The organism is Albimonas donghaensis (assembly GCF_900106695.1).
In the GTDB taxonomy this organism is placed as follows: Bacteria; Pseudomonadota; Alphaproteobacteria; order Rhodobacterales; family Rhodobacteraceae; genus Albimonas; species Albimonas donghaensis.
Genome location: NZ_FNMZ01000005.1, coordinates 113,770 through 169,932, shown reverse-complemented (window position 1 = coordinate 169,932; position 56,163 = coordinate 113,770). Strand labels below are relative to the sequence as shown.

The following is a 56,163-nucleotide window of genomic DNA, read 5'->3' as shown; positions in this document are numbered from 1 at the left end:
GACGCCGATCGGCTGCGTGGGCGTGTTCCGCACCAACGCCAACGAGGTCTATGCGCTGGTCGACGCCTGCCCCCACAAGGGCGGCCCGCTGTCGGAGGGGATCGTGCATGGCCGCGCCGTGACCTGCCCGCTGCATAACTGGGTGATCGCGCTCGACACCGGGCTGGCGCAGGGGGCGGACGAGGGCGCGGTCCCCACCGTCCCCACCCGGCTGGAGAACGGGCGCATCCTGATCGACCGCGCCGCGGTGACGCTGCGCGCGGCCGCCGAATGATGCCGGCGGTCGCCGGGGCCTCGCGGCCCGGCGACGGACGGCGCGGCGCGCTCCCGCGCCCGGCGACCTGTTCCCCATCCCCCGCGGCCTGACGAGGAGCGTCGCCCATGACCTGCCCGACCCGCACCGCCTGTCCCTATTGCGGCGTCGGCTGCGGCGTGCTCGCCACGCCCGACGGCAAGGGCGGCGCGACCGTCGCCGGCGACCCGGACCACCCGGCGAATTTCGGGCGGCTGTGCTCCAAGGGCTCGGCATTGGGGGAGACGCTGGCGCTGGACGACCGGCTGCTGTTCCCGCAGATCGCCGGGCGCCGCGCCTCCTGGGACGAGGCCATCGCCCTCACCGCCGCGACGTTCCGCGAGGCGATCGACGCGCATGGGCCGGACTCGGTGGCCTTCTACGTCTCCGGCCAGTTGCTGACCGAGGACTATTACGTCGCCAACAAGCTGATGAAGGGGTTCATCGGCTCGGGCAATATCGACACCAATTCCCGGCTGTGCATGGCCTCGGCCGTCGCCGGCCATCGCCGCGCCTTCGGGACCGACACCGTGCCGACCTGCTACGAGGACCTGGAGCAGGCGGATCTGGTGGTGCTGACCGGCTCCAACCTCGCCTGGTGCCACCCGGTGCTTTATCAGCGGATCGCGGCGGCGAAGGCGGCGCGGCCGGGCATGAAAGTGGTGACCATCGACCCGCGGCGCACGGCGACGTCGGACCTCGCGGACCTGCATCTGGGGGTGGCGCCGGGGTCGGACGCGGCGCTGTTCAACTTCCTGCTCCACCGGATCCAGAGCCAGGGGGCGATCGACGCGGCCTATGTGCTCGCCCATGTGGACGGGTTGCCCGCCGCGATGGCCGAGGCGCGGCGCTGGCCGGTGGAGCGGGCGGCCGAGGTCACCGGGCTTGCGCCCCGCGACCTGGAAGCCTTCGCCGCGCTGTGGATACGGCGCGAAAAGGGGGTGACGCTGTGGAGCCAGGGGCTCAACCAGTCCTCGTCGGGGGCGGACAAGGCCAACGCGATCATCAACTGCCACCTGGCGACGGGGCGGATCGGGCGGCCCGGGATGGGGCCGTTCTCGATCACCGGCCAGCCCAACGCCATGGGCGGGCGGGAGGTCGGGGGGCTCGCCAACATGCTGGCCGCGCATCTGGACCTGGAGAACCCGGCCCATCGCGCGGCGGTGCAGGGGTTCTGGGGCTCCCCCGCCATGGCGGAGCGGCCGGGGCTGAAGGCGGTGGATCTGTTCGAGGCCTGCGCCGAGGGGCGGATCAAGGCGCTGTGGATCATGTCCACCAACCCCGCCGTCTCCATGCCCGAGGCCGACCGGGTGCGCGACGCGATCCGGGCGACGCCCTTCGTGGCGGTCTCCGAGGTGGTGCGGGGGACCGATACCGGCGATCTGGCCGACGTGCTGCTGCCCGCCGCCGCCTGGGGGGAGAAGACCGGCACTGTGACCAATTCCGAGCGCCGGATCACCCGCCAGCGGGCCTTTCTGCCGGCGCCGGGGGAGGCGTTGGCCGACTGGGACCAGCTCGCCCGCGTGGGGCGGGCGATGGGGTTCGAGGGCTTCGATTTCGCGTCCCCCGCCGAGGTGTTCCGCGAACATGCGGCGCTGTCGGCGATGGCCGGGCGCATGGGGCGGGATTTCGACCTGTCGGGGCTGGAGGGGATTTCGGACGCGGATTACGACGCGCTCGCCCCCGTGCAATGGCCGGTGACGGAGGCCGGGTCGCGGGCCCGCTTCTTCGCCGACGGGAAGTTCCACACCGAGACGGGGCGCGCGCGGATGCTGCCCGTGGCGCCTCGCGCCCCCGAAAGCCGGCTGTCGGCGGCCTTTCCCCTGCGGCTCAACACCGGGCGGGTGCGCGACCACTGGCACACGATGACGCGCACCGCGAAGACCCCGCGGCTGAGCCGGCACATCGCCGAGCCCTTCGCTGAAATCCATCCCGCCGACGCCGACGCGGCGGGGATCTCGCCCGCGGACCTGGTGCATGTCATCGCGCCCGAGGGGCGGGTGACGGTGCGGGCGCTGGTCACCGACCGCACGCCGCGGGGCGCGATCTTCGTGCCGATGCACTGGACCTCGCAATGGGCCTCGGCGGGGCGGGTGGATGCGGCGGTGCGCGCGAATGTCGACCCGGTTTCGGGCCAGCCGGAGCTGAAGGGCGCGGCGGCGCGGATCGAGCGGGCGGACTTCGCCTGGCAGGGCTTCGCGGTTTCGGCCGCCCGGCCGGAGGTGGTCGAGGCCGACTATTGGGCGCTGGCCCGCGCCAAGGACGGCTGGCGGGCGGAGCTGGCGGGGCTCGCCGTCCCGGCCGACTGGGCGGGCTTCGCGCGCAGGCTGTTCGGGCTGGGCGCGGAGGCGGGCGAGATGGCGGCGCTGGAGGACCCCGCGCGCGGCATGGCGCGGATCGCGGTGATCGAGGACGGGCGGGTTCTGGGCGCGCTCTTCGCCGGGCCGGGGCCGGGGCCGGTGGAGGTGGCGCGGGCCCATGTCGCGGCCGCGCTGGGGGAGCCGGCCATGCCCGACTTGCTGGCCGGGCGTCCCGGCGCGGATCGTCCGGATCCGGGCGCCACGGTATGCGCGTGCTACGAGGTCGGGGTGAACGCCATCACCGCGGCCATCGCCGCCCAGGGGCTGGCCGATGTCGCCGCGGTCGGGGCCGCGCTGGGGGCCGGGACCAATTGCGGCTCCTGCCGGCCGGAGCTTCAGGCGCTGCTTGACAAGGCGAGGGCCGACGGCAGCATGGCGGCATGACCGAGCACCCCAACGCCGACCTCGCCCCCTATGTCCGAATCCTGGGCCGCGGCCCCGGCCGGTCCCGCAACCTGACGCGGGAGGAGGCCGGGGAGGCCATGCGCCTGATGCTGGCGGGCCGCGTCGCGCCCGAGAGCGTGGGCGCCCTGCTGATGCTGATGCGCTTTCGGGGCGAGAACCCCGAGGAGATCGCGGGCTTCTGCGACGGCGCCCGCGACAGCCTGCCGGAATGGCGCGCGCTGGCGCCTTCCATCGACTGGCCGAGCTACGCCGCCGGGCGGTCCCGCGGGCTGCCCTATTTCCTGCTCGCGGCCCGGCTTTGCGCCATGGCGGGGCAGACGGTGATGCTGCACGGCTGGAACTCGGCGGCGCATATGCGGGCGGCGGCCGATCTGCGGGGGATGCTGGCGCCTATCGGCATCCCGGTGGTGGAGACGCCGGAGGCCGCGGGGGCGGCGCTCGTCTCCGACGGGATCTGCTACGCGCCGCTGGAGGCGATGTCGCCGGATCTCTATCGCCTGCTGCGGTTGCGCGACCTGTTCGGCCTGCGCTCCGCGGTCAACACCACATTGCGGGTGATGTGCCCGTCGGGGGCCGCGACCTCGGTGCAGGGGGTGTTCCATCCGCCTTATCGGCCGTTGCAGGCCTCGGCCTCGATGCTGCTGGGGCAGCCGCGGCAGGTGGCGCTGAAGGGCGGCGGCGGGGAGTTCGAGCGGAACCCGGCCAAGTCGGTGACGCTGGAAGGCGTGACCGGGGGCGCCCGCTACGAGACCGAGGCCGCTCCCCTGATCGACGAGACCCGCCGGCTGGCGGAGGCCGAGCCCGACCCCGCCCACCTTCCCGCCCTGTGGGAGGGGACGCGGACGGACCCGTTCGCGGAGGCCATCGTCACCGGCACCGCCGCCGCGGCGCTGTTCGCCGCGGGGCTGTTCCCGGATCTCGGGGCGGCGGAGGCGGAGGCCGGGCGGCTCTGGGCGACCCGGCCTCGGTCCCAGGCGGCGTAGGGCGGAAGGCGGGTTCGCACCCGCCCTACGAGAGGTTTTCGAACAGGCGGGCGACGGCTTCGGCGCCGGGATCGACATGGCCCGACAGCCGGTCGGCGGCGATATAGGCCGCGCGCCCGGCATTGGCGCGGGTCATCGAGGCGGTGGCGTCCGCCCCTTTGCGGGCCGCGGCGGCGGCCGCCGCCAGCCCGTCGCCCAGCGCGTCCAGCGCGGGTTCCAGCGCGTCGATCATGGTGCGGTCGCCGGGCTCGGCGCCTCCGATCTCCTTCATCCGGGCGAGGCCGGCGCGCAACGCGTCCTGCGTGGACAGCCCGCCCGAGGCCCCGTCGCCCACCGAGGCGAAGAAGATCGCCAGCAGCACGCCCGAGGACCCGCCCATGGTCTGGCTCAGCTCCAGCCCGATGGCGCGGAACAGCTGGGTGTGATCGGCGAGCGGCAGCGCCTCCATCGAGCCCAGCAGCGCCCGCGCCGCGCCGGCCAGCGTCGAGCCGGTGTCGCCGTCGCCGGACCAGGCGTCGAGCGCGTTCAGGTCGGTCTCGGCCGCGATCAGGATCTCGCAGCATTGGCGCAGGAACGCCTCCGTGGGCGCGTGGGAGGAGGCGAGCGGCTTGATCGGGGTCAGCCCGTCGGGCAGGCGCCGCGTCTCCACCGGGCCGAGCGGCTTGGCGCCGGGCCAGGCGGCGAGCGGGCAGGGAGCGGCGAGGCCGGCGGCGTCCGCCTCCGACATCGGGCAGACGGAGACCGAGAAGCCCCGCATGTCCAGCGAGGTCATCATCGCCGCCGGCCCGACCAGCAGGGAGATCCGATCCCCCACCGAGGACGCGGCCAGTTCATTGGCCAGCACCGACATCTCCAGCGCCGAGGCGCCGCCGAGATTGTTGAGCAGGGCGACATGCGGGCCGGGGCCCATCTTCGCCTCCAGCCGCGCCGCGATCAGGCGCATGGCCTGGGCGGCGCTGTCATAGGACACCTGCTCGATCCCCGCCTCGCCGTGGATGCCGAGGCCCAGCTCCGCCTGGCCGGGGGGGATGCGGTTTTCCTTGGGCGAGCCGGGCACGGTGCAGGTGTCGAGCGACAGGCCGAGCGAGAGCGTGCCGGCGATCACCCGCTGGGCGGCCTCGGTCACGGTCGCGAGGTCGGCGCCGGATTCGGCCAGCCCGCCCGCGACCTTGTGGACGAACAGCGTGCCGGCCACGCCGCGGGGCTGGGGCAGGTCGGGCAGGGCGATGTCGTCATCCACGATCACCATGCTCACGTTCAGCCCGAAGGCGCGGGCGCGCTCCGCCGCCAGGCCGAAATTCAGGCGGTCGCCGGTGTAGTTCTTCACGATCAGGAGGCAGCCGGCCTCCCCGGTCACGGCGAGGATGCCGGCGAGCACCGCGTCCACGGAGGGCGAGGCGAAGACATCGCCGCAGACCGCCGCGGTCAGCATCCCCGGGCCGACGAAGCCGGCATGGGCGGGCTCGTGCCCCGAGCCGCCGCCGGAGACCAGCGCCACGCGGGACCGGTCCCAGTCGGCGCGCATCGCCACGCGGATATGCGGGTAGCCGTCGAGCCGGACCAGCGCGCCGCCCGAGGCGCGGATCACGCCGTCGATCGCCTCGGTGACGATGTCTTCTTTCTTGTTGATGAACTGGGTCATTTTCGTCTCCCTCACGCGACGCGGGCGCCGGCGGCGTCGAAGTAGAACGGCTGGCGGGGGCGGATCGGCACCAGGTCGCCGGGGCCGAGCGGCGTATGCGGATCGGTCACCGTCACCAGCGCATGATCGCGATAGATCAGGTGCAGGCGGGTCTGGTCGCCGAGCCGTTCGACCCGGACCACGGTGCTGTCGGCGCCGGCGCCCTGCTCGATCTGCTCGGGGCGCAGGCCGATGGTGGCGGCGCGGGGCGGGGCGTCGCCGAACAGGTCCGCGGGCAGCAGGTTGATCCGCGGCTGTCCCAGCCGGGCGGCGGCCTGGATGGAGACCGGGTTTTCGTAGACCTCCCGCGGGGCGCCGAATTGCAGCAGGCGGCCCTGGTCGAGCACGCCGACATGGGTGGCCATGGTCATCGCCTCGACCTGATCATGGGTGACGTAGATCAGGGTCGCGCCGAAATCCGCCTGGATCTTCTTCAGCTCCACCCGCAGGTCGGCGCGCAGCTTGGCGTCGAGCGAACTGAGCGGCTCATCCATCAGGTAGACCGACGGCCGGCGCACCAGCGCCCGCCCGATGGACACCCGCTGCATCTCCCCGCCCGAGAGGTTGGTGGCGCGGTTGTCGAGCTTGTGGGCGATCTGCAGCATGCCGGCGACCTCGGCGACCTTGCGGTCGATCTCGGCCCGGGGCGTGCGCAGGAGGGGGGACTTGAGCGGGAACTCCAGGTTCTCGCGCACCGTGAGATGGGGGTAGAGCGAGTATTGCTGGAACACCATCGCCACGTCGCGCTGGGCGGGGGTCAGGCCGCCCACCGGGCGGCCGCCGATATGCACCTCGCCCGCGTCGGGGCGGTCGAGACCGGAGACCATGCGCAGGGCGGTGGTCTTGCCGGCGCCGGTGGGGCCGAGCAGCACCACGAAGGCGCCGTCCGGCACGGTCAGGGACACGTCGTCCAGCGCCAGCGTGTCGCCGAAACGGCGGGTGATGCCTGAAAGCGAAACCTCAGCCACGGTCCAGCACCTCCCGGTTGGCGACCGAGCGCAGGGCCCGGCCGGTCGAGGCATTGAAGACGGTCAGGGTGCGGGCATCGAAGTCGAGGCCCGTCGTCTCCCCTTCCCGCACCACCTGGTCGGAGGGGGCGCGGACCTTCACCGGACCCTGCGCGGTGTCGAAGGTGACGATCTGGGTGGTGCCGAGATACTCGGTCGCCGTCACCCGGCCGCGATAGGGGGCGGCGTCCGACAGGCGCACATGCTCGGGCCGGGCGCCGAGCGCGAGGGCGCCCGACGCGGCCTCCAGGCTCTCGGGCACGGGGATGCGGGCGCCGCCGAGATCCACCGCGCAGCCCCCCTGCGCCAGCGCGCCGTCGAAGGGCAGGGCGTTCATCGGGGGCGAGCCGATGAAGTTGGCCACGAACATCGTCGCGGGCCAGTCGTAGATCTCCTGCGGGACGCCGAACTGCTCGACGACCCCGTGGTTCATCACCACGATCTTGTCACCCATCTGCATGGCCTCCAGCTGGTCATGGGTCACGTAGATGGTGGTGGCGCCCATGCGGTCATGCAGGGCGCGCAGCTCCTCGGCCATATGCTCGCGGAACTCGGCGTCGAGCGCGCCCAGCGGCTCGTCCATCAGGAAGCACTTGGGGTCGCGCACGATGGCCCGGCCGAGCGCCACCCGCTGCCGGTCGCCGCCCGCGAGCCCGCCGACGGGGCGGTCGAGGATGTCGGCGATGCCGAGAATGCGGGCGGCTTCCTCCACCTTCGCGCGCACCTCGGCCCGCTTCATGCCCTGGGAGACCAGCGGATAGGCGATGTTCTTGCGCACGTTCAGATGCGGGTAGAGCGCGAACATCTGGAACACGAAGGCGATGTCGCGCTGGGAGGCGGGGCGCTGTCCGACCTCCTCCCCGTCGATGAAGATTTCGCCCGACGTCGGCAGCTCCAGCCCCGCGATCATGCGCAGGGTGGTGGTCTTGCCGCAGCCCGAGGGGCCGAGAAGCATGAAGAACTCGCCGTCCTCGATGACGAAGCTGGAGGACTGCACGGCGGTGAAGGCGCCGAATTCCTTGCGCACGTTCCGTATTTCGATCCGGGCCATGCGTTACTCCGGGAAATGGCTGACGACGATGAACATCACCGTGCCGGCCAGCGTGACGAGGAAGGACCAGGTGTAGAGACCCAGCGCGAAGGGCTGCATCAGCATGAACACGCCGGCGGCGATGAGGATCGTGGCCAGCAGTTCCCACGGGCCGCGGCGCCCGCGCGCGAGGCCGGTGGCGAAACGGGTGAGAAAGCCGGTCATTTGCGCACCGCTCCGAAAGTGATCCCGCGCAGAAGGTGCTTGCGCAGCAGGATGGTGAAGACCAGCACGGGCGCGAGGAACAGGGTCGCCCCCGCCGCCACCGCCGGCCAGTCCTGGCCGCCGATGCCGATGATGGTCGGGATGAAGGGCGGCGCGGTCTGGGCGGTGCCCGAGGTCAGCAGCACCGCGAAGGCGTATTCGTTCCATGCGAAGATCAGGCAGAAGATGGCGGTGGAGGCGATGCCCGTCGCCGCCTGCGGCAGCACCACTTTGCGGAAGGCCTGGAAGCGAGTGTAGCCGTCGATCAGCGCGGCCTCTTCGTATTCGATGGGGATTTCGTCGATGAAGCCCTTCAGCAGCCAGACCGACAGCGACAGGTTCACCGCGGTGTAGAGGAAGATCATGCCCAGATGCGTGTCGTTCAGCCCAAGTTCGCGATACATCAGGAAAATCGGGATGGCGACGGCGATGGGCGGCATCATCCGCGTCGACAGGATGAAGAACAGCAGGTCGTCCTTCAGCGGCACCTTGAAGCGTGAGAACGCATAGGCCGCGATGGTTCCCAGGAACACCGACAGGAAGGTCGAGCCGAAGCCGATGATCACCGAGTTCAGGAACCGCTCCCCGTAACGCGAGGGGCCCGCGATCACCATGTCGTACTTGCGCACGATGGCGTCGTACCACGTGTCGGGCGGGGGCAGTTCGGCCAGGGTTTCGGGCGTGACGCGGGTGCGGGTGGTGAACAGGTTGACGTAGCCCTCCATGGTCGGCTCGAAAACCAGCTTGGGCGGGTAGGAGATGGCGTCGGAGGGCGACTTGAAGCCGGTCGCCACGATCCACAGCAGGGGCAGCAGGGTGATGACCGCGTAGAGGATGACCAGCGCGCCGGCCAGCCGCTTCTGCCCGCGGGAGGGCTCGGTGATCGAATAGCCGCTCATCTTTCCTTAACCTTGTTCAGCGCCTTCACATAGATCGAGGCGAGGCCGAAGACGGTGACGAACAGGATCACCGCATAGGCCGAGGCGTAGCCGGTGCGCCATTTCTCGAACGCCTCGCGCTTGAGGTCGATGGAGGTCAGCGTGGTGGTGTTGCCCGGCCCGCCGCCGGTGAGCTGCACCACCAGGTCGAACATCTTGAAGTTCTCGATCCCGCGGAACAGCACTGCCAGCATCAGGAAGGGCAGGACCATGGGCACGGTCAGCGTCCAGAACTGCCGCCACTTGGAGGCGCGGTCGCATTCCGCCGCCTCGTAGATCGTGTCGGGGATGGACCGCAGGCCCGCCAGGCAGATCAGCATGACGAAGGGCGTCCACATCCAGGTGTCGACGATGACGATGGCCCAGGGCGCCAGCGCCACCTCGCCGATCATCGAGAAACTGGTGGGATCGGCGCCGGTCAGGAAGGCGATGGCGTAGTTGAACAGGCCGATCTGCGGTTGGTAGAGGAAGGTCCAGAAATTCCCCACCACCGCCGGCGACAGCATCATCGGCAGCACGATGATGGTGGTCCACATGTCCGAATGGCGGAACTTGCGGTTGATCAGCCAGGCCAGCGCGAAGCCGATCAGCACCTGCAGGGCGATGGTCCAGAACAGGAAATGCGCCGTGGCCTGCATGGTCAGCCAGATGTCGTCGTCGGTCAGGATGCGCGTGTAGTTGCGCAGGCCGATCCACGAGACCTCGGCGTTGGGCCGGTTGGCGCGGAAATTGGTGAAGCTCAGCCGCACCGTCCAGATCAGCGGGAAGATGTTCACCGCCAGCAGCAGGAAGATGGTCGGCGCCACGAAGATCCAGGCGATGGCCCGGTCGGAGAGGCCGCGGATGCGGCGTGCGGCGCTGGGCGGGGTGGCGCGTGCGGCGCGCGCCATCGCTGTCTCGGACATGAGACGTCCTTCCGGGCGGGTTCTGGGGGGAATGAGGCGGGCGGGGACCGGGGCGTGAGGAGCGCGCGACCCGGACCCCGCCCGTAGACGCCGGCCCCGGGGGAGGGGCCGGCGATCGCGGGATGGGGGTCAGAGCTTGCCGTCGTCCTCGAAGACCTCGGTCCAGTCCTCGACCAGGCCGTCCAGCGCCTCCTGCGCCGTGCCCTGGCCGGCGACCACGTATTTGTGGACCTTGTCCTGCATGGACAGCAGCAGCGAGGCGTAGGAGGGCTCGGCCCAGAAGTCCTTCACGATGGCCATGGAGTCGAGGAAGGTCTGCGCGTAGGGCTGGGAGGTGGCGAAGCCCGGATCCTCGACCACGGCCTTGAGCGCCGAATAGCCGCCGAGGCTCCACCACTTCTTCTGGATTTCCTCCTGGGCGAACCACTGGATGTATTCCAGCGCCGCCTCCTGGTTCTCGGAGTAGCTGACCACCGAGATCCCCTGGCCGCCGAGCTGGGCGAAATGCCCCGCCGGCCCGGCCGGGTTGGCGAAGTAGCCGGACTTGCCGCCGCCCACGTTCGGGTCGGCCTCGACGCCGGGCCAGATGAAGGCGAAGTTCATCTGGAGCGCGACCTGGCCGGACTTGTAGGCGTCGATGTCCTCGGACATGTACCAGTCGGACGAGCCCGGCGGCGTGCAGCAGTCGTAGAGCGCCTTGTAGTATTCCAGCCCCTCCACCGCGCCGGGGGAGTTGACGTAACCCTCCAGGTCATAGGGGTTTTCGGGCGAGCCGTACTGGAACCCGTAATTGTAGAGCGCGTTGGTCACGCCCATGGTGATGCCCTCGGACCCGCGCTCGGTGTAGATCGCGGCGCCGTAGACGGTCTTGCCGTCGATCTCGCGGCCCTGGAAGAAGGTTCCGATGTCCTTCAGCTCCTCCAGCGTGGCGGGCGGGGCGAGGGGGCGGCCGTATTTCTCCTGGAACTCGGCCTGAAGCTCGGGCTTCTCGAACCAGTCCTTGCGGTAGGTCCAGCCGACCACGTCGCCGAAGGCGGGCAGGGCCCAGTAATTGGGCGTGCCCTTGGGCCATTCGGAATAGCCGGTGACGGTGGCGGGGATGAAATCCTCCATCGAGATGCCGTTGGCCTCGAAGAAGTCGTTGAGCTTGATGTAGTGCCCGGCCTCTGCGCCCAGGCCGACCCACTGGCTGTCGCCGATCATCAGGTCGCAGAGCTGCCCGCCGGAATTGAGCTCGTTCAGCATGCGGTCGGCGAAGTTCGGCCAGGGGACGAATTCGAAGCTCATCGTGTGGCCGGACTTGGTCTCGAAGTCCTTCGACAGCTCGACCAGCGCGTTGGCGGGGTCCCAGGCCGCCCAGCACAAGGTCAGGTCCGCGGCGGCGGCCCCTTTGGCCCCGAGGGCCGAGGCGAGCGCGATCGCGGAAAGTCCGATTGCGGCTTTCATGTTCCGATTCCTCCCTGACGTCGCCGCGGCTTGTCTGCGCGACTCGTTGCGAAAGAATTGGTAGCTGAGGGACGTGCCTCACGTAAAGAAAATTCTGAGGCACGTGCCTCAAAGCGCCTTTCCTTGCGATGCGCCAGTGCTGTAACAGGGAAAGGCGGGGCGCCCCGCGCGCCCGGTGGCCCGCGCCCCCGATGGCCACCGCGCCCGATGGCCCCGCGCCCGATGGCCCCGCGCCCGATGGCCACCGCGCCCGATGGAAGGACAGGAATGCGACCGACGACCAAGGACCTGGCCCGCGCCGCGGGGGTGAGCCTCGCCACCGTCGACCGCGTGCTCAACGATCGGCCCGGCGTGCGCGCGGGCACCATCGAGCGGGTCAACCAGGCGATCCGGGAACTGGGCTTCGTGCGCGACATCTCGGCGGCGAACCTGGCGCGCAAGCGGGATTACCGGTTCCTGTTCGTGCTGCCCGACACCGAGGGCCGCTTCATGTCCGGCGTGGTGGGGCGCATCGACGAGGCCAACCGCGCCTTCGCGCTGGAGCGGGTCCATGCCGACGTCCTGCGCATCCCCGAAACCGACGCCCATGCCATCGCCGCGGTGCTGGACGGGCTGAAGGCCGGGGCGGGGACAGGCGCGGTGGACGGCGTGGCGATCATGGCGCCGGCCTCGCCGCAGGTGCGCGACGCCATCGACCGGCTGCGGCGGCGGGGCGTGTCGGTGGTCGCCTTCATCTCCAAGCAGCCCAACGCGGAGCGGTCGCGCTTCATCGGCATCGACAACCGCGCCGCGGGGCGCACCGCGGCGCGCCTGATGGGGCGGTTCTGCGGGCCGGGCGCGGCGGGCGCGCTGCTGGTGGTCTGCGAGACCATGCAGCTGCTGGACAATCTGGAGCGTCGGCTGGGCTTCGATCAGGTGATCAACGGGGTGTTCCCGGGGCTCGGCGTCTCGCCCTCGCTGGAGACCTGGGGCGATCCGGAGCGCACCCGCGCGACGCTGGCCCAGGCGCTGGCCAACGCGCCGGACCTGCGCGGCGTCTACGTGATGAGCTCGGAGGCGGAGCGGGTGCTGGATCCGCTGGCGGAGATGGTCGACCTGTCCCGGCTGGTGATCGTGGCGCATGAGCGCACGGACTACACCGAGGCGGCCCTGCGCGCGGGCGCGGCGGATGCGGTGATCACGCAGGATTCCGGCCACCTGGTGCGCAGCGCCCTGCGGGTCCTGCGCGCCAGCGTCGATGCCCGCGACCCGCTGGAAAGCCAGGAGACGGTGCGGATCGAGATCCTCGTGCAGGACAATCTCTGAGCCCCGCGCCCGCGCCCGCCTTCGCGCCCGCCCCGCCCCCGGCGAAGGGGGCGGGGCGGAACGGGGTCAGGCTTCGTCTTCGTCGGGCATGTCGCGCGCGACGCCCGAGGCCTTGTCGGTCCGCGGGGCCGACGTGTCGCCGTCCCCGCCCGTGCCTGCGCCCGTTCCCGTTGCCGTTCCCGTGGCGGGCTTGGCCGCGGCCGCGGGCGCGGGGGTCGCGGTCCCCTCCACCACGCGCGGGGAGATCGCCTTGGCCATTTCCTCGGCGGCCTTCTCGGAATCGTCGCGAACCAGGTGCAGGGCCGGGGCCGAGCCGTCCTTGTTCTCGCCGAAATAGATGGTCTGGTGCGGGTAGGGGATCTCGATCCCGCGGGCGTCGTAGACCTTCTTCACCCGTTCGTTGAGCGTGCGCAGCAGGCCCCACTGCTTGCCGGGCAGGGTCTTCACCCGCGCCCGCAGCACCACCGCCGAGTCGCCCAGCGCCTGCACGCCGAACCACTCCAGGTCGCCGGTGGTCTGCACCGCGAATTCGGGGTCCTCCATCAGTTCGGAGAAGGCGTCGAGGATGCCCTGCTTGGCCTCGTCGATGTCCTCGCGATAGGCGATGCCCATGTCGAACACGGCGTAGGAGAAGTCGCGGGTCAGGTTCGACACCGAGTCCACCGAGCTGAACGGGATCAGGTGATAGGTCCCGTTCAGGTCGCGGATGGAGACGGAGCGCACGGTCAGCTTCTCCACCCCGCCGGTGATGCCGCCGGCGGTGACCACGTCGCCCACGTTCATGGCGTTTTCAAGCTGGATGAAGATGCCGGTGATCACGTCCTGCACCAGCTTTTGCGCGCCGAAGCCGATGGCCAGGCCCAGGACGCCGGCGGAGGCGATCAGCGGCGCGATGTCGATGCCCAGCTCGCTGAGCGAGAACATCAGCGTCAGCACCGCCAGCACGATCGTCGCGGCGTTGCGCATCAGGGTCAGCAGCGTGGTCTCGCGCGGGGACGGGGCGGCCCCGACCTCGGGGTTGAGCCGCCAGTCGATCCAGGAGGTCATGGCCAGCCAGGCCACGAAGGCCGCGAACAGGATCATCGCCACGCTGACCATGCCGCCGGTCAGCCGCAGCCCGAGATCCGAGCCCAGCCAGGCGTCGAGCTGGGTGATCCCGGCGACCTGCAGGGTCCAGATCAGGATCGAGATCAGCACCAGCATCCGGACCAGCATCAGAAGCTTGGGCAGGAAGCTGTTCAGCCGCTGTTCGAGCAGGGGCAGGGAGGAGGTGATCCGGTCGGGCAGGCTGACGCCGCGACGGGCCCAGGTGGCGAGCGTGTGGTTGACGATCATGCCGACCACGATGGCGGCCAGCACCTCGGCGGTGGCTTCGAGCACCGGGAACAGGACGCCGCCGGGCCGGATCAGCACGATCACGAACAGCCCCGCCAGGTAGAGCATCACCGGAATATGCCAGAGCCGGGCGAGGGTCGCGAAGACCTTGCGGCTCTGCGAATCCGACGGCGTGAGCCAGGCGGCGACCGCCTTGCGGTGGCGCAGGACCGAGATCATGGCGATCAGCACCACGATCAGCGACACCGCGGCCCCCAGCGCCGCGCCGGCGCGCCAGCCGACCTCGCGGCTGACGATCGGGGCGGCGAGCAGGTGGCCGTAGCCCAGGATGCCGGCCGCCGCGACCAGCCGCCAGGCCAGCGCCTGCGCGCCGCCGTCGGGCAGCGGGATCAGGCGCAGGGCGCCGGTCTCGGGCCGCAGGGCGAAGCGGATCACGGTGCGCGAGATCTCCACCGCCACGAAGGCGTTGAGGTAAAGGCTCTGACTGAAGCCGACCTGTCCCGCGGCGCCGGTGGCGAAGGTGACGATGGCGTAGCCGGAGGCGAAGGCCGCCAGCACCGTGACCGCGTCGAGCAGGGTGGTGCCCATGCTGAGGCCCAGCGTCGGAAGCCAGCCGCGCCCCTCGCCGGCCTGTCCCAGGCGCCGCCGCAGCGGCCGGGCGGCGAGGCGCAGGGCGATGAACACCGCATAGGTGACCAGGATCGCCACCGCCAGTTCCTGAAGCGCGCCGAGGATCACGCCGGAATCGGCGGCGGATCGCAGTTCGGACAGGCGGCCGGGGGCGAGCGCCAGCTTGTCCCACAGGCTGAAGGCGAAATCCGCGGCTTGCTCCACGGCGCGCTGGCTCAGCTCCGCCGCCTGGCGGCCGATGGACAGGCCCTCGCTGTTGGAGGCCGCGGCGGAGGCGTCTCCCCCCGCGTCTCCCGAAGCGGGCGCGGCGGCGGCGGGCTCGGTGGAGGCCTCCTCCCGGCCGCTGGGCTGCGCGCCGGCGTCGGCCTCGGCCGCGGCGCCGCTCTCGCGCAGGGCGCCGATCAGCTTGTCGCGGGCCTCGGGGTCTTCGAGGACCTTCAGCAGGGCGGCGGCGGGATCGGCGGCGACGTCGGCGGACCCGGTCTCGCCCCCCGAGCCGTCTCCGGACCCGTCGCCGGACTCCGCGCTCTCTTCCGCGGCGGCGTCGCCGGAGCCGGAGCCGGTCAGGGCGCCGAAGCCGAGCTGGGCCTGGCCGGGAGACGCGAACAGGCAGAGGCAGAGGGCGAGGCTCAGCGTGACGCACAGCGTCGCGAGCCGGGCGCGCCACGGGCGGGAAATATCGGGGCGGGTCAAACGAAGTCTCCAGGCAGGGGGCGTCGGCCGTGTCGCGGGCGGCTTGGATCTCGGGCCGCGGCGGGCGCGGCTTGGGGAAACCTAACGCGCCATGCGGGAATGTCACGCCCATGGGGCGCGGGGGCGGGGGCGGGGCGCGCCGGGCGGGCGTCGGGTGGGCGCCCGGATAGACGCGCCGGAGCCGCCCGGCAAGCGCCGAAGGCGGGGCGGCCGCCCTTCTGTCGTCGGTCATGCCCGCATGCGCGCCCGGAACCGCCAGCCGGGCGCCCACCGCGCCGCAAGCGGGCCGCGCCGCAAGCGCCGCCCCTGTCAGCGCGGCGCGGGCGGGCGTTGGCCAGGGGCGGAGGGGCGGACGCGCCGCTCCCTCCGCCCGCCGTCGCGGCGCGGCGGGGTCAGGCGGTGACGCCGCCCCAGACCGCCTCGGCGGTTTTCACCACCAGCTCCAGCTTGCGGCGCTGGTCGTCGAAGGTGATGTCGTTGCCTTCCTCGGTCGAGGCGAAGCCGCATTGCGGCGCGATCCCGAGCTGATCGATGTCGGCGAATCTGGAGGCCGCCTCGAACTGACGCTTCAGGTCGTCCAGGCGCTCCAGCCCGCCGGTCTTGGTGGTGATGAAGCCCGGCATGACCCGCTGCCTGCCCTTGGACAGCAGGCGCAGCGGCTCCAGCCCGCCGGCGCGCTCGGTGTCGTATTCCATGAAGAAGATGTCGACGCCGGTCTTGTTGAACACCGCGTCGGCGGCCGGGTCGTAGGCCCCTTCGGCGGCGTGGGTCGAGCGGAAGTTGCCCCGGCACATATGCATGCCGATCAGCATGTCGGCGGGGCGGTCCTTGATCGCCTCGTTCATCATCCACGCATAGCGGTCGATCAGCCAGTCCGGGTCCTGACCGTCGGCCTCGCGCGCGGCGCGGTGCTTGGGGTCGCACAGGTAGGCGAAGAAGATGTCGTCCATCTGCAGGTAACGGCAGCCGGCCGCGTAGAACGCCGCGACGGCCTTTTTGTAGACCTGCGCCAGCGCGTCGAACAGGGCCTGCGGGTCCTTGTATTCGGCCGGGTGGATGTCCGCGACCGCCGTCCGGAAGTGGCAGCAGGACGGGCCGGGGATGGAGATCTTGGGCGTGACCTTCGTGTTGGCCGCCACGAACCTGAAATGCTCCAGCATCGGGTGGTCGTCGGGAAAATCGAGCGCGCCCTTGATGGTCGGGAAGATCGGGCGGAGCTTCACGCCGGCGAAGTCCACGCCCTCGTCCCGCTCCTCCAGGTCGAAGCCGTCGAGGGCGCCGATGAAGTCGTAATGCCAGAAGGAGCGCCGGCATTCGCCGTCGGTCACGGCCATCAGGCCGGCCTCCTCCTGCATCCGGATCGAGTCGCGGATGGCCGCGTCCTCGGCGGCGCGCAGGTCCTCGATCGGGGTGGTCCCGGTTTCGTAATAGCCCTTGCGGGCGGCCTTGACCGGGGCGGCGCGCAGCAGGCTGCCGACATGGTCGGCGCGGTAGGGCGGGGGCGGGACAGGGGTCTGGGTCATGCGTTCCTCTCCGGGGGCGGGCGGCGGCCCGTTGCGTCGGGTCGTCCGCGGGGACTGCGCGTGATTGTATGCAGCAGAGGGGGCCGCGGGCCAGTCCCTTCGACGCCGAGGCCGGGTTTCCGTCGCTATGGAGGGTTTTCGCCCGGTCTTGTATACAGGCCTAAGTCCCCTGCTTTGACGGAGATCGCCTTGGCCGACCGGTCCCCCAATCCCGAGATCCCGCCCGCGCCCGCGGCCGAACGCGGGCCGGCCTCCTCTCGCGGCGCCGCCGCGCGGGGGCTGCGCGCGGTGCTGGGGCTGCGCGAGCTGATCCATTCCGGCGCCGTCGCCCCCGGCGAGCGGTTGTCCGAGCTCGACATGGCCGAGCGGCTGGGTCTGTCGCGCACCCCGATCCGCGCGGCGCTGGCGCGGCTGGAGCAGGAGGGGCTGCTGATCCAGCTGGCCTCCGGCGGCTACGCGGCGCGGGCGTTTTCCGAGGCCGATGTGCGCGACGCCATCGAGCTGCGCGGGGTGCTGGAAGGCGCGGCCGCCCGGCTCGCGGCCGAGCGGGGCGCCGCGCCCGGCCCGATGGAGGCGGCGCGGGCGCTGCTGGCCCGGCTCGACGACATTCTCGCCCCCGGCGCCGCGGCGCTGGAGTTCCCCGCCTATTTGGAGGCGAACGAGGCCTTCCACGGGGCGCTTGCGGCGCTGTCGGGCTCGCCGCTGGTGATCCGCCAGATCGCGCAGGCGACGCGGCTGCCCTTCGCCGGTCCCTCCGCCTTCATCGACGCCCAGTCGCGCATGGACGAGGTGCGCGAAAGCCTGACCGTCGCCCAGGCCCAGCATCGCGGGCTGATCGAGGCGATCGCGGCGCGGGAGGGCGCGCGGGCCGAGGCGCTGGCGCGCGAACATGCGCGGCTGGCGCTGCGCAATCTCGACGCGGCCATGCGCGACCGGGCGCTGGCCGCGCGGGTGCCCGGCCTGAGCCTCGTCACCCGCTGACCCCTCCCCTCCCCCGCGCCCGGCGCGCGCCCCTGCCGCGTAGGGAGGGGCGCGATTCTGGGCCACTGTCCCCCGGACTTGCGCGCGGACTTGCGCGCGGCCGGGCGTGGACTGCGCGCGGACTGCGGGCGAACCGGGCGCGGACCGGATGGGAGGGGAACGGAGATGGCGGGCGTCGATTGGCTGATGACGTTGAATGCGGGCTCGTCCTCGCTGAAGCTGGCGGCATATGACCTGGCCGGCGCGCCGTTGGGGAGCGGGCAGCTCTCGGATCTCGACGTGATGACCGTGCCCGCCGGGCGGCTGGCGGAGGCGGTGTCGGGGATCATGGCGGGGACGGGGGCGGCGCCGGCGCCGGTCGCGGTCGGACACCGGGTCGCCCATGGCGCCCATCTGCGCGCGCCGGGGGAGTTCGGGGCCGAGATGCGCGCGGCGCTGGAGGCCGCCTGCGCCTTCGCCCCCCTGCACAATCCGCCGGCGCTGCATATCGTGGACGCGGCCGCCGAGCTTTGGCCCGGGGCGCGGGTCTTCGCCTGTTTCGACACCGCCTTTCACGCCACCCAGCCCGAGGTCGAGACGACCTTCGCCATTCCCGCCGAATTCCGCGCGCAGGGGCTGAAGCGCTACGGGTTTCACGGGCTGTCCTACGCCTCGATGGTGCGGCGGTGGGCGGATCTGACCGGGGCGCCGCCGCCGGGGCGGCTGCTGGCCTGCCATCTGGGCGCCGGGTCCTCGATGGCCGCGATCCGGGACGGGAGAAGCGTGGCGACGACCATGGGCTTTTCCCCGATGGAAGGGCTGGTGATGGCCACCCGCTGCGGGGAGCTGGATCCGGGGGTGATCTTCCACCTGCTGCGCCAGGGCGAGGACCCGGCGGGGCTGGAACGGGCGCTGAACCGCGAGAGCGGGCTGAAGGCGCTGGGCGGCTCGGGTTCGATGAAGGCGCTTCTGGAGCGGGATGACGATGCGGCGCGTTTCGCGGTGGATCACTATTGCCACTGGGCACTGCGCCATGCGGGCGGGCTGATCGCGCTGATGGAGGGCGTGGACGCCATCGCCTTCACCGGCGGCATAGGCGAGCACGCGGCCCCGGTGCGGGCGCGGATTCTCGACGGGTTGCGCTGGGCGGGACTGGACGAGCGCGCCTGCGTGGTGATCGAGGCCGATGAGGCCGGGGAGATCGCCCATGCGGTGCTGGGCCTGCTGAACGGCTGAACGACTGCACGGGGTGGGGGCGGGGCGGGGCTGGCGCCCCGCGCGGCCTTCCCCGACCTCCCGCCCGCCCACCCCGGCCGGGGAAGGCCGCGGCGCCCGGATCGGCCGGCGCCCGCGCGCGGCGGGCGTCAGATCACCTCTTCCTCGACCAGGGGGCGGTTCTCCAGCAACCGCTCATAGCCGAGCGGGGAGAGATCCAGGCTGCGATAGGCCCCATGGGCGATCAGCTCCCCCACTCCGCGCCCCACGCCGGGCGCGTGCTGGAGCCCGTGGCCCGAGAAACCGGCGGCGTGGATCAGGTTGGGGACCTCGGGATGCGCGCCCACCACCCCGTTGCGGTCGAAGCGGTTCCATTCGTAGTGGCCGGCCCAGAAGCGGCCCGGGCGGATCGCCTCGAAGCATTCGGCGCGGGCGGCGAGGGTCGGCCAGACGATGTCCTCGAACTCGGCGTGGCGGGGCTCGAAGTCCTCGGGCGCCACGGCGGGGTCCTCGACGGGCGGGGCGCCAGCGAGAAAGCCGGTTCCCTCGGGGCGGCAGAACACGCCCGACGGGTCGATCATCAGGGGCAGGGGGCCCGCCGGCGGGGCGGCGCAGTCGAAGGTGAAGAGCGTGCGCTTGCGCGGCTCGATGGGCAGGGCGAGCCCGGCCCAGCCAGCCACCGTTCCCGCCCGCGGCCCGGCGGCGTTGACCGCGACGCCGCAGCCCAGGCGGGCGCCGGAGGCCAGGCGCACCGCCGCGACCCGGCCGCCCGGCCCCCGATCCGCCGTCATCTCGAAGCCCACGGCCTCGTCCCGGATCACCCGCGCGCCCGCCGCCCGGGCCGCGCGCAGCATGGCGCCGTGCAGGCCCATGTTGTCGAACCAGCCCTCCCCCCGCAGGCCGAGACTGGCGAGCCGGATCTCTTCCAGGCGCAGATGGGGGTAGCGGGCGGCGACCTCCGCAGGCGTCAGCAGCACCACCTCGGCCCCCGCCGCGCGCTGGGCGGCATGGGTGGCGCGCATCGCGGCCTCCTGCGCCGGGGTGGCGGCGAGGAACAGGTAGCCGTGTTCGCGAAAGCCGGGATCGGGGCGGGCGGCGCCCCCCCCGAATGACGCGCCGAAAAGGTCGGGGAAGGCGCGCAGCACCTCCACCCCGTAGGCCGACAGCGCGATGTTTACCGCGGTCGAGAACTGCGCCCGGATCCCGCCGGCGTTCAGCGCGACCGAGGCGCCGGCATAGCTCGCGTCCCGCTCGATCACCGCGACCGAGCCCTCGAAGCCCGCCAGCACGCGCAGCCCCCAGGCGACCGCCGCGCCGATGGCCCCCCCGCCCACGATGGCCACGTCGACGGATGGGATGCGCGCGGATGAGGAAGAGGCGGACATGGCGGCTCCGGTGCGGGTTGCCGGGAGGCCCGGCCTGCGGGCATGATCATCCGGCCGCGAGGCGTGTCGCAAGGGGAGGCGCGTCGCATGGCCGGACGCGCCGCATGGGGACGGCGCGCCGTAGCGGGTGAAGGGGACGACGATGGGCGTACGAGCCGCGGATCCGGATTTCTGGGCGCTGGTGCAGGTGGGGGCGGAGGCGAAGCCGGTCTGCTCGGGGTTCGTGTTCACCGAGGGGCCGGTCTGGCACCCCAGGGAGCGGGTGCTGATCTTCTCCGACATCAAGGGCGACGCGCGCTACCGCTGGCGCGACGGGTCCGAGGTCCGGCGGATCCTGTCGCCCACGCGCCAGGCCAACGGGCTGACGCTGGACCGCGATCTCAACCTGATCGCCTGCGAGCATCTGAGCTCGGTCGTCGCCCGCTTCCGGCCCGACGGAACGCGGGAGGTGCTGGCCAGCCATTTCGAGGGGCGGGCGCTGAATTCTCCCAATGATGTGGTCTGCGGGCGGGACGGGTCGATCTGGTTCACCGATCCCACCTATGGCCGCACGCCGCCCTGGGGCGACGGGCGCGAGCCGGAGCTGGATTTCCGCGGCGTATACCGCCTGCCGCCCGGCCATGTTCCGGGCGCGGAGCCGGAGCTGGCGGTCCCGCGCGACATGTTCCGCCAGCCCAACGGGCTGTGCTTTTCGCCCGACGAGGCGTGGCTTTACGTGGACGACACCGTGGCCGGGACCATCCGCCGTTTCCCGGTGGAGCCGGGGGGGCGGCTGGGCGAGGGCGCGCTGTTCGCCGACCGCATCGCCGAGCCCGACGACCGGCCGGGCGTCCCGGACGGCATCAAGTGCGACGAGACCGGAAACGTCTGGGTGACCGGGCCGGGCGGCGTCTGGGTCTATTCCCCCGACGGGGTCAAGCTGGGCGAGATCGACTGCCCCGAGCCGCCGGCCAACCTCGCCTGGGGGGAGGATGACGGCCGGGTGCTCTACATGACCGCGCGGACCTCGGTCTACGCGCTGCCCACGATCGTGCGGGGGCGGGAGGAGCCGTTCATGGCCGGGATGCGGGGCCAGGGCGGGGCGCATACGCGGTCTTAATCGAAGCGGGCGCAGGGTGCGGGCGGTTCGATGAAGGAGAGCGCGGATGAGTCGGGGGCAGGAGATTCGGTTGGGCCTTGTGGTGGCCGTGGCCCGGTTGCTGGGCGTGCCGGTGGGCGTGCGGGACGGCGCGGAGGCGGAGGCGGTGGCGGAGGCGGGGGGCGGGGATGTCGGCCCGTCCCGCGCCGCCCGAGGCGGTCCGCCGCCCCTGGGGCGGGAGCGGCGGACCTACGGCCGCGTGGTGTCCTTCCGCCAGCCTGGCGACGACGCGTCGGCGATGACGGGCGGGCAGCGGACGGAGACGGTCGAGGACATCCTGCGCAAGGCCTGAGCCCTCGCGCGGCGCCGGCGGCGTCGGGCGAGCCGCGACCGGCGGGCCGCGCCGTTCGAGGGCGGGTCGCCGGACGCGGTTTGACGGGAGCGGTATGTCGGAACGGGCGGTTCGGTAGGGCTGGCCGAAAAGCTGGCTGTCGGAAGCGGTATTCGTGGTCGGCGGCGGGCGAACGGCGTCTCTAAGCCAGCGTCGCGACGCCCGCAATTCGACGCCCGCATCTCGACGTCGGCGTCTCGGCGATGAAGTCGCGCGTTCGGGGACGCGAAGCCGGGGGCTCGCAAACGGTATCTCGGAACCGGGGGCCGAAGGTCAACGCCGAAGGCGGGGCGCCGGCGGAGGCCTGCCGGGCGCCGGCGTGGACTTTCCGGAAGCGATGGCCGAACAGGGCCCCGAGATCCGCCGGCCGCGCACGGACCGGCGGAAAACCGGGCGCGTTTGGCGGGCGCCGGGGCGCGTTTCGTGGCAGGTTCGGGGACCAGTCAAGGGAGATCCCGATGCTCGAACTCCGTCCCAATTGCCAGCGGTGCGACCGCGACCTGCCTCCGCATGATCCGGCGGCGCGGATCTGCTCCTATGAATGCACCTATTGCGCGGACTGCGTGGACGGCCCGCTGCGCAATGTATGCCCGACCTGCGGCGGCGGCTTCGCGCCGCGTCCGATCCGCCCGGCGAAGGCCTGGCGCCCCGAGTTGAAGCTGGGGCTCGCGAACCATCCGGCCTCGACCCAGCGCCGCGCGCTGAAATTCTCGCCCGAGGACGTGGCCGCCCATGTCGCCCGCATCGCCGCGATTCCGCCGGGGGAACGCTGAGCCCCGGATCGACGCGCGCGCCGGGGGCGCCCGGGGCGCCCGGGCGCGGCCCGCGGTCCCGCCGCGCCGAAGGACTGCGAAGGCGTCTCGGCCCCTTGGCGGCCGTCCCGATCGCCCCGACATCGCCCCGCCCCTGCGGGGCCGGCCCCGGCCGGGCGCTGTCGTCGCCGCGACGTCCGCGTCCGCGTCCGCGTCCGCGATCGCCTGCGCGGGACGGTCGACGCCCGCCACGAAAAAGGCCCCGGCAGGGAACGCCGGGGCCTTCGAACCTGCGATCCGCCAGGATCAGACCGACATCACCCCGCCGTCGATGGCGATGGTCTGGCCGGTCATGAAGCCGTTGTCGGGCGCGGCGGCCCAGACGATGGCCTGGGCGACCTCCTCGGGCTCTCCCAGCCGGCGCATGGGCACGCCGCGGGCGATCCAGGCGGCGGCGGCCTCGCGCTCCATCCCCTTCTCGGCCACCACGTTGTCGATGTCGAATTCGACCATCGGCGTGCGGGCGTAGGCGGGGCAGATGGCGTTGCAGCGGATGCCGCGACGGGCGTTCTCGGCCGCCGCGGTCTTCGTCAGGCCGACGACCCCGTGCTTGGCCGCCGCGTAGACGCCGAGCTGCGGCGCCCCCGCGATGCCGGCCAGCGAGGCGACGTTGACGATGGCCCCGCCGCGCCCGCCCTTGCGGGTGTCCATCGCCGGGATCTGGGCGCGCATCGCATACCAGACCCCCATCAGGTCGATGTTGACGACGCGCAGCGCGTCCTCGGGGCTGACATCCTCCAGCCGCGCGCGGGCATGGACGATGCCGGCGTTGTTCACCGCCACGTCGAGCCCGCCGAACTTTTCGACCGCGCAGGCGACCAGCGCCTCATGCAGCGCCGGGTCGCCGACATCGCCGGGAATGCCCTCGGCCGGCGTCCCCAGCGAGGCCGCGAAGCCCGCCACATCGCGCGAGGGATGGTCGGAGAGCACCAGCGACGCCCCCTCCGCCGCGAACATCTTCGCGGCGATGGAGCCGAAGCCGCCGGTGGCCCCGGTGATCAGGACGGTCTTGCCCGCGAACCGGCTCACCCGGCCTTCTCCGTGGCCTTCAGCGCATGGGCCGCCAGCGGCCGCACCGAGCGCCCGGCCCGCAGCGCCTTGTCGGGATTGGAGGCGTTGCCGTCGATGCCGCGCTTGTAGACGCCCTGCATGATCGCCGCGAGGCGGAAATGCGAGAAGGCGATGTAGTATTCCCAGTTGTCGATCTGGGGAATGCCGCGGCGCTTGCAGTAGGCCTCCACATAGGCCTTTTCGTCCGGCAGCCCGTCCGAGGCGTCGCGCGGATGACCGCCCAGCCCCCGGAACCCGTCGCCGTCCGGCATCCGCCAGTTGGCGCACTGGTAGCCGAGATCGGCGTAGGGATGGCCGACGGTGCACAGCTCCCAGTCCAGAACCGCGATCAGGCGCGGCTCGGTCTTGTGGAACATCACGTTGTCGAGCCGGTAGTCCCCGTGCACGAGGGTCGCGAGACCGTCATCCGCCGGCTCGTTCTCCTCCAGCCAGGCCATCAGCGCGTCCATCTCGGGGATGGTCTCGGTTTCCGACGCCCGGTACTGGCCCGACCAGCGCTTGTACTGGCGGGCGAAATAGGTGCCCGGACGGCCGAAATCCTCAAGGCCGACGGCCTTGTAATCCACGTCGTGCAGGGCGGCGAGCGCCTTGTTCATCTCGTCGTAGATCTTCGTGCGCTCGGCCGGGGCGAGCTCGGGCAGGGGGGCTTCCCACAGCACGCGGCCGTCGAGGAACTCCATGATGTAGAACTGCCGGCCCAGCGGGCTGCGCTCATCGTCCGGGGCCAGGTGGAACATCCGCGGCACCGGCACGTCGGTCTTGGCCAGCGCGGCCATCACCCGGTATTCGCGATCCACCTGGTGGGCGGATTTCAGCAGCTCCCCCGGCGGCTTGGCGCGCATCACGTAGGAGCCGCTCTCGGCGTCCACGCGGAAGGTGGGGTTGGACTGGCCGTCGGAGAACTTGTGCAGGCCCTTCAGACCCTTGAAGCCTTCGACATGCTCTTCCAGATAGGGGGCGAGCCTGGCTTCGTCCACCTGGGCGGCGGCGTGGGTCGCGTCGCTCATGCGTCGTCTCCCATCACGGCGTAGCCGCGCGAGGTGGCGACCAGCGCGGGCTTGCCGCCGTTGGCGAGCTCCTGGCCCTCGATCTCCACCTTCACGTCATAGGCGATGACCACGGCGCCTTCCTTCACCTGCACGTCGGCCAGCGTGTAGCGGCCGCGCACGCGGGATCCGACGGGGACCTGAGCCACGAAACGGGCCTTGTCGACGCCGTAGTTGTAGCCCATCACCGCGCCCTTCAGCTTGGGCGTGGTCTTGTAGGAGAAGCCGGCCAGCAGGCTGAGCGTGAAGAACCCGTGGGCGATGGTTCCGGGCAGGCCGGATTCCTTCGCGCGCGCCGGATTGACGTGGATGAAGTTGCGGTCGTCGGTGGCCACCGCGAAGGCGTCCACGTCCTTCTGGGTCACGTCGTACCAGGGGGAGACGCCGATCTCCTGACCCACATGGGTCTGGAATTCGTCGATCGTCCATTCGGGCACGTCGCGTTCGCGCGGATCGTAGTCCTCGACACCGTTTTCCGTGATCATAGGTCTCTCGCCTTGTCCCAGAGGTCGCCGCCGGTCATCACGCCGGTCCCGCCGTCAAGCGGCAGGATGCAGCCGGTCACATAGGCCCCGGCCTTCGAGCACAGGAACAGCGAGGCCCCTGCGATGTCGGTGGGGATGCCGATGCGCCCCAGCGGCACGTCGGAGCCGACGGCCTCGGCCTTTTCGTCGGAGCCGGTGGCGAATTCCGTCATCTTGGACTGGAACGGCCCCGGCGCGAAGGCGTTGAAGGTGATCCGACGATGGGCGCATTCCTTGGCGAGGATCTTCGTCAGGTGATGCACCGCGGCCTTGGAGGCCGAATAGGAATAGGAGCCGTCGCCCATCGGCCAGTGGCCCATGACCGAGCCCAGGTTGACCACCCGGGCCGGGTCCGCGTCGGTCGCGGCGGCGTCGAGAAGGGGGAACAGCCGGCGGGTCATCTCGAACAGGCCCGCGACGTTGATGTTCATCACCTTCTGCCAGGCCTTGTAGGGGAAATCGTCGAGATCCGCCCCCCAGGCCACGCCGGCGTTGTTGAACAGGATGTGCAGCTTGTCGGTGCGCGCGGCGACCGCCTGGACCAGCTCGTCGCAGCCGGCCTCGGACCCGACGTCGCCGGCGAAGCCTTCGGCCGAGCCGGCGGGGTTCAGGGCGTTGATCTCCGCCGCGGCGCGCTCGCATTCCTCGCCCTTGCGCGAGGCGATCAGCACGCGGGCGCCGCCCATGGCCAGCGCCTCCGCGATCATGCGGCCGATGCCGGTCGCGCCTCCGGTGACGAGCGCGGTTTTACCCGCGACGCCGAAAAGGTCGTCGAGATAGCTCAACTCGATCCTCCCGTTTGTCTCGCCGATCTCATGTCCGGCGTTGACGACATACGCGACAGTATGTAGTGTCCGACAGATGAGCGCAACCCCGCATGCCGGCCCGGAAAAATCGAGCGAGCCCGAGCCCGATCAGGGCGGCGGGGAGGGCGTCGAGGAGACCCTCCGCGAAGAGCGCGAGCCCGACCCCGAAGGCCAGCCCGAACGCGACGACGCCCCGCTTTTCGTCCCCGAGCCGTCCCCCGTCGCCCCTCGTCCGGGGGAGCGCGGCGCGGCCCAGGAGGAAGTGCTCGTCGCCGCCGCCCAGGCCTTCATGGAACGGGGCTTCGCCGCCACCTCCATCGACGACGTGGCGCGGGTGATGAACGCCACCAAGGGGCGTGTTTACCACTATTACCGCTCCAAGCTGGAGCTTTTCAACGACGTCACCCGGCGATCGCTGGAGATGATCCACGCGGAGGTCGCGGCCGCCGAGGCCGCCGGCGGCGATCCCGACCGGCGGATGGAGCGGATGGTGCGCACCCATGCCGGGATGATCCTGCGCGAGCGGGCCTTTCACCGCACCGCCCTGCAGGGGGTGGAGCTGCATCTGCGCATCGCCGCCAGCCAGGATCAGCGCGCCGCCGTCGCCGACCTGATCAGCCTGCGCGACGCGCATGAGCGCCTGTTCGTGCGGGTGCTGGCCGAGGGCGTCGCCGCCGACCGTTTCCGCCCCTGCGACGTGAAGGTGACCGTGCGCACCCTGCTGCCGGCGCTGAACGGCCCGGTCTTCTGGTATCGCCCCCGCGAGGGCGAGACCGACGCCGACCGCGCCGCGATCGTCGATCAGATCACCGCCTTCGCGATGAGCGGCCTGCGCCTGCGGCCGTGACCGGCGCGCGGTCGGCCGACGCGCCGCGCCGCGCCGGGGCGAAAGATGAGAAAAAAGCGCCGCCGGATCACGGCGGCGACGACAACACAGACGGAGGAAACCCCATGAACATGAACATCAAGCCGGAACTGCAGAGCATGGCGCTCGGCATGTCCGAGCGCATCATCCCGATCCACGCCGCGGTGAAGGAGATGATGGACGAGCTGGTCCACCCCGCCGCCAAGCGTTTCGAGGAAGCGCATGCCAAGGCCCCGACGCCCTGGACCTATACCGACGAGATGCTGGAGATCATCAACGGTCTCAAGGCCGAGGCCAAGAAGCGGAACCTGTGGAACTTCTGGCTGACCGATTCCAAGTCCGGCTACGGCCTGTCGACGGTCGAATACGCCTATCTGGCCGAGGAGATGGGCAAGTCGCCGCTGGGCGCCGAGACTTTCAACTGCGCCGCCCCCGACACCGGCAACATGGAGGTGCTGGAGCGCTACGGCGCGCAGGCCCACAAGGACAAGTGGCTCAAGCCGCTGCTGGAGGGCGAGATCCGCTCCGCCTTCCTGATGACCGAGCCGCAGGTGGCGTCCTCGGACGCGACCAACGTCTCCATGAGCTGCGAGCTCGACGGCGACGAATACGTGCTGAACGGGGAGAAGTGGTGGTCCTCGGGCGCCGGCGATCCGCGCACCGCGCTCTACATCACCATGGTCCGCACGCCGTCGGATGACCGGCCCCGTCACCGCCAGCATTCCCAGATCCTGGTGGATCCGGAGACGCCGGGCATCACCAAGCTGCGCGCCATGCAGGTCTTCGGCAACCCGGACGCGCCGCACGGGCATTTCCACCTGAAGTTCGAGAATGTCCGCGTCCCCAAGGAGAACCTGCTGGTCGCCGAGGGCGCGGGCTTCGAGATCTCGCAGGGGCGGCTCGGGCCGGGGCGCATCCATCACTGCATGCGCGCCATCGGCATGGCGGAGCGGGCGCTGGAGCTGATGATCCAGCGGTCGATGAGCCGCGAGGCCTTCGGCAAGCCGCTCTACCAGCTGGGCGCCAACTACGACATCATCGCCAACAGCCGCATCAAGATCGAGCAGGCCCGCCTGCTGTGCCTGAAGGCGGCGTGGATGATGGACCAGGGCGACCCGCGGCAGGCGGCGCCGTGGATCTCGATGATCAAGGTGGCCGCGCCGATCATGGCCGGCGAGATCATCGACGAGGCGATCCAGATGCATGGCGCCGGCGGCATCTCCCAGGACTTCCCGCTGGCCGAGATGTACACCCATGTCCGCACGCTGCGCCTGGCCGACGGGCCGGACGCGGTGCATCGCCGGCAGGTCGCCCGGCGGGAGCTGCGCCAGTACACCCAGGAGAAGGTCTGAGGCGCAAGTCCCGGCCGGCCCCGTCCCTCCGACGGGCGGGGCCGGCCGGGGGACGCGCACGGGTGCGCGTCGCGGCGCGTGATGACGGCGCGGCCTTTCGGGGCCGCGCCGTTTCGTTTTCGCGGAACGGGGGGCGGCGGTCTCGCGGCGCCGCGACCGGATGGGGCGGGGCGACCCCGCGCCCGGTTGCGCGGAGCGGGTGGGTCGGGCAGAACCGGGGTCCACGACACACCGCCCCGCCCTCGCGTCCCCGCGCCCCTTTCCGCCGCCCATGGCCCGGCGCGGCGGCCCGGGCGAAAGGGGGGCGGGACGCGCGAGGCTCGCAGCTCAGGACGGCGCCATGACGACCGACGGGACCGAGGCCACCGGAACCGACGCTTCCGGGCGGGCGGCCGACGCCGCCGCCACCCCCGCCCCCAAGCCGCGCAAGACCGCGGCGCGGGCCCGCGCGAAAGGGCGCCCCCGGTCAAAGGCCGCGGAGGCGAAGCTGTGGGGCGAGCGCACGCTCTGGTTGCTGCTGGGCCTGTGCCTGCTGCGGCTCGCCATCAACGCGCTGTCGCTGATCCCGATTCACTTCGACGAGGCCCAGTACTGGGCCTATGGGCGCGAGCTGGCCTTCGGGCATTATTCCAAGCCGCCGCTGGTCGGGTGGCTGATCGAGCTGTCCACGTCGATCTTCGGCGACACCCTGTTCGGGCTGCGCTTTTTCGCGCCGCTGGCGCATCTGGCGATCGGCGCGCTGATCTTCCTCACCGCCCGGCGGCTGTTCGACGCCCGCACCGGGTTCTGGGCGGCGCTGGTCTATTCGGCGGCGCCGGGGGTCTCGATCTCGTCCCTGCTGATGACCACCGATCCGCCGATGATGGCGGGCTGGGCGCTGGCGCTCTACGCCTCGGTGCGCATCGCGGAGGTCCGGCCGGGCAAGAAGACGTCCGAGCCCTGGGCCTGGTGGGCGGTCATGGGCTTCGGCATCGGCGCGGGGATGCTGGCGAAGTATACCGGCGGGGTCTTCGTGGTCGGCGCGCTGGGCTATGCGCTCATGTCGCGCGACCGTCCCATCGCGCCGACGCGGCGCAAGGGCGCGATGATCGCGGCCGGGACGGCGCTGCTGACGCTGTCGCCCAACCTGATCTGGAACGCCGGCCACGGCTTCGTCACCTTCGCCCATCTGGGGGAGAACGCCGAGATCCGGCCCGATCGCGGCCTGGTCCATCCCGACGAGCTGGGCGAGTTCCTCGGGGCCCAGTTCGGGGTCATCGGGCCGGTGGCGTTTCTCGCGGTGCTCGCGGCGCTGGCGATGTTCGCGCGGGCCGAGGCGCGGTCGGACTGGAAGGCGCGCCTGCTGGCCTGGCAGACGGCGCCGCTGCTGGTCGCGATGTGCGTGCAGGCGCTGCTGAGCCAGGCCCAGCCCAACTGGGCGGCGCCGGCCTATGTGGCGGGTTCGATCCTCGCGGCCCGCTTCCTGCTGGCGCGGGACTGGGACCGGGCGCTGCGCCTGCACGCCTGGATCGGCGGCGTGGCGCTGGCCGCGGTGCTGGCGCTGGGCGCGGTCTACATGGTCTGGGCGCAGGACCTGCCGCGCAGCCCCGACCCGTTCAAGAAAATGCGAATCGGCGGCCCGTTCTGCGAGGCGGCGCTGAGCGCGATGGAGGGCGAGGGCGCCGAGGCGCTGCTGTCCAACGACCGCCGGCGCCTGTCGGAATGCCTGTTCCAGGGCGGGCTCGACTTTCCCGACGCGGCGATCTGGGACCCGGACGGGCGTCCCTCCAACCATTTCGAGTTCCGCTCCCGGCTCGAAGCCGGCGACGCGCGCCTGTTCCTGCTGGCGGTGGAGGGCGAGGCGCTGGGCGAGGACATCGCCGCGCGCTTCGTGTCCGCCATCCCGCTGGGCGTGGGGGAGTTCCGCACGCATGAGGACCGCTCGGTCCGCTACACGCTATGGCTGGTGGAGGGGTTCGAGGGCTACTGAGCCCCCCGCCGCCGCCGCCGCCGCCGCCCCCGCCGCCCCCCGCGCCGCGCCTCGCGCGCGCGGCCTCCGAGCCCGTCCGCGGGATCGGGGGACGCCTGTCCGCGGGGCCGAAAATTATCTCTTTCGCGGTTGCGAAACCGCCCCTAGTCTCCCGGTGAACCGGCCCGCCACGCAGGGCGGGCGCCGCGCACAGGGGAGCCAATGCGCATGACCTCGAAAACCCATTCCGCCCTCCTGGCCGCCCTGACGGCCGGAGCCGCCTCCTTCGCCCCGGCGCTCGTCCCCGCGGCTGCGGTCGCGGCCGAGGAGCCGGTGCTCTACGTCTACAACTGGTCCGACTACATCGCCGAGGACACCATCGAGACGTTCGAGGCGGAAACCGGCATCAAGGTCACCTACGACGTCTTCGACAGCAACGAGGTGCTGGAAGCCAAGCTGATGGCGGGCTCCACCGGCTATGACATCGTGGTGCCCACCGGCGCGTTCCTCGCGCGGCAGATCCAGGCCGGCGTGTTCAGCGAACTCGACAAGTCCAAGCTTCCCAACATCGCCAACATGGACCCGGAGATCATGGAGCGGGTCGCCGCCTTCGATCCCGAGAACAAGCACGCCGTGGTCTACATGTGGGGCACCACCGCCATCGGCTACAACGTGGCCAAGGTCGAGGAGGCGCTGGGCGCCGACGCGCCGACCGACAGCTGGGGGCTGATCTTCGATCCGGAGAACGCCGCCAAGCTCGCCGATTGCGGGATCTCCATGCTCGACGCGCCGGTGGAGGTCATCCCCGCCGCCCTGAACTACCTGGGCATGGATCCGGGGGCGAAGGACAAGGAGAGCATCGAGAAGGCCGAGGCGCTGCTCAAGCAGATCGCGCCCCATGTCCGCTACTACCATTCCTCGCAGTATATCAACGACCTGGCCAATGGCGACGTGTGCGTCTCGATCGGCTGGTCGGGCGACGTGTTCCAGGCCCGCGACCGCGCCGACGAAGCCGATAACGGCGTCGAGATCGCCTATACCGTGCCCAAGGAAGGCGCGCTGATGTGGTTCGACATGCTGGCCATCCCCACCGATGCGCCGCATCCCGAGAACGCGCACAAGTTCCTCAACTTCCTGATGGACGCCCAGGTCGCCGCCGACATCACCAACTACGTCTGGTACGCCAACGCCAATGTCGAGGCGACGCCGCTGGTCGACCCCGACATCACCTCGGACCCGGGCATCTACCCGACCGAAGAGGCGAAGAAGAAGCTCTACACCTCGGTGGTCTACGACTCGAAGGCCGACCGGCTGCTGAACCGGGCCTGGACGGCCGTGAAGACCGGCCGCTGAGCGGAGGACGGGGCGTGACCGCACCCGCCGCGCAGCGCGCCCCGACATCCGCCCCGAAGTCGGATCGGGCCTTCATCCGCATCGAGGATGTGGTGAAGACCTTCGACGGCTTCCGGGCGGTCGACCAGGTGTCGCTCGACGTCGCCGAGGGGGAGATCTTCTGCCTCCTCGGCGGCTCGGGGTCCGGCAAGTCGACCCTGCTGCGGATGCTGGCGGGGTTCGAGACCCCGGACGCGGGCCGCATCGAGATCGACGGCCAGGACATGACCTCGGTCCCGCCCTGGGACCGGCCGGTCAACATGATGTTCCAGTCCTACGCGCTGTTCCCGCACATGAGCGTGGCGAAGAACATCGCCTACGGGCTGAAGCAGGACGGCATGTCCCGCGCCGATATCGAGGCGCAGGTGAAGCGGATGCTGGACCTGGTGAAGCTCTCGGCGCTGGGCCATCGCAAGCCTAACCAGCTTTCGGGCGGGCAGCGGCAGCGGGTGGCGCTGGCCCGGGCGCTGGCCAAGAAGCCCAAGGCGCTGCTGCTGGACGAGCCGCTGTCGGCGCTCGACAAGAAGCTGCGCGAAGAGACCCAGTTCGAGCTGATGGACATCCAGGACAGTCTCGGCACCACCTTCATCGTGGTCACCCATGACCAGGAGGAGGCGATGACGCTGGGATCGCGCATCGGGGTCATGGACCAGGGCAAGCTGGTGCAGGTGGACAAGCCCCGCGATCTCTACGAATTCCCGCGCAACCGCTTCATCGCGGATTTCGTCGGCTCGGTGAACATCTTCGAGGGCGTGGTGGCCGAGGACCTGCCCGACCGCGTCACCATCGCGTCGGACGCGCTGGGCGGAGCGATCCATGTCCATCACGGCATGTCGTGCCAGGAGGGCCAGACGGTCTGGGTCGCGGTGCGCCCCGAAAAGATGGTCCTGCGGCGGGAGGCGCCGACGGGCGTGCTGGGCGAGACTGTCGGCGGCATGGCGCAGGGCGTGGTCGAGGACATCGCCTATATCGGCGGGCTGACCCATTACCGGGTGGTCCTGCCCTCGGGGCAGCGGGTGCGGGCGACGCTGGCCAATCGCGAACGGCATGACGACGCGGCGCCGACCTGGGAGGAGACGGTCTGGATCTCCTGGGCCGGGGACGCCGGCGTGGCGCTGACCTCGTGAGCCGCGCGGGACGTCATATTCCGGGCCCGGGCCCGGACCGGCGGCCGGCGCGGGGAGGCCCGGCATGACCTGGCTGTGGCGCCGGGGCCGGGCGCTGGTCGTGGCCGCGCCGGTGCTGTGGCTGGGCCTGTTCTTCCTGATGCCCTTCCTGGTGGTGCTGCGGGTCAGCTTCGCCGAGGCGGTGATCGCGCGGCCGCCCTTCTCGGAGCTGCTGGACTGGGCGGACGGGCTGCTGACCGTCACGCTGAACCTCGGGAACTACACGTTCCTGGTCGAGGACGACCTCTATATCGACGCCTACCTGAACTCGATCCGGGTGGCTTTCGTCTCCACCCTGATCTGCCTGGTGATCGCCTATCCGATGGCGCTGCTGATCGCGCGCTCGAAATATCGCAATCTGCTGCTGATGCTGGTGATCCTGCCGTTCTGGACCAGTTTCCTGCTGCGCATGTATGCGCTGATCGGGTTGATGAGCCCCACCGGCTTCATCAACTCGGCGCTGGCGCTGGCGGGGATCGGGCCGATCACCATGATGCAGACCGATTTCGCGGTCTATGCGGGGATCGTGACCGGGTATCTGCCGCTGATGATCCTGCCGCTCTACTCCACGCTGGAGAAGCTGGACGAAAGCCTGCTGGAGGCCGCCCATGACCTCGGCGCGAAGCCCTGGAAGGCGTTCCTGACCGTGACCCTGCCGCTGTCGGCGCCGGGGATCCTGGCGGGGTCGCTGCTGGTGTTCATTCCGGCGGTGGGCGAGTTCGTGATCCCGGCGCTGCTGGGCGGCCCGGATCAGCTGATGATCGGCAAGGTGCTGTGGACCGAGTTCTTCAACAACCGCGACTGGCCGTTGGCCTCCGCCGTGGCGATCGCCATGCTGGCGCTGCTGGTGGCGCCGATCATGTTCGTGCGCAACGCGCTGGGCGCGAAGGAGTGAGGGCGCGATGAAACGCGGCTGGCCATTGCTGGTGGGGGCGGGGATCGGCTTCGCGCTGCTCTACGTGCCGCTGGCGATCATGGTGATCTACTCGTTCAACGCCTCCAAGCTGGCCTCGGTCTGGGGCGGCTGGTCGGTGCAGTGGTATGGCGAGCTTCTGGCCAACGACCAGATCCTGACCGCGGCCTGGGTGAGCCTGAAGGTGGCGGCGATGGCGGCGAGCATCGGGACGGTGTTCGGCACCCTGATCGGCTACGCCATGACCCGTTTCGGGCGGTTCCGCTTCCGGCTGTTGCTGTCGGGCATGGCGACGGCGCCGATCGTGATGCCGGAGGTGGTGACGGGCCTGTCGCTGCTGCTGCTCTTCATCTCGATGGAGGCGCTGCTGGGCTGGCCGGCGGAGCGGGGGATCGACACCATCGTCATCGCCCACGCCACGTTCTGCATGGCCTTCGTGGCGGTGATCGTGCAGGCGCGGCTGGCGGATCTGGACGTTTCGGTGGAGGAGGCGGCGATGGATCTCGGTGCCCGCCAGCCCCGGGTGTTCTTCGACGTGACCCTGCCGGCGCTGACCCCGGCGCTGGTGTCCGGCTGGCTGCTGAGTTTCACCCTGTCGCTGGACGACCTGGTGATCGCGAGCTTCGTGAGCGGGCCGGGGGCGAGCACGCTGCCGATGGTGGTGTTCTCCAAGGTCCGGCTGGGCGTGACGCCGGAGATCAACGCGCTGGCCACCCTGATGATCGTGCTGGTGGCGATCTGCGTGGGGCTGGCGGCGTGGCGGATGGCGCGGGCCGGCAAGGGCTGAACGGCCGATCCGGCGACGCCCCTGCGGGGCGTTCCCATGTCTCCGGCCGCAAGCGGCCTTCGGGTTCAGGGACGGCGCCGGAATGGCCAGGCCGTGCGAAACCCTGCGAGCCGCCATGGCGGGGGGAGACCCGTGCCATGGGCGGCGCCGGCGACGGGCCGCGCGGGCGGAACGGGGCGGCCTGGCGGGCGCGGGACGCGCGGCTTCGCGACCGTTCAGCCGCGCCCGACCAGCGGCATCTTGGTGGCCATCACCGTCACGAACTGCATGTTCGCGCTCAGCGGCAGCGAGGCCATGTTGAGCACCGTGTCGGCCACCACGCCCACGTCCATCAGCGGCTCGGGGCGCACGGAGCCGTCGGCCTGCGGCACGCCCCTGGCCATGCGCTGGGTCATCTCGGAGGCGGCGTTGCCGATGTCGATCTGGCAGCAGGCGATGTCGAAGGGGCGGCCGTCGAGGCTCAGCGTCTTGGTCAGCCCGGTGATCGCGTGCTTGGTGGTGGTGTAGGGAACCGAGCCCGGCCGCGGCGCCTGGGCGGAGATCGAGCCGTTGTTGATGATCCGCCCCCCCTGCGGGTCCTGCGCGCGCATAGCCCCGAAGGCCGCCCGCGCGCAGAGCACCGAGCCGGTCAGGTTCGCCGCCAGCACGCCGAACCAGTCGTCCAGCGGCATCTCGTCGATGGGCATGGGGGGAGAGCCGCGGCCGGCGTTGTTGAACAGCGCGTCCACCCGTCCGAAGCGAGCCAGCGTGGCGGCGAAGAGCGCCTCGACCGAGGCCGGGTCGGCCACGTCGGTGGCGACGGGGAGCGCCGCGGGATGGCCCTCCGCGGTTTCCTCCAGCGCCTCGGCCCGGCGTCCGGCCAGCGCCACGTTCCAGCCGGCTCCGAGAAAGCGGCGCGCCGTCGCCCGCCCGATGCCCGAGCCCGCTCCGGTGATCACGATGGTTCCCGTCATGGCCCTGTCCTCCCCGCCCTGTCAGGAGGCGGAGCAAAGCCCGAGAGGGCCCCGAACGCAAGGCTGGCCCCAACTCAAGGTTGGCCCGAACGCAGGATGGGTCTGAACGCAAGCCGCCCCCGCGCCGGGCGGGCGCGGGGGCGGCGGGACGCGGCGGCCGGCCCCCGAGGGGCGCGCGGCTCACATGCCTTCGGGGCCGCGCTTGATGGCGGCGACGCCGGTGCGGGAGACGTCGACGAGGCCGAGCGGGGCCATCAGCTCCACGAACGCGTCGATCTTGTCGGAGGGGCCGGTCAGTTCGAACACGAAGCTGCGCAGGGTCGTGTCGACGACGCGCGCCCGGAACACGTCGGCCAGACGCAGCGATTCCACCCGCGCTTCGCCGGTCGCGGCGACCTTGATCAGGGCCAGCTCCCGCTCCACCGACGGGCCTTCGGTGGTCAGGTCATGCACGTCGATGACCACGACCATGCGCGAAAGCTGCGCCTTGATCTGGGCGATCACCGCCGGCGTGCCGGTGGTGACCACCGTGATGCGGGAGCGGCGCGAGACATGGTCGGTCTCGGCCACGGTCAGGCTCTCGATATTGTAGCCGCGGCCCGAGAACAGGCCGATGACGCGGGCCAGCACGCCGGCCTCGTTGACCACGAGCACGGCGAGCGTGCGGCGCTCCTCGCCCTCGGCCAGCGAGGAGCGGAGCGAATAGGCGGAATGGGCGGTGGAGCCCTGGGGAATGTTGAGCGCGTTCATGATTGTGTATCCGGATCGAGGGCCAAGCCCGAGGGGCGCCGACGAAAGACAAGAAGGATTCCCATGGCGAGGAAGGCGCCCGGCATCTGAAAGATCACGTGGCTGATCGACAGATGCTCCAGCCGCATCGCGAAGCTGCCGAAGCCTGCGCCGAGGCCGGAGAGCAGCCCTCCCGCCATCATCACGATGAAAACCGCGGCGTAGGTGCGCAGGGCTGTGTCGCCGATCCTGCGGAGCAGGAGATAGAGGGGATACTGGAACACCAGTATCCCGACCAGGCCTCCGATTATTTGAATGAAAAAGGTCACCGGTTCAGACCAGCATGCCGCCGCCGGCGTCGATCGCGCCTTCGGTCGAAGCCTCGCCCAGCAGCATCTCGTTATGCGCCTTGCCCGAGGGGATCATGGGGAAGCAGTTCTCGTGCTTCTCCACCATGCAGTCGAAGATCACCGGGCCGTCATAGGCCAGCATCTCCCGGATCGCCTCGTCGAGATCGGCGGGGTTCTCGCAGCGGATGCCCTTGGCGCCGAAGGCCTCGGCCATCTTCACGAAGTCCGGAAGCGCCTCCGAATAGGTGTGGGAATAGCGCTCCCCGTGCAGCAGCTGCTGCCACTGGCGGACCATGCCCAGACGCTCGTTGTTGAGGATGAACTGCTTGACCGGGGCGCGATACTGCACGGCGGTCGACAGCTCCTGCATGGTCATCATGAAGGACGCCTCGCCCGCCACGTTGATCACCAGCGCGTCGGGATGCGCGATCTGCACGCCGACCGAGGCGGGGACGCCGTAGCCCATGGTGCCCAGCCCGCCGGAGGTCATCCAGCGCTTGGGCTCCTGGAAATGCAGGAACTGCGCGGCCCACATCTGGTGCTGGCCGACCTCGGTGGTGATGTAGCGGTCGTGGTCGCGGGTCAGGGCCTCCAGCCGCTCCAGCGCGTACTGGGGCTTGATGACGGTCTCGGAGCCCTTGTAGGTCAGGCACTTGATCGCGCGCCAGGCGTCGATCTGGGTCCACCAGCCGGTCAGCCGGTCGCGCTTCAGCTTGCTGCCGCGGGCCTTCCACCGCTCCAGGATCGCGGCCAGCACGCAGGCCACGTCGCCGATGATCGGCACGTCGACCATGACGTTCTTGTTGATCGAGCTCGGGTCGATGTCGATATGCACCTTCTTCGAGCCGGGCGAGAACGCGTCCAGCCGGCCCGTGATGCGGTCGTCGAAGCGGGCGCCGATGCAGAACATCGCGTCGCAGTCATGCATGGCCATGTTGGCTTCATACATGCCGTGCATGCCGAGCATGCCCAGCCAGGCCTCGCCCGAGGCCGGGTAGGCGCCCAGCCCCATCAGCGTGGAGGTGACCGGGAAGCCGGTGGCCTCGGCCAGCTCGCGCAGCAGGCGGGTGGCCTCGTCGCCCGAGTTGATGACGCCGCCGCCGGTGTAGAGGATCGGCCGCTCCGCGGTCTCGATCATCTCGACCGCGGCTTCGATCATGTCGGCGTCGCCCTCGGTGCGGGGGCGGTAGGGCAGGGCGGGGGCGTCCTCGGGGCCGCGATAGGTCCCGGTGGCGAACTGCACGTCCTTGGGAATGTCGATCAGCACCGGGCCGGGGCGGCCGTTGGTGGCGACGAAGAAGGCCTGGTGCAGGACGTCGGAGAGCTGGTCGGTCTCCTTCACCAGCCAGTTATGCTTGGTGCAGGGGCGGGTGATGCCGATGGTGTCCGCCTCCTGGAACGCGTCGGAGCCGATCAGGAAGGTGGGGACCTGGCCGGTCAGGACGATCATCGGGATCGAATCCAGCAGCGCGTCGGCCATGCCGGTGACGGCGTTGGTCGCGCCCGGGCCGGAGGTGACGAGCACGACGCCCGGCTTGCCGGTGGAGCGCGCGTAGCCCTCCGCGGCATGGGTCGCGCCCTGCTCGTGCCGGACCAGGATGTGGCGGATGTCGTTCTGCTTGAACAGCTCGTCATAGATCGGAAGCACCGCGCCGCCGGGATAGCCGAACACGGTGTCCACACCCTGGTCTTTCAGGGCCTGGACGACGATCTGGGCGCCGGTCATTTCGCGGGACATCGGGGTCTTCCTCTGGCGTGTGGTCAGGTTCGGGGGCGGATCATCGGGCACAAAAAAACCCCCGTGCGGCGGGGGCGTGCGGGCGCGTCCTGGACGAAATCCTCGTCCGGGTCAGGCGCGCCCTGTCGTAAGTACCGCAATGACGATCATCGGTGGTCTCTCCGGTTTCGCTCCGCAGGCCCCGATTAGCGGCCGGGGCGGGGAGGGTCAACCCCGGAACCGGTCCGGGATGGAGAAAATTGCGCGACGGGGGCTTCGCGCGCAATTTTCAGCGGGTCGCCGTTGCGGCAGGAGGCGGCGGCGGCGTCGTCACGGGGGGCTCAGCCCCGCGATCCGTCCGGCGCGCCGACGGGCGCTGGGGCGCGCACGAAGCGCGACATGGCCCACAGCCCCAGCGCCGCGGCGGGCAGGGGCGCGAGATAGACCGTGCGCGCCACGACGCGCAGCGTCTCCGCGTCCGCCCCCGCCGCGAAACCCGCGGCGTTGCCGGCGAGCCCGGCGAAGGCGGCGCCCGAGGCGAAGCCGAGCTGCTGGGTGGTGGGGATGGCGGCGGCGACCCTCGGCGCGTCCCCCGGCCCGGCGAAGGCGCGGGCGCGGCGGAGCAGGAACGTCCAGCACAGGCCGAAGCCCGCCCCCTCCATCGCCGCCACCAGCGCCACCGCGGCGGGCGGGCCCGACGGCACGGTCAGCGCCAGCAAGGGCAGGGACAGCGCCACCAGGCACATGCCGATGGCGATGGCCCTGGGGTCATGGCGCGGGGGCAGGGACGACGCCAGCACGGCGGTCGTGGACCATCCCGCCGGCACCGCGGCCATCACGTAGCCGGCCGCCATCGGCGGCAGCCCGTGCAGCCGCATCAGCATCACCGGCGCGAAGGCGTTGAACGACACCAGCGCGAAGGACATGCACAGCACCATCAGAAGCGCCGCCCCCGCGGGGTCCGAGGGCCGGAAGGCCCGCGCAGGGAACAGCCGCCCCTCGCCCCGGCGGGCGTCGATGCGCAGGGCGCCCCACAGCGCGGCGGCGCCGCCGGCGAGGCAGAGGGAGGAGCGCAGCGGCGCCGGATCCAGCCCCGCCGCCGCGATCAGCCCGACGCCGCCGGCGATCAGGGCCAGCCGCTCCAGCGGCAGGCGCAGGGGCGGCGGCGCGGCGGGTCGGGGCTCGCGCCGCAGGACCAGCGCGATCCATACCGCCAGCGCCGCCGCCTGCGCCGCGAAGGCCCAGAGCCCCCAGCGCCAGTCGGCATAGGCCACGAACAGCCCGCCGGTCAGCGGCCCGAGCAGCGCCGAGACGCCCCACAGCGTCGAGACCACGGCCAGCGCCCGCGCCGTCAGCCGCGGCGGGAACAGTTTTCCGACGGCCACGAAGGCCAGCGCCATCAGGCCGCCGCCGCCGATCCCCTCCATCAGCCGCCCGACCAGCAGCACGGGCATCGAGGGCGCGACCGCATTCAGCACGCAGCCCGCCGCGAACACCATCGCCGCCCCCGCCATGGGCCGGCGCAACCCGAAGCGCCCGGCCGCCAGCCCCGCGACCGAGCCCGCCGCGATCGAGCCCACCAGGTAGATCGCCACCGTCCAGGCCACCAGCCGCTCGCCGCCGATATCGCGCAGGATCGAATCGATCATCGTGGCGAGCAGCAGGGTGGTCGCCGCGTGCAGCCAGACCGCCAGCGCCACCAGCGCCAGCGAGGGCGCGTGCTCGCGGGTCAGGATCTCGGACCAGCGGACATGCGTGCCGGAGGGGGCGGGGGAGGTGTCGGGGGAGGAATCGGGGTCGGTGGGCATCGGCTCGGGTCCTTGCGTCCGGAGAGACCACAAATCCCATTCCGCGCGAAACGGCCAGCCGCGTGGTCGCAACGCCTCCTTAACCATGGCGGGGTTTCATGGGCGGATGATCGGCCTGCTGCTTCTCCTCCTGGTCCGTCCCTTCGCTGCGGGGCCTGCGCCGCGCAGGGATGCGCGCGGACCCATGCGTTGCGCGATCCTGGTCGAGGGACGGGGGGGCCGAGGGGCGTGGGGCGCACCGCCTCCGCCCGGCTCGCGGGAGGAGCGGGCCCGCCGCCGCGGCGCGAAAGCCGGCGCACGCGGCCCGCCCTGACCTCGGGGCTTGCCGGCGATCACCGCAAGTCACGGACCGCCTTCACAAGGCGGCGACGACGCGCGGACGCGCGCCGTTTCGATCCCGCCGCAGCACAGCGCGCCGGGCGGAATGCGTGTCGTCCCGCGGTGCGGGGCGTGGGTTTTCCCGGGCTCAGTTCATCCCGGACAGGCGCCGCGCCCGCAGGCTGATCGGACGGGCGCCGCGCCCGCAGGCTGATCGAGCGCGAGCCTTGCCGACGGGCGTCGCGTTTGGCGAGGCCGGGCCCCTGCGCCGCCGCCGCCCGCCGCCCGCCGCCGAAGTCCGGCGGGTCGGCGACCCGCGGCTGTCCCGCACGCCGCGCCGCGTCCTCCCGGTCAGGCCTCGCCGGTCAGCGCGCGGAACGCCTCCGCCGGGGTCGCCGCCGCGGGCCAGGCGCCCAGCCGGTTGCGCGCCCAGCTCAACTGCCGCTTGGCATAGCGGCGGGTGGCCCGGGCGGCGAGCTCGCGCGCCTCGTCGAGGCTCATCTCGCCGCGCAGATGCGCGATCAGCTCCGCCGCGCCCAGGGCCTGCATGGCGGTGGAGGCCGGCGCCTCCCAATCCATCGCCGCGCGGGCCTCGTCCAGCGCCCCCTCCTCCAGCATCGCCGCGAACCGCGCGTCGATGCCGGCATAGAGCGTCTCGCGCTCCGGCATCAGGCGGATCGCGCGCGCGTCGGTCAGGGCCAGCACCGGCGGCGGGGTTTCCGCCTGCAGGCGGGCGAGCGGACGGCCCGTGGTCTCCAGCGCCTCCCAGGCCCGCAGCACCCGGCGCGGATTGGCGAGGTCGAGCCGCGCGTGGGTCTCGGGGTCGCGCGCCCGCAGCGCCTCGGCGAAGGCGGGCAGGCCGAGCCGCGCCAGCTCGGCCTCCGCCGCCGCGCGGATCGCGGGCGGGGTCGGGGGGATGTCGGCCAGCCCCTCGGTCAGCGCGGTGAAGTAGAGCCCGGTGCCGCCGACCAGGATCGGAACCCGTCCCGAGGCGCGCGCGGCGGCGATCTCGTCTCCGGCCTCGGCCAGCCAGCGGCCGGTGGAATAGGGCTCGGACGGGGGCACGTGGCCATAGAGACGGTGGGGCGCGCGGGCCTCGTCCCCGGCGGGGGGGCGGGCGGTGAGCACGCGCCAGCCGTCATAGACCTGCAGCGCGTCGGCGTTGACCACCACGCCGTTCAGCCGCTCGGCCAGCGCCAGCGCCAGGCCGGACTTGCCGGAGGCGGTGGGGCCGCAGATCAGGATCGGGCGGCGATCATCGGGCGAGGGCGAGGGCGCGGCGGAGGCGGACATGGACGAGGCTTGGCCCGATGGCGGGGGCGGGTCAAGCGGCGGGTCCATCGGAAGCGGCACGGTTCCGCCGGGCCCGGTCGCGGCCCTTGTCCGGGCGCCGGGCCGCGCGGGCGGACCGGCGCCGCCCGCGGGCGGGTCGTCGCGCGGCTCCCTCTCCGTCCGCCGGGCGCCGTCCGCTGCATGGTCCCGCATACCCGGCCGGCAGGCGAGGCCCGTTCAGCCAGCCGCCTCCGCCCGCGGCGGGCGCTGGTCGAAGCGGCGGCCGAAGACGCCCTCGGCGATGCGGTTCTTGAGGATCTCGGTCGAGCCGCCGGCGATCATCCAGCCCCGCGTCCGCCGCACGCAATACTGCGCCGTCGAGTCGGTGGAGAAGCCCAGCCCCCCCATCACCTGCAACGCTTCGTTGGCGGCGAAGAACCCCGCCTCGTTGCAGGCGAGCTTGGCCATGGCCGTGTCCTGGGCGGAGGGCAGCCCCCCCGCCGCCTTCACCGCCGCGCGCATCAGCAGCAACTGCGCCGCGTCCAGCTTCACCGCCATCTCCGCGAATTTCCATTGCAGGCCCTGGAATTCGCAAAGCGGCCGCCCGAACTGTTTTCGGGTCAGCGCATGGTCCCGCGCCAGGTTGAAGGCGTGCCGCCCCACCGCCACGGCGCGGGCGGAATTCCCCAGCCGCTCGACGTTGAAGCCCGAGATCTGCTTCTTGAACCCGCCCGGTCCCAGCAGGAGGTTGGCCCTGGGCACGCGGCACTCGGAGAAATACAGCTGCGACCAGTCCTCCCCGTTCATGAAGCCCGACGGCTGGCCGATCTCGAAGCCCGGCGTCCCGCGCTCCACCAGGATCGAGCCGATGCCCCCGACCCCCGGCCCGAAGCGGAGATAGACCAGGAACAGGTTCGCCTCGGCCGAGAGCGTGCCGAAGATCTTCGTGCCGTTGATGACGTAGTGGTCGCCCTCCTCGCGCGCCGAGGTGGTCATGTCGGTGGCGGCCGAGCCCGCCTCGGGCTCGGTCATCCCCAGCGAGATCGCGGCGCGTCCGCCCAGCAGGTCGGGCAGGAAGCGGGCCTTCTGTTCCGGCGTCGCGTATTCGCAGAAAGTGCGGATCGGGCCGAAATTGCCGGCCTGCACCACGTCGCCGGAGCGGGGGCAGACCTCGGCCACGGCCTGAATCGCGAGGATCGCCTCGATCAGCCCGCCGCCCTGGCCGCCATCGGCCTCGGGCGCGGTGATGCCGATCAGCCCGGCCTCGGCCAGACGCGCGGCCACGTCCCAGGGATAGGCGCCGGAGCGGGCGCGGGCCGCGGCGCCTTCCGCCAGTTCGCTCCGCGCGAGGCGGGAGACGGTGTCGCGGAAAAGGGTCTGCTCTTCGGTCAGCTCGAAATCCATCGGGGCCTCGCTTGGGCGGGGGGACGCGGGGGAGGGGCGCGGGGTGCGATCGCGCAGACGATCACGGCCTCGCGACCGTCCGGGGCTTGGGTCGAGGGCGAGGCTAGACTAAGCGTGGGTTTGCGAAACTCGTCAGATGTCAGCCCCGGAAAACCGCAGCTTATGGATGACAGCCCCCGGTCCGCCTCCAAGGCCAGCCAGCCGCTCAACAACCTGCCGCTCAACCCGATGCGCGCCTTCGCGGTGGCGTCGCGGCACAAGACCTTCACGGCCGCGGCCGCGCAGATGGGGGTGAGCCAGGTGGCGGTCAGCCGGCAGATCGCGATCCTGGAGAATTACCTGGGCGTGAAGCTGTTCGAGCGCGGCGCGCGCTCGGTCAAGCTGACCGAGGTGGGGCGCAATTTCGGGCATGAGATCGCGGGGCTGTTCGACGACCTGGAAACGGCGACGGCGCGGATCCTTGCCAATGAGAGCCGCAACACGGTCAACCTGCGCATCTACCCGACCTTCGCCCATCACTGGCTGATGCCGCGGCTTGCCGAGTTCTCGCGCCGGCATCCCGATTGCCGGATCCGGCTGGACACGCGGGTGGAGCCGCTGGATTTCCGCGGCACGCATCTGGACGCGGCCTTGCAGCTGGGCCACGGCGCCTGGCGCGACGCGCGGGCGCGGAAACTGTTCGACGAGGTGGTCGACGTGGTCTGCGCCCCCGCCTATGCCGAGCGGATGGGCGGGCTGAAAAGCCTTGAGGACATCGCCCGCTGCGACCTGCTGCATTCGCGCTATCGTCGTTCGGAATGGGAACGCTGGTCGCGGGCGGCGGGGGTGGAGGTGAACGCGCGCGAGGGGATCGAGTTCGACACCTCGCTGCTGACCTATTCCGCCGCGCGGCAGGGGTTCGGGCTGGCGGTGGGCCAGCTCGACCTGCTGACCGAGGAGCTGGAGTCCGGCGCCCTGATCCGCCCCTTCGACCGGCCCTGGCGGACCGGGGCGGCGTTCTGGGTGGTGTGGCCGACGATGACCTCGGCCGGGGCCCAGACCCGGCGCTTCGTCGACTGGCTGCTGGACGCTTCGGGCGAGTCGCCGGAGTTCTTCCGCCGGGGCGCGGCCGCCGAGATGCCGTCCGAACAGGTGACGGACTAGGCGCTGCCTGACCTCCGGTCGGGGTCGCCTGCGCGGGCGTCGCTTGGCCGGGGCGGGACCGTCGGGCTAGGCTCGGCGCGAAGGGGACCGCGCCGGATGTCCCCAGCCGAAGGGAGGCCGCATGTTCGCTGGATTGGCCGAGACCGGGGGGCCGGGCACGCCGCTCGCGCTGCGGGGACGGGCGCTGGACGCGCGGATGATGCTGCGGGCCGGGGCAGGCGGGTCCGGCTCGGAGACGCTGGTCACGATCCGCGCCGGGGCGGTGATCCTGGTGGAGGACGGGCCGCTGGTCATGCCGTCATGGGATTTCGCGATTTCGGCGGCGGAGGAGGACTGGGCGCTGTTCCTGCGCGCGGTTCCGCCGCCGGGCTCGCATGACCTGATGGCGCTGCTGAAACGCGGCGCGATGCGGTTCGAGGGGAACCTGCATCCGCTGATGTCCAACCTGCTCTATTTCAAGCTGCTGCTGGCCAGCCTGCGGCCCCAGCCGGAAACCGCGCCGGAGGCCACGGCATGACGATGCGCGTCGAACCCATCATCGGACGCTACGGTCACATGGAGATCGAGGGCCGGACCCATCGCGTCTACTGGGAGGAGGCCGGCGAGGGCGTCCCCCTGGTCTGCCTGCACACCGCCGGGGCGGACGGGCGCCAGTATCGCGCCGTGCTCAACGACCCGGAGGTGACGGCGCATCACCGGGTCATCGTCTTCGACATGCCCCGCCACGGCAAATCCTCGCCCGCGCCGGGAACGGTGGATGACGCCTACGCCCTGACCTCGGACGCCTACGCGGCCCAGATCCTCGCGGTCTGCGACGCGCTGGAACTGGACCGCCCGGTGGTCATGGGCTGCTCCATCGGCGGGCGCATCGTGCTGCATCTGGCGCATCGCCATCCGGAGCGGTTCCGGGCGCTGATTGGGTTGCAGAGCTCGGACCATGTGGCGCCCTATTACGACACGGCCTGGCTGCACCGCCCCGACGTGCATGGCGGAGAGGTCTGCGGCGCCGTCGCCTACGGGCTGATGGCCCCCCAGAGCCCCGAGGCCGAGCGGGACGAGACCCGCTGGCACTACATGCAGGGCGGGCCGGGGGTCTTCCGGGGGGATCTGTGGTTCTACAAGGTGGACGGCGACATCTCGGGCCAGGTGGCGGAGATCGACGTCGCGAAATGCCCGATCCACCTGCTGACCGGGTCCTATGACTATTCCTGCACGCCCGACGACACGCGGGACCTCGCCCGGCGGCTGGGGGTGGAGATGACCGAGATGGAGGGGATGGGCCATTTCCCCATGTCCGAGAACCCGGAGCGGTTCCTGGACTATCTGCGCCCGGTCCTGCGGACGATCCGCGAGGGCTGAGCCGGGGGGGCGAGCCCGGGGGGAGGCGGGTCGAGACCCGCCCTACGCGCGCGGCGCCGTTGGCGTAGGGCGGGCGCCGACCCGCCGCCGTCCGTCGCCGCTTACGCCAGCGGTTCGGTGCGGAACAGCTTCACTTTCAGCCCCCCATGCGCGACCGGCGGGCCGGGGGGGAGGAAGGGCAGGCCGGTGGCGCGGGCCAGCGGCGTCTCGGTGGTGATCAGCCCCACCCGCCAGCCGGAGAAGCCGGCCTTCAGCGCCTCGCCCAGCGTGCCGTAGAGCGGGCGCAGCTTGGCGACCTCGCCGATCCGGGCGCCGTAGGGCGGGTTGACGATGACCAGGCCGGGGGGGCCGTCGGGGCGGACCAGTTCCGAGATCGGGCGCCGGATGAACAGGCAGGACGCGGCGACGCCGGCGCGTTCGGCATTGGCCTTCGCCATGCCGATCACCCCCTGGTCGCGGTCCGAGCCGATGAAGCGGGGCGGAGATACGGGAGCGGAGGCGGGCAGGGCGGCCGCCTTCTCCGCCGCCCAGGCCCTGGGGTCGTGGCCGGCGAAAAGCTCGAAGGCGAAGGGGCGGGTGCGTCCGGGGGGGAGACCCGCCGCCATCTCCGCCGCCTCGATCGGGAAGGTGCCGGAGCCGCACATGGGGTCGAGCAGCGGCTCGGTCCCGTCATGGCCGCAGGCGCGCAGGAACAGGGCGGCCAGCGTCTCGCGCATCGGGGCCTTGCCCACGGCCTCCTTGTGGCCGCGCTTGTGCAGGGGCTCGCCGGAGGCGTCCAGGCTGAACCCGCAGAAATCGTCGTCGATCCGGACCATCAGGCGGATGGGGGCGTCGGCGGCGATCTCCACGCCGAGGCTCTCGCGCAGCGCCGTCTCCACCCGCTGGGCGGCGGCCCGGGCGTGGTAGATGCGCGAGCCCTTGCAGGTCGCCTCCACCCGCACCGGCACGTCGGGGCGCAGGAAATCCCCCCAGGGGAACTTGCGGGACCGCTTGTCGAGCTGGGCGAGGTGGAAGGCCCGGAACCCGCCGATCCGCACCAGCACCCGCCCGGCCCCGCGCAGCAGCAGGTTGGCGCGGCGCACGGTGGCCCAGTCGCCGGAAAGCGCCACGCCGCCGGGCTGGGGGGCCGCGTCGGCGAAGCCGGCGGCGATGGCCTCGGCGGCCAGCGTCGGCTCCAGCCCCGGGGGGGCGGCGAGGAAGATCTCAAGGGGCTCGGTCATGCGCGTCGATAGCGCAGAGCGGCGCGCGGGGCGAGCCCCCGCGCGCCGCGATCGGGTCAGGCCGCCATGTGCGGATCGAGCACCTGGCGCAGGGCCGACCCGTCGTCGAGCCGGTCGAAACCTTCGTTGAGCGACTCGAAGGGGATCACCCGGTCCACCAGCTTGTCCACCGGCAGCAGGCCCGCCTTCCACAGCGCGAGATAGCGCGGGATGTCGCGCACCGGCGCGCAGGAGCCCATGAAGGAGCCGCAGACCGACTTCTCGTTCAGCACCAGGTCGGGCTGGGGGAAGGAGAACTCGGACCCGATGGGCGAGATCCCGGCGGTGATCACCTTGCCGCCCCGCGCGGTGGCCGCATAGGCGGATTTCAGCGCCGGGATGGCGCCGGCGAGGTCCAGCCCGAACTCCACCCCGCCATGGGTCAGGTCCATGATCTTCTCGGTCAGGTCGGGGTCCTTGGCGTTGAAGGCGTGGGTGGCGCCCAGCTCCATGGCCTTGGCGAGCTTGTGCTCCTCGAAGTCCACCGCGATGATGGTCTCGGCGCCCGCGACCCGGGCGCCCATGATCCCGCACAGCCCCACGCCGCCGAGCCCGAAGATGGCGACGCTCTGCCCCGGCTTGACCTGGGCGGTGTTGATCACGGCGCCGACGCCGGTCATCACCGCGCAGCCGAACAGCGCGGCCTTGTCCATCGGCACGTCCGAGTCGATCTTGACCACCGAGCCCCGGTTCACCACCGCGTATTCCGCCATGCAGGACAGGCCCGCATGGTGGCGCAGGGGCTTGCCGTCGGCGTCCTTCAGGCGGGTGCCGCCGGAGATCAGGCCGCCGTCGACGCGGGTGGCGAGCACTTCCTCGCAGATCTGGGGCCGGCCCGAGAGGCACATCCGGCAGCGCCCGCAGGAGGGCGAGAACTGGAAGATCACCGGATCGCCGGGCTTGAGATCGGTGATGGCGGAGCCGACCTCGACGACCTCGCCCGCGCCCTCGTGACCCAGCACCAGCGGCACGCCGCGGCCCAGCGAGCCGTTGATCACCGACAGGTCCGAATGGCACAGCCCGGCGCCGCCGATCCTGACCAGCAGTTCCAGCGGCTGGGGCGGATCGAGGGTCACGTCCTCGATCACCAGCGGGGTCGAATCGACATAGGGCTTGGGCCTGGCCACGTCGCGCAGCACCGCGGCTTTCATCGTCAGGGTCATGGTCGTCGCGCCTCCCCAGCGCGGCCCGCATGCGGGGCGTCGGTTGTCCGTCCGCGCCAGCCTGCGCCATCGGATGCCGGGGCGCTTGCGTCGGAACGGGGGCGGCGCCGCTTCAGGCCGCGACCAGCGTCAGCGCCAGCCCGAAGCCGCCCATCGCGACCCGCCGCCAGGCCGGCCCCGGCGCGATCACCCCGAAGGAGATCAGCGCCAGCCCCGCCCCGACCCGGACCGTGGCGATGACGGCCGCCCAGGGGTCGGTCTCCAGCGCCAGCAGGGCCGGATCCGCGATCATCCCCAGCGGGATGATGTAGAGCCCGAGCCCCAGCGCCATGGCGGCGCCCGCGACCTTCAGCCAGTTCTCCCCCACCATGCCGGCGGCGATGAACACCGCGCCGCAGACCGGCGGCGTGATGGTCGAGAGCAGCGCGAACCAGAACACGAAGAGATGCGCCTGCAGCGGCGCCAGCCCCAGCTGGGTCAGCGCCGGGCCCGCCACCGACACGCAGATCACGTAGGCGGCGGTGGTCGGCACCTCCATCCCCAGGATCAGGCAGGCCAGCGCCGTCAGCAGCGCCGCCGCCCACAGCGACTGGCCCGAGCCCGACAGGATCAGCGAGGTGATCTTCACCCCCAGCCCGGTGATCGACAGCACGCCCACGATGATCGAGGCGCACAGGATGATCGAGGCGATGGTCCCGATCTGGCGGCCGGAGGAGATCGCGGCCTCGGCCAGCCGGTCCGCGCCGCGCCGCGCGTCGAAGCGCAGGTCGGCGCCGAAGGGCAGCAGGCAGGCGGCGGCGAGGATGGCGAGGCTCGCCGCGTATTGGGGCGTCCAGCCGATCCAGAACATCCCCCACATCAGGCAGGCGAAGGGGATCAGGAAAAAGCCCGAGGTGATCGCGGTCAGCCGACGGTCGGGGCGCTCGCCCTCGGGCAGGGCGCCCAGGGTGTAGCGCAGGGCGTAGGCGTCGATGCCGATCCACACCGCCCAGAAGAACAGGATGGCGGGGGGCAGCGCCGCGGCGATGATCGAGGCATAGGGCGTCCCCGTCAGCTCGACCATCACGAAGGCGCCCGCGCCCATCAGCGGCGGCATGATCTGCCCGCCCGAGGAGGCCACCGCCTCGGTCGCGCCGGCCAGCGCCCTTGGGTAGCCCAGCCGGGTCATGGCCGGCAGCGTCACCGCCCCGGTGGAGGCGACATTGGCGGAGGCCGAGCCCGAAATGGAGCCGAACAGCGCCGAGGACAGCACCGAGACCTTGGCCGCGCCCCCCCGCAGCCGCCCCGCGGCCGCCGCGGCGACGTTCATGAAGCCCTGTCCGGCCTCGCCCGCGTTCAACGCCGCGCCGAAGATCACGAAGATCGCCACCACCGTAGCCGAGACCCCGGCGAGCGAGCCCCAGAGCCCGCCCTCGGCGATGGTCAGCGTGCCCAGGAAGGACGAGAGCGGCGTGCCGGGATGGCCGAACTCGCCGGGAATATGCTGCCCCCACAGCCCGTAGGCGAGCGCGATTGCGGCGACCAGCGGCAAGGGCCAGCCCACGGCGCGGCGCGCGGTCTCCAGCGTCACCAGCAGCAGGGCGGCGGCCATCCAGGTCTGGAAGCCCTCCTGCAGGAACCCGTACTGGTCCGACAGCGCGTCGGCGTTGGCGGCGATCCAGGCGCAGCAGCCCACGCCCACCGCGGCGATGACCGCGCCCGAGATCCGGCCCCCCTTCGTGCGCGCCGCGAAGATCAGCACCCAGGGCAGGGCCAGCGCCATGTGCAGCGGCCGGCTGACCAGGTTGGGGATCAGGCCCGAGAAGATCAGCCAAAGGTGAAACGCGACCGAGACCAGCCCCAGCCCCGCCAGCGCCATCCGCGCCGGTCCGAAAGGGCGCTCCGATGCCGGGGCGGAGGGGGCGCGCAGCGGCGCGTCGGACGGGCTGGAAGGGGTCGCGGTCACGGCGTGGGTCCGGGGCTCGGCGCCCGGCGGGGCGCACGTGGGGGGAAGGCGTCGGCGATCTGCACAGGGGCGCTAGGGGGAAGTCGGGCGTCGGTCAAGCCCGCGCCGACGCCCGACCGCGCCGCGGGCGGGGCCGCGCCGCCGGGCGCCCGGGGGAACGCGGCGCTCCCGCCCTCGCCGTATCGCGGCGCGCGGAAACAGGGGCCCTGACGCGACCGCGCCGCCCGGAAGGGGCGGCGCGGGGCGTTTCAGCGGGTCGGTTCAGCGAGCGGGGCTCACATGTGCCGATCGGCGATCGGCGCGCCCATCTCCTTGTAGTAGCGCAGCGCGCCCGGGTGGATCTTGCCGGCGATGGTGTCGAGCGCCTCGGGCGTCACACCGCGCCACCAGGCGGCGTCGGCCTCCATCTTCGCCTTCTGCTCCCAGAACGCCTTCACGAAGGCGTAGGCGGCGTCGTCGTCCATGCCGGTGGTGGCGTAGGCCACGACCGGCAGGGCGGTGGTGACGATATCCGCGTCCTGGCCGGCATAGGTCCCCGCCGGGATCACCAGCCGGGTGCGCCCGGTCTCGGCCACCTGCGCATCGGTCAGCGACAGCACGGTGACGCCGGTCCCCGCGGCGGCCTCCATCACGTTGGGCGCCGGCCAGGAGCCCGCGGTGACGAAGGCGTCGATCTGGCCGTTCTTCAGCGCCGCGACGGCGTTGGAAAGCTCGGCCTCCGCGATCTTCACGCTGTCGGCGATGCCGAACAGGCCCAGATACTTCTCACCCTCGCGCGCGCCGAAGCTGCCCTTGCCCAGCAGCACGGTCTTGCCGGCCAGCCCGGTGATGTCGGTCACGCCCGCCTCGGCGTTCACCACGAAATGCATGGTCAGCGAGGGGATCGGGAACAGCGCCCGGATCTCGTCGAACTTCGGGTTGCCCTTGTCCTTGAACGGCCCCTTCGCGCCCTGCGCGGCCCCGATCAGGGCGGGCGGCGAGGTGAAGACATAGGCGCCCGGACGCACGCCGGCCTCCATCACGTTCTGGACCGAGCCCTGGCTCTCCTCCACCGTGACGATGATGCCGCCGTCGGTGGCGGCCTTCACCGCCTCGGCCACCTGCACCGACATCTGGTAGTAGGACGAGCCGGTCTTGGCCGCCTTGAAGGTCACGCGGGTCTCGGCCTGGGCGGCGGAGCCGGCGACGGCGAAGACGGAGGCGGCGAGCAGGGCGCCGGCCGCGACGAATTTGCTTGGAAACGCCATGGAGCGTCCTCCTCCCGAAGTTTATGGGTCTTGCCACGCGTCTGTTTCGCGTCCCCGCCGGCCCGGGTCAACACATGTTCAGGTTGACCGGGGCGCCATGGCGACTTGACAGGCCGTCCGATCCGGAGGATTTGTCCGGACAAGTGGCGCGCGGCCCTGTCCCCCGACGCGCCGATACCGGAGGAGACCCGACCCCATGCCAGGCGCCACCCGTTCGCTGCTCTTCGTCCCCGGGGCCCGTCCCGCCATTTTCGAGAAGGCCATGGGCTCGGGCGCCGATATCGTCTGCGTGGACCTGGAGGACGCGGTGCCGCCCTCGGGCAAGGACGCGGCCCGGCCCGACGGCGTGGCCTGGCTGGCCGGCGCCGCGGCGGGCGACGCCTGCACCCGCGCCCTGCGCATCAACGGGCTCAAGACCGTGGCCGGGCTGCGCGATCTCGCCGCCGTGGCCGACGCCGCCCCCGCCGCGGGGCTGGTGGTCATGCCCAAGGTCGACGAGGCCGCGGAAGTGCGCATCGTCGACGCCGCCCTGACCGAGGCCGGTTCCGACGCCGGGCTCGTGGTGCTGATCGAGAGCGTCGACGGGCTGGAGAACGTGCAGGAGATCGTCGCGGCCTCGTCCCGCGTGAAGCTCGCCATGTTCGGCGCGGTGGACCTGTCGGCGGAGCTGGGATGCGACAACGCCCCCGGCCCGCTGGCCTACGCCCGCGCCCGCGTCGTCCACGCCGCCCGCCGCGCGGGCGTGCCGGCGATGGACGTGCCGTCGCTGAACTTCCGCGATCTCGACGCCGTGGCGGCCGAGGCCGAGGCCGCCCGCGCCATGGGCTATTCCGGCAAGGCCGCCATCCACCCGACCAATGTCGGCGCGGTCAACGGCGTGTTCACGCCGACCCCCGAGCAGGTGGCCCAGGCCCGCAAGGTCATCGCGGCCTACGAAGCCTCCGAGACCGGGCTGGTGGTGATCGACGGCAAGCTGATCGAGGCCCCCGTCATCCGCGCCATGCGCGCCCGGATGGAGGCCGCCGAGGCCGCGGGCGTGGCCCCGAATCAGGCGGAGGCGGGCGAATGACCCAGCCGCTTCCGCTCGAAGGCGTCCGCATCCTCTCTGTCGAGCAATACGGCGCGGGGCCCTTCGGCTCGCTCTACCTCGCCGACATGGGCGCGGAGGTGGTGAAGATCGAGGCGCCGGGCTCGGGCGACAGCTCGCGCGCGTCGGGGCCGCATTTTCTGGGCGAGGGCGACAGCCACTTCTTCCAGACCTTCAACCGCAACAAGCGCTCCCTGACCCTCGACCTGAAGAAACCCGAGGGGCAGGCGGCCCTGCGCCGCCTGCTGCCGGGCTTCGACGCGGTGCTCAACAACCTGCGCGGCGACATCCCCGACAAGCTGGGCCTGACCTATGACGCGCTGGGCCCGGTGAAGCCGGAGATCGTCTGCGCCCATCTCTCGGCCTATGGGCGCACCGGGCCGCGGGCCGCGTGGCCGGGCTACGACTACCTGATGCAGGCCGAGGCCGGGTGGTTCCACCTGACCGGCGATCCCGAAGGCCCCCCCGCCCGCATGGGCCTGTCCATCGTGGACTACATGACCGGCGTGGTCGCGGCGCTGGGCCTGGTTTCGGCCCTGCTGGGCGCGGCGCGCACCGGCAAGGGCCGGGACATGGACGTGTCGCTCTACGATGTGGCCATGCACCAGCTCTCCTACCCCGCGACGTGGTATCTGAACGAGGGCGACGTCACCGGGCGTCGGCCGCGTTCGGGCCATCCCTCGGTCGTGCCCTGCGAGACGCTGCCCACGAAGGATGGCTGGATCTTCGTGATGTGCGTCCTTCCGAAATTCTGGGAGGCGCTGGCCGTGGCGCTGGGCGCGCCCGACCTGCCGACCGACCCCCGCTTCGCCACCCCGCGCGCCCGCTTCGACAACCGCGACGCGCTGATGGAGATCTTCGACCCGCTGGCGCGCCGGAAGACCACCGCCGAGTGGATGGCCGAATTCGGCGGCCGCGTCCCCGCCGCCCCGGTCCTGACCCTCGACCAGGCGCTGGAGAATCCCTTCTTCCGGGACCGCGGCGGGGTGCGGGCGGTGGATCACCCGATGCGCCCGGATTTCGGCATGGTCGCCTCCCCCATCCGCGTGGGCGAGGCCGAGGCCCCCTCCCGCCCCGCCCCGGCGCTGGGCGCGGACACCGACGCGGTGCTGTCCGAGGCCGGCTTCGGCGCCGACGAAATCGCCGCCCTGCGCGCGGCGGGGGCGGTCTGATGAAGCTGGAAGGCCTGCGCGTGCTCGACCTGTCGATGTTCCTGCCCGGCCCGCATCTGACCATGATGATGGCCGATCACGGGGCCGAGGTGATCAAGGTCGAGCCGCCCTCGGGCGAGCCGGTGCGCGGGGTCGGCTACCGCGACCACACCGACGTCTCGGTCTGGTTCCGCAACACCCATCGCGGCAAGAAATCCGTGGTGCTGGACCTCAAGACCGAAGCCGGGCGCGAGGCGCTGCTGCGCCTGGCCGAGACCGCGGACGTGTTCATCGAGGCCTTCCGCCCCGGTGTCGTCGACCGGCTGGGCGTCGGCCCGGACGCGGTGACGGCGCGCAATCCGCGGATCGTCTACGCCTCCATCGCCGCCTTCGGGCAGACCGGGCCGGAAGTGGCGCGGCCGGGGCATGACCTGGCCATCGAGGCGCTGTCGGGGCTGGTCTCGCTGAACCTCGGGGCGGATGGCGAGCCGACCAATCCGCATATGCCGGTAGCCGACGTGGCGTCGTCGCTGATGACCTTCGGGGCGATCATGATGGCGCTCTATCGGCGCCACGAGACCGGGCGCGGCGATGTCATCGACATGTCGATGCAGGACGCCTGCATGGCCTGGCTGCCCAACGTGGTCGGCCCGGTTTTCGCGGAGGATCGCGCGCCGCGGGTGAAGTCCGAGCGTTCCTTCGGCGGCTACGCCTTCTTCTCCATCTACCGGACCGCTGACGACCGCCATGTCGTGCTCGGGGGCGTGGAGCACAAGTTCGTCGCCACCCTCCTGACCGCGCTGGAGCGTCCCGACCTGATCGAGATCGCCAACGGCCCGCCAGGCGAAGGGCAGGCGCCGGTGAAGGCCTTCCTGCGCGAGATCTTCGCCACCAGAACCCGCGACGAGTGGGAGACGTGGTTCGCCGGCCGCGACGTCTGCTTCGCCCCGGTGCTGGACCTGAAAGAGGCCTTCGACAGCCCCCAGGTCGCGGCGCGGGAGATGAAGGTGCGCGACGCCGCCGGCGCCCTGCATATCGGTCTGCCGATCCGCTACCGGGACGAGCCCGGGCGGCTGGATCCGACCCTGCCGGGGCTGGGCGAGCATACCGAGGTCACCCTGCGCGACGCCGGCCTGCCGGAGGAGGTCGTGGCGGCCTGCCTCGCGCGGGTTCCGGGTTAAGGCGCGGCGCGGCGGGTTGAGGCGCGGCGGGTTGAAACCCGCCCTACGACCTCGGCGCACACCCGCCCAGCGACCCCGGCGCGACGCGCGTAGGGCGGGTGCGAACCTGCCTTCGCCCGGCCGGCGGGATCACATCCCCGCCGTATCGTCGCGTTGGAGCCGCATGGAATAAGAGAACGTGTCGGCGGGGTGCCAGCTCGCCGAAACCAGGACCGGCCGGGCCTCGGCGTCCAGGTAGCTGCGCAGCAGCAGGATCGCGGGGTCCGCCGCGTCCCGCCCCAGCGCCCTGGCGGAGCGGGGGCAGAGCGTCGCCCCCGTCATCTCCTGCGCCACCTCCGCCACCCGCACGCGGAAGCGCCGCTCGATCAGGTCGTAGACCGAGCGGGCGCCGCCCTCGAACTCCGGCAGGATGGAGGCGTAGGCCGCGGGCAACCAGATCCGGGTGAAGTTGATCGCCCCGCCGGCGAGGGTGCGGCGCACGCCCTCCACCGCCAGCCACGGCCCGGGGCCGGGGGCGAGCGTCAGGCCCTCGGGCGCCAGTTCCAGCGGATCGCCTTCGGCGGGGACCAGCTCCAGCCGCGTGTCGGCGGCGTAGTCCAGCAGCTCGCTGAGGGAGCGCATCTGGTGGCGGTAGAGGGCGGGGGGCGTGTCGGCGATGACCTCGGTGCCCGAGCCTTGCCGGCGGCGCACCAGCCCGGCCTCCGCCAGCACCCGCAGCGCCTCGCGCGTCGTGTGGCGGGAGACGCCGAATTCGGCGCAGAGCTCCTGCTCGGTGGGCAGCGCCTCTCCGATTTTCCACAGACCTTCGGCGATGCGGGCCTGCAACGTCCTGGCCATGCGCCGGTATCGGGGGCCGGCTGCGGGCGAGGGCGGGGAGGACGCGGAGGATGGGGCGGTCATGCGGCGCGGGCCATGCGGCGGTCCTTCCGGATCATTCGGGGCGGCCAGTATGCGACGGGGATTGCGCCGCGCGAAACCGCCGTTAGAATATGTCCGGACAACTTTGCCGAGTCCATCCGGAAAATTCAGCCAATGCCCGCGACTCACGCCCCGAATCCCGACATGGCGCCGACCCTGCTGCGCCGCCTGGCCGGCCGTCTCGCCGTGCGTCCGGGGGCGGAGGATCGGGCCCGCGCCGCGCTGCACGCGCTGGACTGGGCCGGCTGCGCCGCGGCGGGCGCGGTTTCGCCTGCGGGCGCGCGGCTGGCGCAGGGGGCCGCGGCCACCGGCGCCGGGGCTTGCGTCGGCGTCGGAATGGGGGCCGCGGGCCTGTCCCCGGCGGCGGCGGCGCTGGTCAATGGCGGGCTCGGCAACGTGCTGGAAATGGACGACGTTCACCGCACCTCGATCCTGCATCCGGGGCCGGTGGCGATCCCGGCGGCGTTGGCGGCCGCGCAGGCGACGGGGGCGGGCGCGGCGGCGTTCCTCGACGCGCTGGTGATCGGCTATGAGGCGATGATCCGCGTCGGCGCCTCGGTCGGGCCGGGGCATTACCAGCGCTGGCACAACACCTCGACCTGCGGGCCGTTCGGGGCGGCGGCCGCCGCCGGCGCGCTGCTGGGCCTGTCG

49 protein-coding genes (2 of these 49 cut by a window edge) are annotated in these 56,163 nt (G+C 71.8%); 23 read left to right on the top strand and 26 right to left on the bottom strand.

The window, feature by feature from the left end:
- The 3 genes from nirD to BLV24_RS14935 all read left to right on the top strand — a co-directional run.
- Positions 1–274, top strand: partial view of a nitrite reductase small subunit NirD gene (gene nirD, locus BLV24_RS14945; RefSeq protein ID WP_092683395.1) — the 3' portion only. The gene continues 65 nt to the left of window position 1, outside the view; 274 of the gene's 339 nt are visible here — the last part of the coding sequence; its start codon lies off the left edge, out of view; its stop codon occupies positions 272–274.
- A gap of 107 nt (positions 275–381) precedes the next feature.
- Positions 382–3,036: a nitrate reductase gene (locus BLV24_RS14940; protein ID WP_092683190.1), complete on the top strand. Its 2,655-nt coding sequence runs from the start codon at positions 382–384 to the stop codon at positions 3,034–3,036.
- Complete coding sequence (locus tag BLV24_RS14935) at positions 3,033–4,040, top strand: glycosyl transferase family protein (protein WP_092683188.1); 1,008 nt, start codon at positions 3,033–3,035, stop codon at positions 4,038–4,040. Before BLV24_RS14940 ends, BLV24_RS14935 begins: the two co-directional genes overlap by 4 nt.
- Before the next feature lie 25 nt (positions 4,041–4,065).
- Here BLV24_RS14935 and BLV24_RS14930 read toward each other — a convergent pair whose 3' ends face one another.
- The 7 genes from BLV24_RS14930 to BLV24_RS14900 all read right to left on the bottom strand — a co-directional run bounded on the left by BLV24_RS14930 (position 4,066) and on the right by BLV24_RS14900 (position 11,311).
- On the bottom strand, positions 4,066–5,682 hold the full coding sequence (locus tag BLV24_RS14930) for a dihydroxyacetone kinase subunit DhaK (protein WP_092683186.1): 1,617 nt from the start codon (positions 5,680–5,682) through the stop codon (positions 4,066–4,068).
- 11 nt (positions 5,683–5,693) lie between these two features.
- Positions 5,694–6,689: an ABC transporter ATP-binding protein gene (locus tag BLV24_RS14925; protein ID WP_092683184.1), complete on the bottom strand. Its 996-nt coding sequence runs from the start codon at positions 6,687–6,689 to the stop codon at positions 5,694–5,696.
- The gene (locus tag BLV24_RS14920; RefSeq protein ID WP_092683182.1) at positions 6,682–7,779 is read right to left on the bottom strand and encodes an ABC transporter ATP-binding protein; all 1,098 of its coding nucleotides are present in this window, start codon (positions 7,777–7,779) and stop codon (positions 6,682–6,684) included. Before BLV24_RS14920 ends, BLV24_RS14925 begins: the two co-directional genes overlap by 8 nt.
- Positions 7,780–7,782: 3 nt before the next feature.
- A complete protein-coding gene (locus BLV24_RS14915) occupies positions 7,783–7,983 on the bottom strand; it encodes a hypothetical protein (protein WP_092683180.1) in 201 nt (66 codons plus the stop codon).
- A complete protein-coding gene (locus tag BLV24_RS14910; RefSeq protein ID WP_092683178.1) occupies positions 7,980–8,921 on the bottom strand; it encodes a carbohydrate ABC transporter permease in 942 nt (313 codons plus the stop codon). The genes BLV24_RS14915 and BLV24_RS14910 overlap by 4 nt, the downstream gene beginning before the upstream one ends.
- Complete coding sequence (locus BLV24_RS14905) at positions 8,918–9,865, bottom strand: carbohydrate ABC transporter permease (protein ID WP_092683176.1); 948 nt, start codon at positions 9,863–9,865, stop codon at positions 8,918–8,920. The genes BLV24_RS14910 and BLV24_RS14905 overlap by 4 nt, the downstream gene beginning before the upstream one ends.
- Before the next feature lie 129 nt (positions 9,866–9,994).
- Entirely contained in the window at positions 9,995–11,311 is a 1,317-nt protein-coding gene (locus tag BLV24_RS14900) for an ABC transporter substrate-binding protein (protein WP_092683174.1), read from the bottom strand.
- A gap of 267 nt (positions 11,312–11,578) precedes the next feature.
- On the opposite strand from BLV24_RS14900, the gene BLV24_RS14895 reads away from it, so the two are divergent.
- On the top strand, positions 11,579–12,616 hold the full coding sequence (locus BLV24_RS14895) for a LacI family DNA-binding transcriptional regulator (RefSeq protein ID WP_092683172.1): 1,038 nt from the start codon (positions 11,579–11,581) through the stop codon (positions 12,614–12,616).
- A gap of 66 nt (positions 12,617–12,682) precedes the next feature.
- Here the strand turns inward: BLV24_RS14895 and BLV24_RS14890 are convergent, their stop codons facing one another.
- Positions 12,683–15,274, bottom strand: coding sequence for a mechanosensitive ion channel domain-containing protein (locus BLV24_RS14890; RefSeq protein ID WP_092683170.1), 2,592 nt, complete (start codon positions 15,272–15,274; stop codon positions 12,683–12,685).
- Positions 15,275–15,666: 392 nt separating this feature from the next.
- A complete protein-coding gene (locus BLV24_RS14885) occupies positions 15,667–16,797 on the bottom strand; it encodes a 5-methyltetrahydropteroyltriglutamate--homocysteine S-methyltransferase (RefSeq protein WP_092683168.1) in 1,131 nt (376 codons plus the stop codon).
- Between the two features lie 189 nt (positions 16,798–16,986).
- Between BLV24_RS14885 and BLV24_RS14880 the strand changes: the two genes are divergently transcribed.
- Together BLV24_RS14880 and BLV24_RS14875 are read left to right on the top strand one after the other, a co-directional pair.
- A complete protein-coding gene (locus tag BLV24_RS14880) occupies positions 16,987–17,778 on the top strand; it encodes a GntR family transcriptional regulator (RefSeq protein ID WP_245710586.1) in 792 nt (263 codons plus the stop codon).
- A 165-nt stretch (positions 17,779–17,943) separates the two neighbouring features.
- Positions 17,944–18,993 (top strand): acetate/propionate family kinase, encoded by a 1,050-nt coding sequence (locus BLV24_RS14875; RefSeq protein WP_092683164.1) that lies wholly within the window; start codon positions 17,944–17,946, stop codon positions 18,991–18,993.
- 128 nt (positions 18,994–19,121) lie between these two features.
- Here the strand turns inward: BLV24_RS14875 and BLV24_RS14870 are convergent, their stop codons facing one another.
- Positions 19,122–20,357 carry an NAD(P)/FAD-dependent oxidoreductase gene (locus tag BLV24_RS14870; RefSeq protein ID WP_092683162.1) on the bottom strand — a complete coding sequence of 412 codons (1,236 nt, stop codon included), beginning with the start codon at positions 20,355–20,357 and terminating at the stop codon, positions 19,122–19,124.
- A 142-nt stretch (positions 20,358–20,499) separates the two neighbouring features.
- Between BLV24_RS14870 and BLV24_RS14865 the strand changes: the two genes are divergently transcribed.
- The 3 genes from BLV24_RS14865 to BLV24_RS14855 all read left to right on the top strand — a co-directional run bounded on the left by BLV24_RS14865 (position 20,500) and on the right by BLV24_RS14855 (position 22,599).
- Entirely contained in the window at positions 20,500–21,456 is a 957-nt protein-coding gene (locus BLV24_RS14865; protein WP_092683160.1) for an SMP-30/gluconolactonase/LRE family protein, read from the top strand.
- Positions 21,457–21,526: 70 nt separating this feature from the next.
- Entirely contained in the window at positions 21,527–21,787 is a 261-nt protein-coding gene (locus BLV24_RS22035) for a hypothetical protein (protein ID WP_176954769.1), read from the top strand.
- 497 nt (positions 21,788–22,284) lie between these two features.
- The gene (locus tag BLV24_RS14855) at positions 22,285–22,599 is read left to right on the top strand and encodes a DUF1272 domain-containing protein (RefSeq protein WP_092683158.1); all 315 of its coding nucleotides are present in this window, start codon (positions 22,285–22,287) and stop codon (positions 22,597–22,599) included.
- Between the two features lie 285 nt (positions 22,600–22,884).
- On the opposite strand, the gene BLV24_RS14850 is transcribed toward BLV24_RS14855, so the two are convergent.
- The 4 genes from BLV24_RS14850 to BLV24_RS14835 are packed head-to-tail and all read right to left on the bottom strand — an operon-like array spanning position 22,885 to position 26,064.
- Complete coding sequence (locus BLV24_RS14850; RefSeq protein ID WP_092683156.1) at positions 22,885–23,667, bottom strand: SDR family NAD(P)-dependent oxidoreductase; 783 nt, start codon at positions 23,665–23,667, stop codon at positions 22,885–22,887.
- On the bottom strand, positions 23,664–24,716 hold the full coding sequence (locus BLV24_RS22265; protein ID WP_092683154.1) for a phosphotransferase: 1,053 nt from the start codon (positions 24,714–24,716) through the stop codon (positions 23,664–23,666). The genes BLV24_RS14850 and BLV24_RS22265 overlap by 4 nt, the downstream gene beginning before the upstream one ends.
- Positions 24,713–25,240: a MaoC family dehydratase gene (locus BLV24_RS22260; protein ID WP_092683152.1), complete on the bottom strand. Its 528-nt coding sequence runs from the start codon at positions 25,238–25,240 to the stop codon at positions 24,713–24,715. Before BLV24_RS22260 ends, BLV24_RS22265 begins: the two co-directional genes overlap by 4 nt.
- Positions 25,237–26,064 (bottom strand): SDR family oxidoreductase, encoded by an 828-nt coding sequence (locus BLV24_RS14835; RefSeq protein ID WP_092683150.1) that lies wholly within the window; start codon positions 26,062–26,064, stop codon positions 25,237–25,239. Before BLV24_RS14835 ends, BLV24_RS22260 begins: the two co-directional genes overlap by 4 nt.
- Before the next feature lie 76 nt (positions 26,065–26,140).
- Between BLV24_RS14835 and BLV24_RS14830 the strand changes: the two genes are divergently transcribed.
- The 7 genes from BLV24_RS14830 to BLV24_RS14800 all read left to right on the top strand — a co-directional run bounded on the left by BLV24_RS14830 (position 26,141) and on the right by BLV24_RS14800 (position 34,508).
- Positions 26,141–26,932, top strand: coding sequence for a TetR-type transcription factor C-terminal domain-containing protein (locus BLV24_RS14830; protein WP_092683148.1), 792 nt, complete (start codon positions 26,141–26,143; stop codon positions 26,930–26,932).
- Between the two features lie 104 nt (positions 26,933–27,036).
- On the top strand, positions 27,037–28,302 hold the full coding sequence (locus BLV24_RS14825) for an acyl-CoA dehydrogenase family protein (protein ID WP_245710585.1): 1,266 nt from the start codon (positions 27,037–27,039) through the stop codon (positions 28,300–28,302).
- Between the two features lie 340 nt (positions 28,303–28,642).
- Positions 28,643–30,271, top strand: coding sequence for an ArnT family glycosyltransferase (locus tag BLV24_RS14820; RefSeq protein WP_092683146.1), 1,629 nt, complete (start codon positions 28,643–28,645; stop codon positions 30,269–30,271).
- A gap of 207 nt (positions 30,272–30,478) precedes the next feature.
- Positions 30,479–31,603 (top strand): polyamine ABC transporter substrate-binding protein, encoded by a 1,125-nt coding sequence (locus BLV24_RS14815; protein WP_092683144.1) that lies wholly within the window; start codon positions 30,479–30,481, stop codon positions 31,601–31,603.
- Positions 31,604–31,617: 14 nt separating this feature from the next.
- Complete coding sequence (locus BLV24_RS14810) at positions 31,618–32,769, top strand: ABC transporter ATP-binding protein (RefSeq protein ID WP_092683142.1); 1,152 nt, start codon at positions 31,618–31,620, stop codon at positions 32,767–32,769.
- Positions 32,770–32,833: 64 nt separating this feature from the next.
- Positions 32,834–33,703 (top strand): ABC transporter permease subunit, encoded by an 870-nt coding sequence (locus BLV24_RS14805; protein WP_092683140.1) that lies wholly within the window; start codon positions 32,834–32,836, stop codon positions 33,701–33,703.
- A 7-nt stretch (positions 33,704–33,710) separates the two neighbouring features.
- The gene (locus BLV24_RS14800; RefSeq protein ID WP_092683138.1) at positions 33,711–34,508 is read left to right on the top strand and encodes an ABC transporter permease subunit; all 798 of its coding nucleotides are present in this window, start codon (positions 33,711–33,713) and stop codon (positions 34,506–34,508) included.
- A 215-nt stretch (positions 34,509–34,723) separates the two neighbouring features.
- Here the strand turns inward: BLV24_RS14800 and BLV24_RS14795 are convergent, their stop codons facing one another.
- The 7 genes from BLV24_RS14795 to BLV24_RS14765 form a co-directional block, all read right to left on the bottom strand.
- On the bottom strand, positions 34,724–35,461 hold the full coding sequence (locus BLV24_RS14795; protein ID WP_092683136.1) for an SDR family oxidoreductase: 738 nt from the start codon (positions 35,459–35,461) through the stop codon (positions 34,724–34,726).
- A 180-nt stretch (positions 35,462–35,641) separates the two neighbouring features.
- The gene (gene ilvN, locus BLV24_RS14790) at positions 35,642–36,211 is read right to left on the bottom strand and encodes an acetolactate synthase small subunit (protein ID WP_092683134.1); all 570 of its coding nucleotides are present in this window, start codon (positions 36,209–36,211) and stop codon (positions 35,642–35,644) included.
- Positions 36,208–36,474: a hypothetical protein gene (locus BLV24_RS14785; RefSeq protein WP_143040325.1), complete on the bottom strand. Its 267-nt coding sequence runs from the start codon at positions 36,472–36,474 to the stop codon at positions 36,208–36,210. The genes ilvN and BLV24_RS14785 overlap by 4 nt, the downstream gene beginning before the upstream one ends.
- A gap of 49 nt (positions 36,475–36,523) precedes the next feature.
- Positions 36,524–38,278 (bottom strand): acetolactate synthase 3 large subunit, encoded by a 1,755-nt coding sequence (locus BLV24_RS14780; protein WP_092683130.1) that lies wholly within the window; start codon positions 38,276–38,278, stop codon positions 36,524–36,526.
- 320 nt (positions 38,279–38,598) lie between these two features.
- The gene (locus BLV24_RS14775) at positions 38,599–40,065 is read right to left on the bottom strand and encodes an MFS transporter (RefSeq protein ID WP_176954768.1); all 1,467 of its coding nucleotides are present in this window, start codon (positions 40,063–40,065) and stop codon (positions 38,599–38,601) included.
- Between the two features lie 669 nt (positions 40,066–40,734).
- Entirely contained in the window at positions 40,735–41,676 is a 942-nt protein-coding gene (gene miaA, locus BLV24_RS14770; RefSeq protein ID WP_092683126.1) for a tRNA (adenosine(37)-N6)-dimethylallyltransferase MiaA, read from the bottom strand.
- Between the two features lie 216 nt (positions 41,677–41,892).
- Entirely contained in the window at positions 41,893–43,059 is a 1,167-nt protein-coding gene (locus BLV24_RS14765; RefSeq protein ID WP_092683124.1) for an acyl-CoA dehydrogenase family protein, read from the bottom strand.
- A gap of 162 nt (positions 43,060–43,221) precedes the next feature.
- Between BLV24_RS14765 and BLV24_RS14760 the strand changes: the two genes are divergently transcribed.
- From BLV24_RS14760 to BLV24_RS14750, 3 genes are all read left to right on the top strand, one after another.
- Positions 43,222–44,202 carry a LysR substrate-binding domain-containing protein gene (locus tag BLV24_RS14760; protein WP_092683122.1) on the top strand — a complete coding sequence of 327 codons (981 nt, stop codon included), beginning with the start codon at positions 43,222–43,224 and terminating at the stop codon, positions 44,200–44,202.
- Between the two features lie 121 nt (positions 44,203–44,323).
- Positions 44,324–44,719, top strand: coding sequence for a hypothetical protein (locus tag BLV24_RS14755; RefSeq protein ID WP_092683120.1), 396 nt, complete (start codon positions 44,324–44,326; stop codon positions 44,717–44,719).
- Positions 44,716–45,561, top strand: a complete 846-nt coding sequence (locus BLV24_RS14750) for an alpha/beta fold hydrolase (RefSeq protein WP_092683118.1) — start codon at positions 44,716–44,718, stop codon at positions 45,559–45,561. Before BLV24_RS14755 ends, BLV24_RS14750 begins: the two co-directional genes overlap by 4 nt.
- 101 nt (positions 45,562–45,662) lie before the next feature.
- Here BLV24_RS14750 and BLV24_RS14745 read toward each other — a convergent pair whose 3' ends face one another.
- The 4 genes from BLV24_RS14745 to BLV24_RS14730 form a co-directional block, all read right to left on the bottom strand.
- Positions 45,663–46,781 (bottom strand): THUMP domain-containing class I SAM-dependent RNA methyltransferase, encoded by a 1,119-nt coding sequence (locus BLV24_RS14745; RefSeq protein ID WP_092683116.1) that lies wholly within the window; start codon positions 46,779–46,781, stop codon positions 45,663–45,665.
- Positions 46,782–46,837: 56 nt separating this feature from the next.
- A complete protein-coding gene (locus tag BLV24_RS14740; RefSeq protein WP_092683114.1) occupies positions 46,838–47,983 on the bottom strand; it encodes a zinc-binding dehydrogenase in 1,146 nt (381 codons plus the stop codon).
- Positions 47,984–48,095: 112 nt separating this feature from the next.
- Positions 48,096–49,928, bottom strand: coding sequence for a TRAP transporter permease (locus BLV24_RS14735; protein WP_342707997.1), 1,833 nt, complete (start codon positions 49,926–49,928; stop codon positions 48,096–48,098).
- A gap of 275 nt (positions 49,929–50,203) precedes the next feature.
- Positions 50,204–51,175: a TAXI family TRAP transporter solute-binding subunit gene (locus BLV24_RS14730; RefSeq protein ID WP_092683110.1), complete on the bottom strand. Its 972-nt coding sequence runs from the start codon at positions 51,173–51,175 to the stop codon at positions 50,204–50,206.
- Between the two features lie 196 nt (positions 51,176–51,371).
- Between BLV24_RS14730 and BLV24_RS14725 the strand changes: the two genes are divergently transcribed.
- From BLV24_RS14725 to BLV24_RS14715, 3 genes are read left to right on the top strand one after another with little or no spacing between them, the layout of a single operon-like run.
- On the top strand, positions 51,372–52,244 hold the full coding sequence (locus BLV24_RS14725; RefSeq protein WP_092683108.1) for an HpcH/HpaI aldolase/citrate lyase family protein: 873 nt from the start codon (positions 51,372–51,374) through the stop codon (positions 52,242–52,244).
- Complete coding sequence (locus BLV24_RS14720; RefSeq protein ID WP_092683106.1) at positions 52,241–53,434, top strand: CaiB/BaiF CoA transferase family protein; 1,194 nt, start codon at positions 52,241–52,243, stop codon at positions 53,432–53,434. Before BLV24_RS14725 ends, BLV24_RS14720 begins: the two co-directional genes overlap by 4 nt.
- Positions 53,434–54,594, top strand: coding sequence for a CaiB/BaiF CoA transferase family protein (locus BLV24_RS14715; RefSeq protein WP_092683104.1), 1,161 nt, complete (start codon positions 53,434–53,436; stop codon positions 54,592–54,594). Before BLV24_RS14720 ends, BLV24_RS14715 begins: the two co-directional genes overlap by 1 nt.
- 129 nt (positions 54,595–54,723) lie before the next feature.
- Here the strand turns inward: BLV24_RS14715 and BLV24_RS14710 are convergent, their stop codons facing one another.
- The gene (locus BLV24_RS14710) at positions 54,724–55,431 is read right to left on the bottom strand and encodes a GntR family transcriptional regulator (protein WP_176954767.1); all 708 of its coding nucleotides are present in this window, start codon (positions 55,429–55,431) and stop codon (positions 54,724–54,726) included.
- 195 nt (positions 55,432–55,626) lie between these two features.
- Here BLV24_RS14710 and BLV24_RS14705 point away from each other — a divergent pair, with 195 nt between their 5' ends.
- Positions 55,627–56,163: the 5' portion of an MmgE/PrpD family protein gene (locus BLV24_RS14705; RefSeq protein WP_092683100.1), read on the top strand. Its footprint extends 882 nt past the window's final position; only the first 537 of its 1,419 coding nucleotides appear in the window; the start codon lies at positions 55,627–55,629; its stop codon lies off the right edge, out of view.

What these genes read in the sequence shown, in the direction of transcription:
- BLV24_RS14940 (WP_092683190.1), top strand. Translation starts at nt 382, where the DNA reads ATGACCTGCCCGACCCGCACCGCCTGTCCCTATTGCGGCGTCGGCTGC.
- BLV24_RS14935 (WP_092683188.1), top strand. Translation starts at nt 3,033, where the DNA reads ATGACCGAGCACCCCAACGCCGACCTCGCCCCCTATGTCCGAATCCTG.
- BLV24_RS14930 (WP_092683186.1), bottom strand. Translation starts at nt 5,682, where the DNA reads ATGACCCAGTTCATCAACAAGAAAGAAGACATCGTCACCGAGGCGATC.
- BLV24_RS14920 (WP_092683182.1), bottom strand. Translation starts at nt 7,779, where the DNA reads ATGGCCCGGATCGAAATACGGAACGTGCGCAAGGAATTCGGCGCCTTC.
- BLV24_RS14915 (WP_092683180.1), bottom strand. Translation starts at nt 7,983, where the DNA reads ATGACCGGCTTTCTCACCCGTTTCGCCACCGGCCTCGCGCGCGGGCGC.
- BLV24_RS14910 (WP_092683178.1), bottom strand. Translation starts at nt 8,921, where the DNA reads ATGAGCGGCTATTCGATCACCGAGCCCTCCCGCGGGCAGAAGCGGCTG.
- BLV24_RS14905 (WP_092683176.1), bottom strand. Translation starts at nt 9,865, where the DNA reads ATGTCCGAGACAGCGATGGCGCGCGCCGCACGCGCCACCCCGCCCAGC.
- BLV24_RS14900 (WP_092683174.1), bottom strand. Translation starts at nt 11,311, where the DNA reads ATGAAAGCCGCAATCGGACTTTCCGCGATCGCGCTCGCCTCGGCCCTC.
- BLV24_RS14895 (WP_092683172.1), top strand. Translation starts at nt 11,579, where the DNA reads ATGCGACCGACGACCAAGGACCTGGCCCGCGCCGCGGGGGTGAGCCTC.
- BLV24_RS14885 (WP_092683168.1), bottom strand. Translation starts at nt 16,797, where the DNA reads ATGACCCAGACCCCTGTCCCGCCCCCGCCCTACCGCGCCGACCATGTC.
- BLV24_RS14875 (WP_092683164.1), top strand. Translation starts at nt 17,944, where the DNA reads ATGGCGGGCGTCGATTGGCTGATGACGTTGAATGCGGGCTCGTCCTCG.
- BLV24_RS14870 (WP_092683162.1), bottom strand. Translation starts at nt 20,357, where the DNA reads ATGTCCGCCTCTTCCTCATCCGCGCGCATCCCATCCGTCGACGTGGCC.
- BLV24_RS14865 (WP_092683160.1), top strand. Translation starts at nt 20,500, where the DNA reads ATGGGCGTACGAGCCGCGGATCCGGATTTCTGGGCGCTGGTGCAGGTG.
- BLV24_RS14855 (WP_092683158.1), top strand. Translation starts at nt 22,285, where the DNA reads ATGCTCGAACTCCGTCCCAATTGCCAGCGGTGCGACCGCGACCTGCCT.
- BLV24_RS22265 (WP_092683154.1), bottom strand. Translation starts at nt 24,716, where the DNA reads ATGAGCGACGCGACCCACGCCGCCGCCCAGGTGGACGAAGCCAGGCTC.
- BLV24_RS22260 (WP_092683152.1), bottom strand. Translation starts at nt 25,240, where the DNA reads ATGATCACGGAAAACGGTGTCGAGGACTACGATCCGCGCGAACGCGAC.
- BLV24_RS14830 (WP_092683148.1), top strand. Translation starts at nt 26,141, where the DNA reads ATGAGCGCAACCCCGCATGCCGGCCCGGAAAAATCGAGCGAGCCCGAG.
- BLV24_RS14825 (WP_245710585.1), top strand. Translation starts at nt 27,037, where the DNA reads ATGAACATGAACATCAAGCCGGAACTGCAGAGCATGGCGCTCGGCATG.
- BLV24_RS14820 (WP_092683146.1), top strand. Translation starts at nt 28,643, where the DNA reads ATGACGACCGACGGGACCGAGGCCACCGGAACCGACGCTTCCGGGCGG.
- BLV24_RS14815 (WP_092683144.1), top strand. Translation starts at nt 30,479, where the DNA reads ATGACCTCGAAAACCCATTCCGCCCTCCTGGCCGCCCTGACGGCCGGA.
- BLV24_RS14805 (WP_092683140.1), top strand. Translation starts at nt 32,834, where the DNA reads ATGACCTGGCTGTGGCGCCGGGGCCGGGCGCTGGTCGTGGCCGCGCCG.
- BLV24_RS14800 (WP_092683138.1), top strand. Translation starts at nt 33,711, where the DNA reads ATGAAACGCGGCTGGCCATTGCTGGTGGGGGCGGGGATCGGCTTCGCG.
- BLV24_RS14795 (WP_092683136.1), bottom strand. Translation starts at nt 35,461, where the DNA reads ATGACGGGAACCATCGTGATCACCGGAGCGGGCTCGGGCATCGGGCGG.
- ilvN (WP_092683134.1), bottom strand. Translation starts at nt 36,211, where the DNA reads ATGAACGCGCTCAACATTCCCCAGGGCTCCACCGCCCATTCCGCCTAT.
- BLV24_RS14780 (WP_092683130.1), bottom strand. Translation starts at nt 38,278, where the DNA reads ATGTCCCGCGAAATGACCGGCGCCCAGATCGTCGTCCAGGCCCTGAAA.
- BLV24_RS14775 (WP_176954768.1), bottom strand. Translation starts at nt 40,065, where the DNA reads ATGCCCACCGACCCCGATTCCTCCCCCGACACCTCCCCCGCCCCCTCC.
- miaA (WP_092683126.1), bottom strand. Translation starts at nt 41,676, where the DNA reads ATGTCCGCCTCCGCCGCGCCCTCGCCCTCGCCCGATGATCGCCGCCCG.
- BLV24_RS14765 (WP_092683124.1), bottom strand. Translation starts at nt 43,059, where the DNA reads ATGGATTTCGAGCTGACCGAAGAGCAGACCCTTTTCCGCGACACCGTC.
- BLV24_RS14760 (WP_092683122.1), top strand. Translation starts at nt 43,222, where the DNA reads ATGGATGACAGCCCCCGGTCCGCCTCCAAGGCCAGCCAGCCGCTCAAC.
- BLV24_RS14755 (WP_092683120.1), top strand. Translation starts at nt 44,324, where the DNA reads ATGTTCGCTGGATTGGCCGAGACCGGGGGGCCGGGCACGCCGCTCGCG.
- BLV24_RS14750 (WP_092683118.1), top strand. Translation starts at nt 44,716, where the DNA reads ATGACGATGCGCGTCGAACCCATCATCGGACGCTACGGTCACATGGAG.
- BLV24_RS14745 (WP_092683116.1), bottom strand. Translation starts at nt 46,781, where the DNA reads ATGACCGAGCCCCTTGAGATCTTCCTCGCCGCCCCCCCGGGGCTGGAG.
- BLV24_RS14740 (WP_092683114.1), bottom strand. Translation starts at nt 47,983, where the DNA reads ATGACCCTGACGATGAAAGCCGCGGTGCTGCGCGACGTGGCCAGGCCC.
- BLV24_RS14730 (WP_092683110.1), bottom strand. Translation starts at nt 51,175, where the DNA reads ATGGCGTTTCCAAGCAAATTCGTCGCGGCCGGCGCCCTGCTCGCCGCC.
- BLV24_RS14725 (WP_092683108.1), top strand. Translation starts at nt 51,372, where the DNA reads ATGCCAGGCGCCACCCGTTCGCTGCTCTTCGTCCCCGGGGCCCGTCCC.
- BLV24_RS14720 (WP_092683106.1), top strand. Translation starts at nt 52,241, where the DNA reads ATGACCCAGCCGCTTCCGCTCGAAGGCGTCCGCATCCTCTCTGTCGAG.
- BLV24_RS14715 (WP_092683104.1), top strand. Translation starts at nt 53,434, where the DNA reads ATGAAGCTGGAAGGCCTGCGCGTGCTCGACCTGTCGATGTTCCTGCCC.
- BLV24_RS14710 (WP_176954767.1), bottom strand. Translation starts at nt 55,431, where the DNA reads ATGGCCAGGACGTTGCAGGCCCGCATCGCCGAAGGTCTGTGGAAAATC.